The 55,783-nt window shown below is 71.9% G+C and carries 53 protein-coding genes, 2 tRNA genes and 1 pseudogene (2 of these 56 running past the window's edge); 32 read left to right on the top strand and 24 right to left on the bottom strand.

Features of this window, described 5'->3' with window-relative positions:
• Both AB0C25_RS30195 and AB0C25_RS30190 read right to left on the bottom strand, forming a co-directional pair.
• Positions 1 to 505, bottom strand: the 5' portion of a protein-coding gene (locus tag AB0C25_RS30195; RefSeq protein WP_357377568.1) for an ABC transporter ATP-binding protein. Its footprint begins 275 nt before the window's first position; 505 of the gene's 780 nt are visible here — the first part of the coding sequence; its start codon is at positions 503 to 505; the stop codon falls past the left edge of the window.
• A complete protein-coding gene (locus tag AB0C25_RS30190) occupies positions 502 to 1,563 on the bottom strand; it encodes an ABC transporter substrate-binding protein (RefSeq protein WP_357377566.1) in 1,062 nt (353 codons plus the stop codon). The genes AB0C25_RS30195 and AB0C25_RS30190 overlap by 4 nt, the downstream gene beginning before the upstream one ends.
• A 171-nt stretch (positions 1,564 to 1,734) precedes the next feature.
• Here AB0C25_RS30190 and AB0C25_RS30185 point away from each other — a divergent pair, with 171 nt between their 5' ends.
• From AB0C25_RS30185 to nudC, 4 genes are all read left to right on the top strand, one after another.
• On the top strand, positions 1,735 to 2,850 hold the full coding sequence (locus tag AB0C25_RS30185; RefSeq protein ID WP_357377564.1) for an LLM class flavin-dependent oxidoreductase: 1,116 nt from the start codon (positions 1,735 to 1,737) through the stop codon (positions 2,848 to 2,850).
• Between the two features lie 10 nt (positions 2,851 to 2,860).
• Complete coding sequence (locus AB0C25_RS30180; RefSeq protein ID WP_357377562.1) at positions 2,861 to 4,171, top strand: pitrilysin family protein; 1,311 nt, start codon at positions 2,861 to 2,863, stop codon at positions 4,169 to 4,171.
• Between the two features lie 5 nt (positions 4,172 to 4,176).
• Entirely contained in the window at positions 4,177 to 5,511 is a 1,335-nt protein-coding gene (locus AB0C25_RS30175) for a pitrilysin family protein (RefSeq protein ID WP_357377613.1), read from the top strand.
• 182 nt (positions 5,512 to 5,693) lie between these two features.
• Positions 5,694 to 6,653, top strand: a complete 960-nt coding sequence (gene nudC, locus AB0C25_RS30170) for an NAD(+) diphosphatase (RefSeq protein ID WP_357377560.1) — start codon at positions 5,694 to 5,696, stop codon at positions 6,651 to 6,653.
• A gap of 122 nt (positions 6,654 to 6,775) precedes the next feature.
• Here nudC and AB0C25_RS30165 read toward each other — a convergent pair whose 3' ends face one another.
• From AB0C25_RS30165 to AB0C25_RS30155, 3 genes are all read right to left on the bottom strand, one after another.
• Positions 6,776 to 7,051 (bottom strand): hypothetical protein, encoded by a 276-nt coding sequence (locus tag AB0C25_RS30165; RefSeq protein ID WP_357377558.1) that lies wholly within the window; start codon positions 7,049 to 7,051, stop codon positions 6,776 to 6,778.
• A gap of 210 nt (positions 7,052 to 7,261) precedes the next feature.
• A complete protein-coding gene (locus tag AB0C25_RS30160; RefSeq protein ID WP_357377556.1) occupies positions 7,262 to 7,501 on the bottom strand; it encodes a DUF397 domain-containing protein in 240 nt (79 codons plus the stop codon).
• Between the two features lie 74 nt (positions 7,502 to 7,575).
• Positions 7,576 to 8,556 (bottom strand): helix-turn-helix transcriptional regulator, encoded by a 981-nt coding sequence (locus AB0C25_RS30155; protein ID WP_357377554.1) that lies wholly within the window; start codon positions 8,554 to 8,556, stop codon positions 7,576 to 7,578.
• A 214-nt stretch (positions 8,557 to 8,770) separates the two neighbouring features.
• Here AB0C25_RS30155 and AB0C25_RS30150 point away from each other — a divergent pair, with 214 nt between their 5' ends.
• A complete protein-coding gene (locus AB0C25_RS30150) occupies positions 8,771 to 10,075 on the top strand; it encodes an MFS transporter (protein WP_357377552.1) in 1,305 nt (434 codons plus the stop codon).
• 70 nt (positions 10,076 to 10,145) lie between these two features.
• On the opposite strand, the gene AB0C25_RS30145 is transcribed toward AB0C25_RS30150, so the two are convergent.
• On the bottom strand, positions 10,146 to 10,388 hold the full coding sequence (locus AB0C25_RS30145) for a mycoredoxin (protein ID WP_357066605.1): 243 nt from the start codon (positions 10,386 to 10,388) through the stop codon (positions 10,146 to 10,148).
• A gap of 92 nt (positions 10,389 to 10,480) precedes the next feature.
• Here AB0C25_RS30145 and AB0C25_RS30140 point away from each other — a divergent pair, with 92 nt between their 5' ends.
• The 3 genes from AB0C25_RS30140 to AB0C25_RS30130 all read left to right on the top strand — a co-directional run bounded on the left by AB0C25_RS30140 (position 10,481) and on the right by AB0C25_RS30130 (position 13,512).
• Positions 10,481 to 12,646 carry an ATP-dependent DNA helicase UvrD2 gene (locus AB0C25_RS30140; RefSeq protein WP_357377550.1) on the top strand — a complete coding sequence of 722 codons (2,166 nt, stop codon included), beginning with the start codon at positions 10,481 to 10,483 and terminating at the stop codon, positions 12,644 to 12,646.
• A gap of 122 nt (positions 12,647 to 12,768) precedes the next feature.
• Positions 12,769 to 13,017 (top strand): hypothetical protein, encoded by a 249-nt coding sequence (locus AB0C25_RS30135; protein WP_357377548.1) that lies wholly within the window; start codon positions 12,769 to 12,771, stop codon positions 13,015 to 13,017.
• A gap of 129 nt (positions 13,018 to 13,146) precedes the next feature.
• Entirely contained in the window at positions 13,147 to 13,512 is a 366-nt protein-coding gene (locus AB0C25_RS30130) for a WhiB family transcriptional regulator (RefSeq protein ID WP_328420094.1), read from the top strand.
• 320 nt (positions 13,513 to 13,832) lie between these two features.
• On the opposite strand, the gene AB0C25_RS30125 is transcribed toward AB0C25_RS30130, so the two are convergent.
• From AB0C25_RS30125 to AB0C25_RS30115, 3 genes are all read right to left on the bottom strand, one after another.
• Positions 13,833 to 15,179, bottom strand: a complete 1,347-nt coding sequence (locus AB0C25_RS30125) for an AarF/ABC1/UbiB kinase family protein (RefSeq protein ID WP_357377545.1) — start codon at positions 15,177 to 15,179, stop codon at positions 13,833 to 13,835.
• A complete protein-coding gene (locus AB0C25_RS30120; protein WP_357377543.1) occupies positions 15,176 to 16,288 on the bottom strand; it encodes a hypothetical protein in 1,113 nt (370 codons plus the stop codon). The genes AB0C25_RS30125 and AB0C25_RS30120 overlap by 4 nt, the downstream gene beginning before the upstream one ends.
• A 216-nt stretch (positions 16,289 to 16,504) precedes the next feature.
• A complete protein-coding gene (locus AB0C25_RS30115) occupies positions 16,505 to 16,675 on the bottom strand; it encodes a DUF5679 domain-containing protein (RefSeq protein WP_167457767.1) in 171 nt (56 codons plus the stop codon).
• Positions 16,676 to 17,188: 513 nt separating this feature from the next.
• Here AB0C25_RS30115 and AB0C25_RS30110 point away from each other — a divergent pair.
• A complete protein-coding gene (locus AB0C25_RS30110; RefSeq protein ID WP_357246727.1) occupies positions 17,189 to 17,719 on the top strand; it encodes a M48 family metallopeptidase in 531 nt (176 codons plus the stop codon).
• A gap of 319 nt (positions 17,720 to 18,038) precedes the next feature.
• On the top strand, positions 18,039 to 18,647 hold the full coding sequence (locus AB0C25_RS30105; RefSeq protein ID WP_357377541.1) for a hypothetical protein: 609 nt from the start codon (positions 18,039 to 18,041) through the stop codon (positions 18,645 to 18,647).
• A gap of 261 nt (positions 18,648 to 18,908) precedes the next feature.
• On the opposite strand, the gene AB0C25_RS30100 is transcribed toward AB0C25_RS30105, so the two are convergent.
• Positions 18,909 to 20,198 carry a zinc-dependent metalloprotease gene (locus tag AB0C25_RS30100; protein WP_357377539.1) on the bottom strand — a complete coding sequence of 430 codons (1,290 nt, stop codon included), beginning with the start codon at positions 20,196 to 20,198 and terminating at the stop codon, positions 18,909 to 18,911.
• Positions 20,199 to 20,313: 115 nt separating this feature from the next.
• On the opposite strand from AB0C25_RS30100, the gene AB0C25_RS30095 reads away from it, so the two are divergent.
• The 5 genes from AB0C25_RS30095 to AB0C25_RS30075 all read left to right on the top strand — a co-directional run bounded on the left by AB0C25_RS30095 (position 20,314) and on the right by AB0C25_RS30075 (position 25,384).
• On the top strand, positions 20,314 to 21,327 hold the full coding sequence (locus tag AB0C25_RS30095; protein WP_357377537.1) for a PDZ domain-containing protein: 1,014 nt from the start codon (positions 20,314 to 20,316) through the stop codon (positions 21,325 to 21,327).
• Positions 21,328 to 21,423: 96 nt separating this feature from the next.
• Complete coding sequence (locus AB0C25_RS30090; protein ID WP_357377535.1) at positions 21,424 to 24,432, top strand: UPF0182 family protein; 3,009 nt, start codon at positions 21,424 to 21,426, stop codon at positions 24,430 to 24,432.
• Positions 24,433 to 24,615: 183 nt separating this feature from the next.
• Positions 24,616 to 24,689: transfer RNA gene (locus AB0C25_RS30085), tRNA-Met, on the top strand.
• 163 nt (positions 24,690 to 24,852) lie between these two features.
• Positions 24,853 to 24,929 (top strand) — tRNA-Met (locus AB0C25_RS30080).
• Between the two features lie 203 nt (positions 24,930 to 25,132).
• Positions 25,133 to 25,384, top strand: coding sequence for a hypothetical protein (locus AB0C25_RS30075; protein WP_357377533.1), 252 nt, complete (start codon positions 25,133 to 25,135; stop codon positions 25,382 to 25,384).
• Between the two features lie 63 nt (positions 25,385 to 25,447).
• Here the strand turns inward: AB0C25_RS30075 and AB0C25_RS30070 are convergent, their stop codons facing one another.
• Positions 25,448 to 26,779, bottom strand: coding sequence for an extracellular solute-binding protein (locus AB0C25_RS30070; RefSeq protein ID WP_357377531.1), 1,332 nt, complete (start codon positions 26,777 to 26,779; stop codon positions 25,448 to 25,450).
• Positions 26,780 to 26,918: 139 nt separating this feature from the next.
• Between AB0C25_RS30070 and AB0C25_RS30065 the strand changes: the two genes are divergently transcribed.
• Positions 26,919 to 27,752 (top strand): phosphoribosylaminoimidazolesuccinocarboxamide synthase, encoded by an 834-nt coding sequence (locus AB0C25_RS30065; RefSeq protein WP_357377529.1) that lies wholly within the window; start codon positions 26,919 to 26,921, stop codon positions 27,750 to 27,752.
• A 185-nt stretch (positions 27,753 to 27,937) separates the two neighbouring features.
• Here AB0C25_RS30065 and glpK read toward each other — a convergent pair whose 3' ends face one another.
• Positions 27,938 to 29,422 (bottom strand): glycerol kinase GlpK, encoded by a 1,485-nt coding sequence (glpK, locus tag AB0C25_RS30060; RefSeq protein ID WP_357377526.1) that lies wholly within the window; start codon positions 29,420 to 29,422, stop codon positions 27,938 to 27,940.
• A gap of 101 nt (positions 29,423 to 29,523) precedes the next feature.
• Between glpK and AB0C25_RS30055 the strand changes: the two genes are divergently transcribed.
• Complete coding sequence (locus tag AB0C25_RS30055) at positions 29,524 to 30,462, top strand: ribose-phosphate pyrophosphokinase (RefSeq protein ID WP_357377524.1); 939 nt, start codon at positions 29,524 to 29,526, stop codon at positions 30,460 to 30,462.
• A gap of 16 nt (positions 30,463 to 30,478) precedes the next feature.
• Here the strand turns inward: AB0C25_RS30055 and AB0C25_RS30050 are convergent, their stop codons facing one another.
• The gene (locus tag AB0C25_RS30050; RefSeq protein WP_357377522.1) at positions 30,479 to 30,934 is read right to left on the bottom strand and encodes an ATP-binding protein; all 456 of its coding nucleotides are present in this window, start codon (positions 30,932 to 30,934) and stop codon (positions 30,479 to 30,481) included.
• Between the two features lie 119 nt (positions 30,935 to 31,053).
• On the opposite strand from AB0C25_RS30050, the gene AB0C25_RS30045 reads away from it, so the two are divergent.
• Positions 31,054 to 32,193 (top strand): DUF5931 domain-containing protein, encoded by a 1,140-nt coding sequence (locus AB0C25_RS30045; protein WP_357377520.1) that lies wholly within the window; start codon positions 31,054 to 31,056, stop codon positions 32,191 to 32,193.
• 14 nt (positions 32,194 to 32,207) lie between these two features.
• Positions 32,208 to 32,861 carry a response regulator transcription factor gene (locus tag AB0C25_RS30040; protein WP_357377611.1) on the top strand — a complete coding sequence of 218 codons (654 nt, stop codon included), beginning with the start codon at positions 32,208 to 32,210 and terminating at the stop codon, positions 32,859 to 32,861.
• A gap of 6 nt (positions 32,862 to 32,867) precedes the next feature.
• Here the strand turns inward: AB0C25_RS30040 and AB0C25_RS30035 are convergent, their stop codons facing one another.
• The 3 genes from AB0C25_RS30035 to AB0C25_RS30025 form a co-directional block, all read right to left on the bottom strand.
• Positions 32,868 to 33,440, bottom strand: coding sequence for a DUF5709 domain-containing protein (locus AB0C25_RS30035; protein ID WP_112583682.1), 573 nt, complete (start codon positions 33,438 to 33,440; stop codon positions 32,868 to 32,870).
• Between the two features lie 90 nt (positions 33,441 to 33,530).
• Positions 33,531 to 34,292: an ATP-binding protein gene (locus AB0C25_RS30030; protein WP_357377518.1), complete on the bottom strand. Its 762-nt coding sequence runs from the start codon at positions 34,290 to 34,292 to the stop codon at positions 33,531 to 33,533.
• A 59-nt stretch (positions 34,293 to 34,351) separates the two neighbouring features.
• A complete protein-coding gene (locus AB0C25_RS30025; RefSeq protein WP_357377516.1) occupies positions 34,352 to 35,350 on the bottom strand; it encodes an SDR family oxidoreductase in 999 nt (332 codons plus the stop codon).
• A 224-nt stretch (positions 35,351 to 35,574) separates the two neighbouring features.
• On the opposite strand from AB0C25_RS30025, the gene AB0C25_RS30020 reads away from it, so the two are divergent.
• Positions 35,575 to 36,774 carry a glycosyltransferase gene (locus tag AB0C25_RS30020; RefSeq protein ID WP_357377514.1) on the top strand — a complete coding sequence of 400 codons (1,200 nt, stop codon included), beginning with the start codon at positions 35,575 to 35,577 and terminating at the stop codon, positions 36,772 to 36,774.
• Here AB0C25_RS30020 and AB0C25_RS30015 read toward each other — a convergent pair.
• The 4 genes and pseudogenes from AB0C25_RS30015 to aroA all read right to left on the bottom strand — a co-directional run bounded on the left by AB0C25_RS30015 (position 36,732) and on the right by aroA (position 40,992).
• Positions 36,732 to 37,652: pseudogene (locus AB0C25_RS30015) on the bottom strand (hypothetical protein). The gene AB0C25_RS30020 and the pseudogene AB0C25_RS30015 sit on opposite strands and share 43 nt — an antisense overlap.
• 59 nt (positions 37,653 to 37,711) lie before the next feature.
• Positions 37,712 to 38,530: a histidinol-phosphatase gene (gene hisN / locus AB0C25_RS30010; RefSeq protein WP_357377512.1), complete on the bottom strand. Its 819-nt coding sequence runs from the start codon at positions 38,528 to 38,530 to the stop codon at positions 37,712 to 37,714.
• 28 nt (positions 38,531 to 38,558) lie between these two features.
• Positions 38,559 to 39,569: a ribosome small subunit-dependent GTPase A gene (gene rsgA, locus AB0C25_RS30005; protein ID WP_357246681.1), complete on the bottom strand. Its 1,011-nt coding sequence runs from the start codon at positions 39,567 to 39,569 to the stop codon at positions 38,559 to 38,561.
• A 121-nt stretch (positions 39,570 to 39,690) separates the two neighbouring features.
• Positions 39,691 to 40,992 (bottom strand): 3-phosphoshikimate 1-carboxyvinyltransferase, encoded by a 1,302-nt coding sequence (gene aroA / locus AB0C25_RS30000; protein WP_357377510.1) that lies wholly within the window; start codon positions 40,990 to 40,992, stop codon positions 39,691 to 39,693.
• 102 nt (positions 40,993 to 41,094) lie between these two features.
• On the opposite strand from aroA, the gene AB0C25_RS29995 reads away from it, so the two are divergent.
• The 7 genes from AB0C25_RS29995 to AB0C25_RS29965 all read left to right on the top strand — a co-directional run bounded on the left by AB0C25_RS29995 (position 41,095) and on the right by AB0C25_RS29965 (position 45,554).
• Entirely contained in the window at positions 41,095 to 41,805 is a 711-nt protein-coding gene (locus AB0C25_RS29995; protein ID WP_357377508.1) for an SOS response-associated peptidase, read from the top strand.
• 200 nt (positions 41,806 to 42,005) lie between these two features.
• Complete coding sequence (locus AB0C25_RS29990) at positions 42,006 to 42,398, top strand: WhiB family transcriptional regulator (protein WP_357377506.1); 393 nt, start codon at positions 42,006 to 42,008, stop codon at positions 42,396 to 42,398.
• A 52-nt stretch (positions 42,399 to 42,450) separates the two neighbouring features.
• On the top strand, positions 42,451 to 43,068 hold the full coding sequence (locus AB0C25_RS29985; RefSeq protein ID WP_357377504.1) for an alpha/beta family hydrolase: 618 nt from the start codon (positions 42,451 to 42,453) through the stop codon (positions 43,066 to 43,068).
• Positions 43,069 to 43,294: 226 nt separating this feature from the next.
• Positions 43,295 to 44,119: a sigma-70 family RNA polymerase sigma factor gene (locus AB0C25_RS29980; protein ID WP_357377502.1), complete on the top strand. Its 825-nt coding sequence runs from the start codon at positions 43,295 to 43,297 to the stop codon at positions 44,117 to 44,119.
• A 1-nt stretch (position 44,120) separates the two neighbouring features.
• Positions 44,121 to 44,408: a mycothiol system anti-sigma-R factor gene (rsrA, locus tag AB0C25_RS29975; RefSeq protein WP_030336658.1), complete on the top strand. Its 288-nt coding sequence runs from the start codon at positions 44,121 to 44,123 to the stop codon at positions 44,406 to 44,408.
• Between the two features lie 424 nt (positions 44,409 to 44,832).
• The gene (locus tag AB0C25_RS29970; RefSeq protein ID WP_357377500.1) at positions 44,833 to 45,048 is read left to right on the top strand and encodes a biotin/lipoyl-binding carrier protein; all 216 of its coding nucleotides are present in this window, start codon (positions 44,833 to 44,835) and stop codon (positions 45,046 to 45,048) included.
• A gap of 5 nt (positions 45,049 to 45,053) precedes the next feature.
• Positions 45,054 to 45,554: a GNAT family N-acetyltransferase gene (locus tag AB0C25_RS29965; RefSeq protein WP_357377498.1), complete on the top strand. Its 501-nt coding sequence runs from the start codon at positions 45,054 to 45,056 to the stop codon at positions 45,552 to 45,554.
• Positions 45,555 to 45,567: 13 nt separating this feature from the next.
• Here the strand turns inward: AB0C25_RS29965 and AB0C25_RS29960 are convergent, their stop codons facing one another.
• Positions 45,568 to 46,176, bottom strand: coding sequence for a helix-turn-helix domain-containing protein (locus AB0C25_RS29960; protein ID WP_357377496.1), 609 nt, complete (start codon positions 46,174 to 46,176; stop codon positions 45,568 to 45,570).
• Between the two features lie 112 nt (positions 46,177 to 46,288).
• On the opposite strand from AB0C25_RS29960, the gene AB0C25_RS29955 reads away from it, so the two are divergent.
• Entirely contained in the window at positions 46,289 to 47,878 is a 1,590-nt protein-coding gene (locus AB0C25_RS29955; protein WP_357377494.1) for an MDR family MFS transporter, read from the top strand.
• Between the two features lie 78 nt (positions 47,879 to 47,956).
• Here the strand turns inward: AB0C25_RS29955 and AB0C25_RS29950 are convergent, their stop codons facing one another.
• Positions 47,957 to 49,786 carry a tetratricopeptide repeat protein gene (locus AB0C25_RS29950; protein ID WP_357377492.1) on the bottom strand — a complete coding sequence of 610 codons (1,830 nt, stop codon included), beginning with the start codon at positions 49,784 to 49,786 and terminating at the stop codon, positions 47,957 to 47,959.
• A gap of 188 nt (positions 49,787 to 49,974) precedes the next feature.
• On the opposite strand from AB0C25_RS29950, the gene AB0C25_RS29945 reads away from it, so the two are divergent.
• Together AB0C25_RS29945 and AB0C25_RS29940 are read left to right on the top strand one after the other, a co-directional pair.
• Positions 49,975 to 51,006: an SIS domain-containing protein gene (locus AB0C25_RS29945; RefSeq protein ID WP_357377609.1), complete on the top strand. Its 1,032-nt coding sequence runs from the start codon at positions 49,975 to 49,977 to the stop codon at positions 51,004 to 51,006.
• Positions 51,007 to 51,031: 25 nt separating this feature from the next.
• The gene (locus tag AB0C25_RS29940; protein WP_357377490.1) at positions 51,032 to 52,624 is read left to right on the top strand and encodes a histidine kinase N-terminal domain-containing protein; all 1,593 of its coding nucleotides are present in this window, start codon (positions 51,032 to 51,034) and stop codon (positions 52,622 to 52,624) included.
• A gap of 306 nt (positions 52,625 to 52,930) precedes the next feature.
• Here the strand turns inward: AB0C25_RS29940 and AB0C25_RS29935 are convergent, their stop codons facing one another.
• Together AB0C25_RS29935 and AB0C25_RS29930 are read right to left on the bottom strand one after the other, a co-directional pair.
• Positions 52,931 to 54,436, bottom strand: coding sequence for a glycosyltransferase family 39 protein (locus AB0C25_RS29935; RefSeq protein ID WP_357377488.1), 1,506 nt, complete (start codon positions 54,434 to 54,436; stop codon positions 52,931 to 52,933).
• A gap of 35 nt (positions 54,437 to 54,471) precedes the next feature.
• Positions 54,472 to 54,750, bottom strand: a complete 279-nt coding sequence (locus AB0C25_RS29930) for an aldo/keto reductase (protein WP_357377486.1) — start codon at positions 54,748 to 54,750, stop codon at positions 54,472 to 54,474.
• A gap of 22 nt (positions 54,751 to 54,772) precedes the next feature.
• On the opposite strand from AB0C25_RS29930, the gene AB0C25_RS29925 reads away from it, so the two are divergent.
• Together AB0C25_RS29925 and AB0C25_RS29920 are read left to right on the top strand one after the other, a co-directional pair.
• Positions 54,773 to 55,195 (top strand): helix-turn-helix domain-containing protein, encoded by a 423-nt coding sequence (locus AB0C25_RS29925; RefSeq protein ID WP_357377484.1) that lies wholly within the window; start codon positions 54,773 to 54,775, stop codon positions 55,193 to 55,195.
• A 293-nt stretch (positions 55,196 to 55,488) separates the two neighbouring features.
• Positions 55,489 to 55,783, top strand: partial view of a nitrite/sulfite reductase gene (locus AB0C25_RS29920; protein WP_357377482.1) — the 5' end (the start) only. Its footprint extends 1,418 nt past the window's final position; 295 of the gene's 1,713 nt are visible here — the first part of the coding sequence; the start codon lies at positions 55,489 to 55,491; its stop codon lies beyond the right edge, outside the window.

Below are 55,783 nucleotides of genomic sequence, written 5' to 3'. Positions count from 1 at the left end.
CGCCGAACGGCTCGTCCATGAGCAGCACAGGTGTGTCCAGCGCCAGCGTGCGGGCCAGCGCGACGCGCTGCCGCATCCCGCCGGAGAGCTCGTGTGGGCGCTTGCGGCCGAAGTCGGCCAGGTGCACCGTTCGCAGCAGCTCGGCCACCCGCTCGCGGCGTTGGGCACGGGGGAGCCGGCGCAGCTTGAGCGGCACCTCCACGTTGGCGTCGACGGTCAGCCACGGGAAGAGCGCCGGTTCCTGGAACATCAGGCCCGGGTTGGCCCCACCGGCCAGGGTGATCTGCCCACCGCTCACCCGGTCCAGCCCGGCCACCAGGTTGAGCAGGGTGCTCTTGCCGCAGCCGGACGCGCCGACCAGACAGACGAACTCGCCGGGCGCGACGTCCAACGACACCCCGTCGAGGGCCAGGACGGCGTTCGGCCCGCGTCCGTACACCTTGGTCACGCCGGAGAGCGCGACCGCGGTGGTCGCGCCCTGCGGCGTCGTCGTGGTCGGCGTCACGGCTGGACGACCTCGGGCTTGCCCTGCGCCTTGAGCGCGCTGTTGAGGTACGTCAGGTCGTACAGGCCCTTGAGGTCCACCGGCTCGGTCAGTCCCACGTCGACGGCGTGGTCGAGGCCCGCCTTGAGGGAGGAGGGGATCGGGTCGTTGGTGAACTCCAACGTCGGCCACGCCTGCTTGATCAGCTTCAGGTCCAGCGGCTTCCCGGTGATCTTGCCGATCGCGTCGGAGATGGCCTGTTGGGCCTCCTCGGGCTTGCTGTTGACGAACTCGTTCGCGGCCACCTGGCCGTCGACCAGCTTCTGCACCACGTCCGGGTGCGCCTTGAGGAACTTCGTGCTGACCAGCAGGTTGGTGATGACGAACTTCTTGTCCGGCCACAGGTCGCGCTCGTCGACGAGCACCTTGCCGCCGGCGTTGACCAGTCGGGAGACGAACGGCTCGGGCACCCAGGCGCCGTCGATCGCGCCACTGTTGAACGTCTCGACCGTCTGGGCGTTCTCCTGCGGCACGATCTTGACGTCGCCGCCACCCTCCTTCGTGGTGGTCAGACCCTGCTGCTTGAGCCAGTAACGGATCGCCACGTCCTGGGTGTTGCCCAGTTGCGGGGTGGAGATCTTCTTGCCCTTCAGGTCCTGCACGCCCGTGATGCCGGGCTTGACCACGAGCGCCACGCCGCCGGAGGCCGCGCCGGAGATGACCCGGACGGCCTCGCCCTTGGACTTGGAGAAGGCGTTCACGGTCGGGTTCGGACCGATGTAGGTGGCGTCCAGCGCGCCGGAGAAAATGGCCTCGATGGCGGCCGGGCCGGCGTTGAAGGTCTTCGGGTCCAGCTTGACGTCGGCGCCGAGCTTCTCGGTGAAGATGCCCTTCTCCACGCCGACGACCGCCGGCGCGTGGGTGATGTTCGGGAAGTAGCCGAGACGTAGGGTCACCGGGCCGCCGGAGCCGCCGCCGGAGCCGTCGTCGCCACACGCGGCGGCGCTGCCCACAGTCGCCGCCCCGAGGGCGGCAAGGGTGGCCAGGGTGACCAACCGGCGCAAGGGGTGCCGTCTCATCGTCCATCCAATCCGCAGTATTCCTACTTAGTTGGTAGGAAGAGTGGGCCAGCCCGTGGTCAGCGTCAAGGCCCATCCACATGCCGGGAAGGTGCGTCTCGCCTATGTCGGTATTTCCTACCAGCTTGCTAGGGTACGGCGCTCGGCAACTGTCAGAGAGGCGACTGTGCGATGACCTTCCACTGGTTCCTGCCCACCTCCGGCGACGGCGACCAGGTCGGCGCCGCCACCGTCACGGCGGGTGCCGCCCGGCACGACCGCGCCGCCACGGTGGCGTACCTGGCCGAGGTCGGCCGGGCCGCCGAGACGCACGGCTTCACCGCCGTCCTCACGCCCGTGGGCGCCGGCTGCCCCGACCCGTGGATCGTCTGCGCGGCGATCGCCCAGCACACCGAGCGGCTCGGCATGCTGGTCGCGGTCCGGGCCGGCTTCGCGCTGCCCACCCTGATCGCCCAGCAGGCCGAGGCGTTCCAGGCCGTCTCCGGTGGTCGGCTGTCGCTCAACATCGTGACCGGCGGCGACCCGGCCGAGCAGCGGGCGTACGGCGACTTCCTCGGGCACGACGACCGCTACGCGCGCACCGGTGAGTTCATCGAGGTGCTCCGACGCGCCTGGACCGGACGACCCTTCGACTACGCCGGCACGCACTACCGGGTCGACGGTGGAGGCCTGGCCACCCCACTGGCCGAGCCGCCGCCGGTCTACTTCGGCGGTGCGTCCCCGGCCGCGGAGACGGTGGCCGCCCAACAGGCCGACGTCTACCTGATGTGGGGCGAACCGCAGGCGTCGATCGCGGCCCGGGTCACCCGCGTCCGGGCCCTCGCCGCCGAACACGGTCGCACCCTGCGCACGGGCCTGCGGCTGCACGTCATCGCCCGGCCCACAAGCGCCGAGGCCTGGGCGGAGGCCGACCGGCTGCTGGCCGGGATGAGCCCGGAGCGGATCGTCGCCGCCCAGGCCAGATTCCGCCGGATGGACTCCGTCGGACAGGCCCGGATGGCCGCTCTCAACGCCGGCCGCACCGACGGGCTCACCGTCGCACCGAACCTGTGGGCAGGCGTCGGCCTCGTCCGCGAGGGCGCCGGCACCGCGCTGGTCGGCAGCTACGCCGAGGTCGCGGCCCGGATCGACGAGTACGCCGCGCTGGGCGTCGACGAGTTCATCCTCTCCGGCTGGCCGCACCGGGAGGAGGCCGAGCGGGTCGGCGCCGAGGTGCTGCCCCTCGTCACCGCCCCGGTTTCGGCGGCTCCGCTGAGGTCGCGGGTGGTAGGGGTGTCGACGCGCTAGGGTCGACTCCGTGCCTGCGCGGAGATCCAGAATTCCAGCGACGAAGTATCCGGTCGAGCGGTTCACCCTCGACAACGGCCTGCGGGTGGTGCTCACCCCTGATCGCAGCGCCCCGGTGATCGGGGTGGCGGTGGTCTACGACGTCGGCATCCGCTCGGAACCGGAGGGGCGCACCGGCTTCGCCCACCTCTTCGAGCACCTGATGTTCCAGGGCTCGGAAAATCTGGAGAAGCTGGCTCACTTCCGGCACGTGCAGGGGGCGGGCGGGACGTTCAACGGCTCCACCCACCTGGACTACACCGACTACTTCGAGACGCTGCCGAGCAACGCGCTGGAGCGCGCGCTGTTCCTGGAGGCGGACCGGATGCGCGGCCCCCGGCTGACCGAGGAGAACCTGCGCAACCAGGTCGACGTGGTCAAGGAGGAGATCCGGGTCAACGTGCTCAACCGGCCGTACGGCGGTTTCCCCTGGTTGACCCTGCCGCCGGTCATGTTCGACACCTTCCCGAACGCGCACGACGGCTACGGCTCCTTCGACGACCTGGAGTCGGCGACCGTCGCCGACGCCGCGGACTTCTTCCGCCGCTACTACGCCAGCGGCAACGCCGTCCTCGCGGTCAGCGGCGACATCGACGTGGCCGAGGCGACCGAGCTGGTCAACCGGCACTTCGGCGACGTGCCGGCCCGCCCGGCACCGGTTCGGCCCGACTTCACCGAGCCCGACCTGACCGCCGAGCGGCGCACCTCGTACACCGATGCCCTGGCGCCGCTGCCGGCGGTCGCCGGGGCCTGGCGGGTGCCCGACCCGATCACCGATTTCGCCGGCTACCTGCCCTACGTGGTGCTGGCCGAGGTGCTCACCGACGGTGACGCGTCGCGGCTCGTCGAGCGCCTGGTGCAGCGGGACCGCACGGTTACCAGCCTCGGCGGATACCTCGGCTTCATGGGCGATCCCTTCGACGTCCGCGATCCCACGGCGTTGCTGTTGCAGGCGCACCTGCCGCCCGGGGGCGACGTGGACAAGGTGTTGCGCACCATCGACGAGGAGTTGGACCGGCTGGCCACCGACGGGCTGACCGACGGTGAGCTGGCCCGCACCCAGGCCCGGATGGCGACCCATCTGCTGCGTGACACCGACGCGGTGCTCGGCCGGGCGCTGCGGATGGCCGTGCTGGAGCAGCAACGCGGCGAACCGGGCCTGCTCAACGAGCTGCCCCGGCTGGTCGGCGAGGTTACCGAGGAGCAGGTTCGGGCCGCCGCGGCCACCGTGCGCCCGGAACGCCGCGCCGCGATCGAGGTCATCGCCGGAGGTGCCCGTTGAGTAACATCACCGCTCCCACGGGGCCGCGTACGCTGCCTCCGCTCGGCCCGACCCGCAAGCTCAAGGTGCCCAAGCAGGCCGAGCGCACGCTGCGCAACGGCCTCACGGTGATCGCCGTACGCCGGCCCGCGGTGCCGCTTGTCGAGCTGCGGCTCTGGGTCCCGTTCGGCCGGGTCCACCTGGCCCGCGGCGCGATGCTCTCGCAGACCATGCTGTCCGGCACCGCGTCGATGACGAGTGTGCAGATCGCCGCCGAGTTGCAGAAGGTCGGCGGCGGGCTCTCCGCGGGCGTCGACCCGGACCGGCTGATGCTCTCCGGCGCCGGCCTGGTCACCGGCCTGGACCGGATGCTGGAACTGCTGGCCGAGGTGCTGACCAGCGCCAGCTACCCGGGCGACGAGGTGGCCACCGAACGGGACCGGCTCGTCGACCGGATCCAGGTGGCGCAGAGCCAACCGTCGCACCTGGCCCGGGAAGCGCTGCTGAAGCGGATCTACGGACGGCACCCGTACGCGACGCAGACCCCGGAGCCCGGCCAGGTCCGTGCCGTTCGGCCGGCGGCGCTGCGCACCCTGCACACGGAGCGGGTCCATCCGGCCGGCGCGCAGTTGGTGCTGGTCGGCGACGTGCAGCCGGAGAAGGCCCTGGATGCGGCCGAGCGGGCGCTCGGCGGCTGGGCAGGTGCCGGGCGGGTCGCGGAGTTGCCGGCGACGCCGCCGCTGGAGCCGGGACCGCTGCTGCTCGTCGACCGACCCGGATCGGTGCAGTCCTCGTTGCGGATCGCGCTTCCGGCGGTGCCCCGCACCGACCCGGACCACGCTCCGCTGCAACTGGCCAACCTGATCTTCGGCGGCTACTTCTCCTCCCGTTGGGTGGAGAACATCCGCGAGGACAAGGGCTACACGTACGGCCCGCACTCGGGGATCGAGCACTCCGTGGCCGGGTCGGTGCTTGTCGCCTCCGCCGAGGTGGCCACCGAGGTCACCGGTCCGGCGTTGCTGGAGACGACGTACGAGCTGGGTCGGCTGGCGTCGCTGCCGCCGAAGCCCGAGGAGTTGGAGCAGGCCCGCCAGTACGCCCTGGGCACCCTTCAGCTCGGCATGTCCACCCAGGCGGGGTTGGCCGCGTTGACGAGCGCGTACGCCGGCAACGGCCTGCGCCTGGACTTCCTCGCCGAGTACTCGGCCAGGTTGGCGAAGGCGAGCATCGACGATGTCGCGCGGGCGGCGGCCCGGTACCTGGCACCGGCCCGGGCGGCGATCGTGGTGCTCGGCGACGCCGAACGGGTCACGCCGGGGCTGGCCGCGCTCACCACGATCCGTACCGAGCCGGTGTCGTGAGCGAGCGCGGCGGAGCGCGGGTGTGAGCGAGCGTAGTGAGCGAACCATGAGGTACAGCAGCGGGCCGTCTCGCGCCGGCGTGGAGCGAAGCGGAGCGCGGGTGTGAGCGAGCGTAGTGAGCGAACCATGAGGTACAGCAGCGGGCCGTCTCGCGCCGGCGCGGAGCGAAGCGGAGCGCGGGTGTGAGCGGGGAGGCTGCGCCGCCGTTGGCCCGGTCCACCCTGGACCGGGCGGCACACCGGCGGGGCGACTCGCAGTGGTTGACCGAGGCGTGGCTGCGCGCCCGGGTGTTGGTGCTCGACTCGTCCGCCGAGGGTCGCACGCTGGCCCGCGCCGACACGTCGCCGCCGGCGCTCGTGCTGCTCGCCGCTGCCGACGTACCGGCCGGGTCGGAGTCGACGGCGATGTTCCTCGGTGTCGAGCCGGACGGGGTGCCGGTCTTCGCGGTCGACGCACCGCTGCCGGACCTGCCGGGGACCCGGGCGGTCAACCTGCGCGAGGTGGGTCACCTGCTCGCCGACCGGGAGGCCGGCATCTTCACGACCGCGCTGGCCCTGATCAACTGGCACAGCCGGCACGGCTACTCGTCGAGCACCGGGGCACCGACCGCCATGGACGAGGCGGGCTGGTCCCGGGTGGACCGCAACGGTGGGCGGATCTGGCCGCGTACCGACCCGGCGATGATCGTGTTGGTGCACGACGGTGTGGACGGCCCGGACGGGCGCTGCCTGCTCGGCAACAACGCCGGTTGGGCGGGCACCCCGGACGGGCGGCGCTACTCGTGTCTGGCCGGCTACGTGGAGCCGGGCGAGTCGGCGGAGGCCGCCGTGCTGCGCGAGGTCCGCGAGGAGGTGGGCATCGGGATCGAGCGCATCGGGTACGTGGGCAGTCAGGCCTGGCCGTTCCCCGGCTCGCTGATGTTGGGCTTCCTGGCCACCGCGAACCCGACCGATCCGGTGCGGGTCGATCCGTCCGAAATCGCGTACGCGAGGTGGTTCACGCGCCGGGAGATCGGGGCGGCGCTGGCCGGGCAGACCGTCGACGTGGGTGACGGGGCTCGGTTGATCCTGCCCCCACCGTCGTCGATCGCGCTGTTTCTCATCCACCGTTGGCTGGACGGTTGGGTGGACGCCGACCGGTGAGCACGGTCCCGGCCCGTGGCCGCCGTTGCCGCGGCGGTCACAGGCCGGGAACACGGGCCGTCGTGGTCGGCGGTGCGTAGAACGCGGCGGGGGAGCCGGTCCGACCACGACGGACGTCTGAGTCAGGTGCTGGTGCGGCTGGATCTGTTGCGGAAGGCGGGTCGGGGCTCGCTCAGCGGCAGGACCTTGACCCGTTGCCGGCCGGCGCGGACCGCGCCGACCGCGGCCAGGGCGCGAGCCAGCAGCAGTGCGGCGTCCCGGTCCTCGGCGTGCACGATCTGCCGTCGCGGCTCGGGCGCGGTCGTCTCGTCGCGGAGTCGGTGGCCGTCCGCCCAGGCGGCGGCGATGTCCCCGTCGGCGACGGCGCGGATGTCGGTGCGAACGATCAGGAACCGCATGAGGGTCTCCGGATGAACCGCGACGGATGAGCCAGTGTGGAAGTTCCACGAACTCGTTGGCCATGTTACGCCGCGTGAACATCCCGGCAACGCAAACTCGCCTATTGATTCTGAGCCTGTCCGATCATCCGATGCCTGCTCAGTGGGCTTGCACCCGGAACGAGACGGGGCCGCCGGCAGTGTGCCGACGGCCCCGTCCCGGTCACCGGGTCAGTTCAGATCGAACTGGCCGCCCTTCGCTCCGGCGATGAAGCCGAGCCATCCGGCCCGATTGAACAGCAGCACCGGGCCGCTTCGGTCCTTGCTGTCGCGCAGCGCGACAGCGGACCGGCCGGTGCCCAGGGGGGCGACCTCGACGCAGTTGGAGGTCTGGCTTCGTGTGCTGGTACGCCACGGGGCGTCCGCCAACGATCGGGCGGAGGCGGACGGCGTGTTGCGGCTGTCGTTCATGGTTCTGCTCCTGGTGTGAACCGATCCGATGGGACGAGTGGTGTCGCACGTCCCGACGGATGGGCCCCCGTGGATCACCGTTCCGTCAGCCGCCCCGAATCCCTGCGGCGTTGGGTCGGCGCCGTTGCCGGCCCGAACGCCACTGTGGATGGGGGCACCGCCTCGGTCAGCCGTCCCGTCGACTCGATCAGCCAGGAGAGGGTTTCCGAGGCGGTTAGTGCCGCCGTGCATAGCCACTCGAACACCACTTTATAGCTATTTAGCGGGATTACCTCGGTCGACATGACGTCGGTGAACCCCCCTTCGATGGCCAATGTCTCCGGATCGAGCGGATCCGCGAACCGGTAGACGGAGAACGCGGTCGGCGGAAGGTACCAATTTCCGACAGGTGTGTCGCGTAGCAGCACGTGCAGCGTCACGTTGGGTAGCAGGGCCAGCTCGCAGAGCTGGACCAGTTGCTCGTGCAGCACCTCGGGCGGCCCGGCCCGGTTGCCGAGGGCCGCCTCCTCCAGCACCGCTGTGTATTGCGGCGCGTGCGGCTCCCGGGTCAGCAGCGACTGGCGGGCCATCCGCGCCTGCACCTCGGTGTCGAGGTCGTCGCCCGGCTCCGGTTCACCGGCGCCCGCGCCCACCTCGCGAGCCGAGACGATCCGGACCTCCGCGTACCCGGGGGTCTGCAACAGCCCCGGCACCAGCACCGGGTTGTACTCGGAGATCTCCGCGCAGCCCGCCTCCAGCTCGGCCCAGCTACGCTGCTGCTGCGTCATCACCGGAAAGTTCTTCAACCAGCCCCGCATGTCGCCGGCCTCGCCGGCGATTCCGAGCAACTCCGTGTGCGTTGCCTCGTCGGCCCCGTAGAGGGCCAGCAGTACGCCGACGTCCTGCGGGTCCGGTCGGCTGCGGCCGTTCTCCAGGCGGGACAGTTTGGACGCCGACGCCCAACCGATCCTCTCGATGACCTGATCGCCGGTGAGACCCGCGGTCTCGCGCAGGCGGCGCAGTTCCAGGCCCAACCGTCGGCGACGCATTATCGGGCTGGGTGCGGCAGGAGGCACAGTGTCCTCTTTCCCGTCGACCGCCGCAGACGCGACGGTAACTGTATGAAATTCGCCCCCCACGGCCAGTATGGACGGCGCGACCGACGTCGGAGGTTCCGACGGGGGCGTGTCTGACAAAAATGGACCACAGGAATGCCGGATGACGACGGACCTGCGGTCGCAACCCCGTCGACCACGCCCACCCGGGCACGCCATCCCGCCGGAGGGACCCATGCGCACCGTCCTGCGCCGACCCGACTTCCGTCTGCTCTTCGGCGGTCTGCTGGCCAGCATGACCGCCGAGTCGATCCTGCTGCTCGCGCTCGCGATCTGGGTCAAGGACCTGACCGGCTCCAACGGGCTCGCCGGCGGCACCATCTTCGCCGTCGTCGCCCCGATGACGCTGGCACCGGTGATCGGCTGGTTCGTCGACCGCTACCCACGCCGGCCGTTCTTCGTCGCCGCAAACGTGGTCACCGCGGCAGTGCTCACCCCCCTGTTCACCGTCGCGGACGCCGGTGACGTCTGGGTCGTCTACCTGGTGGCGGCCCTGTACGGGTTGTCGTCGATCACGCTCGGCGCGGCGCTCAGCGGGCTCATCCGGGAGTTGGTGCCGGTCGAGCTGCTCGCGGAGGCGAACGGCGTGCTGCAGACCGTACGGCAGGGGATGCGGCTGATCGGTCCGCTGGCCGGCGCGGCGCTCTACGCGGCGCTCGGCGGGTGGGCGCTGGCCGGGATCGGCATGGTCGGATTTCTGACCGCGGCGGCGGTGGTGACCGCGCTACCCACCCCGAAACAGGCGCCCTCGCCCACGCGACTGCGCTGGCCGGCCGAGTTGGGTGCCGGTCTGCGGCACCTGGCCGGCGAGCCGGCCCTGCGTCGGGCGCTGCTCGGTTACGGGCTCGGGTCACTGGTGATGGGGTTCAGCGAGTCGCTCATCTTCGCCTACGTCGACCAGGGGCTCAACCGCGACGCCGCGTTCGTGGGTGTGCTGGTCACCGTGCAGGGCGTCGGCGGGCTGCTCGGTGGACTCTGCTCACCGGCGCTGGTCCGCCGGTTCGGAGAGGTCGGCACCCTGGCCGCCGGGGTCGCCTTCTTCTCGCCAGCCGCTTTCGTGCTCGCGTACCCCGATCTTCGGCTCGCCTTCGCGGCCGTGCTGCTGGCCGGCGTCTCGCTGCCCCTGACGATGGTGGGTCTGCACACGCTGATCCAGCGCCGGACCCCGCCGGCGCTCGTCGGCCGGGTCGCCGCGGCCACCCAGGCGGTGGTCAGCGGGCCGCAGGCGTTCTCCATCGGGGCGGGCGCGTTGCTTGTCGGTTTCCTGGACTACCGGATGCTGTTCGCGCTGGTGGGGATGGCCGCCCTGGCGGCCGGCAGTTACCTCTGGCGGGGTCGGCACCTGAGCGCCCCGCCCGGTACCCGTCCACCCACGCCGCCGACCCGTCCGACCGGCCCGAGGGTCCCGGCGCCCCGGCGACCGGTCGAGGACGCCGAGCGGCCGGTGTCGACGGGCACCCGCCGGCGACCGCCCGGGTGACGGATACCGGACACCAACGAGCGGTCGCCCGGAGTGGGGCGACCGCTCGTTCGGAAAGTGACCCGGCCGATCAGGCGTCGAGGGTCTCCAGGTGCTGCTTGACCTGGGTGATCGAGGGGTTCGTCAGGGCGCTGCCGTCGGCGAAGCGCAGCGTCGGCACCGTCTGGTTGCCGCCGTTGACGCTCATCACGAACTCCGCGGCCTTCGGGTCCTGCTCGATGTCGACCACCTCGTACCCGATGCCCTCCCGGTCGAGCTGCGACTTCAGGCGGTGGCAGTAGCCGCACCAGGGGGTGGAATACATCGTCAGCATCCTCGGATCCTCCAACTCCTCCGGCCGCGGCTTGCGGATCAAGCCGAGGCTGTTCGCTGCAACGCTGGGAGGAGCTGAGATGATTCCTGGTTGTGGTGGTTCACTCAGCGTCGGAACGGGTGCTCGCCGGGCTGGACCCGGAGCAACGCTCCGCCGTGACCGCACCCGCCGGCCCGGTCTGCATCCTGGCCGGCGCCGGCACCGGCAAGACCCGGGCGATCACCTCCCGGATCGCCCATCGGGTGCTCTCCGGCGAGATCTCCCCCCGGCACGTGCTCGCGGTCACCTTCACCGCCCGGGCCGCCGCCGAGATGCGGAGCCGCCTCACCGTGCTCGGGGTGGGCGGTGTGCAGGCGCGCACGTTCCACGCGGCCGCGCTGCGCCAGGTGCGGTACTTCGCGCCCCGGCTGCTGTCCGGTCGCGCCATGCCCGAACTGCTGGACAGCAAGGTACGACTGGTCACCCTCGCCGCCGCCCGGGTCGGCCTGCGCACCGACCGGGCTGCGGCGCGGGACCTGGCCGGTGAGATCGAGTGGGCGAAGTCGTCGTTGGTCGAGCCGACGGACTACGTGGTGTCCGCGGCCCGGGCGCTGCGCGACACACCACACGAACCGGCGAAGGTCGCCGACGTGTTCACCGCGTACGAGCAGCTCAAACGCTCGAACGGGGTGATCGACTTCGAGGACATGCTGCGGGCCGCGGTGTGGGGGATCGAGGAGCACTCGGACGTCGGCGAGCAGGTCCGCGGCCAGTACCGGCACTTCGTGGTCGACGAGTACCAGGACGTCAACCCCCTCCAGCAGCGCCTGCTCGACGCCTGGCTGGCCGGCCGCAACGACCTCACCGTGGTCGGCGACGCCAGCCAGACGATTTACTCGTTCACCGGGGCGACCTCGGCGTACCTGGTCGACTTCCCCCGCCGGCACCGGGGCGCCACGGTGGTCCGGCTGGTCCGCGACTACCGGTCCACCCCGCAGGTGGTCGGGTTGGCCAACGCGGTGATCGCCCAGGCCCGGGGCACCGAGGCGCGGCTGCGGCTGGAGTTGAGCGGGCAACGCCCACCCGGCCCCGAACCGGACCTGCGGATCTTCACCGACGAGCCGGCCGAGGCCAACGCGGTGGCCGCGCGCTGCCGGTCCCTCATCGACACGGGTACGCCGGCGAAGGAGATCGCCGTGCTGTTCCGGGTCAACGCGCAGTCCGAGGCGTACGAGAAGGCGCTCACCGAGGCCGAGGTGCCGTACGTCGTGCAGGGCGCGGAGCGGTTCTTCGAACGGACCGAGGTGCGCCAGGCGATGGTCGCGCTGCGGTCGGCCACCCGGTCGATCCCCGGGGAGACCTCGTTGCCGACCGCCGTCGTCGAGGCGCTCACCGCGGTCGGCTGGGCCCCGGACGCGCCCCCGGCCGGCGGTGCGGCCCGCGAGCGGTGGGAGGCCCTGTCCGCGCTGGTCCAGCTCTCCGAGGAGTACGCGGCCACCCCCGAGGTGGTGCCGATCGGCGAGGCCGCGTCGGTGGAACGCCCCGTCACCCTCACCGACTTCACCGAGGAGCTGGCCCGGCGGGCCGCCCAGCAGCACGTACCGACGGTGGACGGGGTGACCCTCGCCTCGCTGCACTCGGCCAAGGGTCTGGAGTGGGACGCGGTCTTCCTGGTCGGCCTCGCCGAGGGCACCCTGCCGACCACGTACGCCAAGACCGTCGAGCAGGTCGAGGAGGAACGCCGGCTGCTCTACGTCGGCATCACCCGCGCGCGGCAGTGGCTCTGGCTGTCGTACGCCGCCGCGCGCTCGCCGGGCGGACGAGCCCGGCGGCCGTCGCGGTTCCTGCCCCAGCTGGACCGCTCCGGCGGCACCGAACGGGCGACCGCCGGCACCGGTCCGGCCCGCCGTCCCGAGCGGCGGCGCACCCAGATCGTCTCCTGCCGGATCTGCGGCGCCACCCTGCTCGCCGGCCCGGACCGCAAGCTCGGCCGTTGCCCCACCTGCCCGTCCGACATCGACGAGGAGCTGCACGAGCGGCTGCGCGAGTGGCGGCAGCGGGTGGCCGGGGCGCAGAAGGTCCCGGCGTACGTGGTCTTCACCGACGCGACGCTTGTCGCGTTGGCCGAGCGGCGGCCCGGCCGGCCCGAGGAGTTGATCGCCATCGCCGGTATCGGCCCCCGCAAGCTGGGCCTTTATGGGGAGTCGGTGCTGGCCCTCGTGGACGGTTCGGGGGTGGATGACGTCTGCCCGGAGAAAACTTTCGAAATCCAGTCGTAAATTCGTTTGCCCTCGCCCCGGCGCGAGGAATAACCTCAGGACACACCACGCGAGCGGCGCCATTCCGGCTGCTCACGGGGTTGGTCCAGTCGATTTCGAGGAACGTGAGGGAGGTGGCACCCGTGAAGATCTTCACCTATGAGCGTCTGACGGCGATGCCGTCTGTCTGCGCTCCGCTGTCGGCTGTCCGGGTGGCCCTTGCGGCTGCACGGCCGTCGGTTCCGCAGGTGCACCAGGTTCAGGCCGAGCTGATCCTGACCGTCGCACCAGTCGGAGTCGAGGGGACCAGTGGCTCCACTGGCAATGGCATCCAGGTCGCCAACAAGCGCACGGATGTCCGCGGCGTTCCGCCTCGAGGTAAACCGGTCTGACCATCAGACACCGGCTCACCTCGAGGCCGCGGAACCCGCTACCGGGATCCGCGGCCTCAGTTTTTTGCCCGCCGTAAGTACGTCGGAATGCGATCCACGAGATCGAAGTGAGAGAGAGGTGAGCGGGAGATGAGTCTGGCGTTGGCCCCCCTCGACGTGAGCGTCGAGATGGAGGCGAACCTGCCCTGCCGGAAGTTCGACCCCGACCTGTGGTTCTCCGACTCGCCTGCCGAGCTCGAGCTGGCCAAGTCGCTCTGCGGGGACTGCCCGCTGCGCGTCGAGTGCCTGGCCGGGGCGGTGGAGCGGGCGGAACCGTGGGGCGTCTGGGGCGGCGAGATCTTCGAGCGTGGCGCGGTTGTTCCGCGTAAGCGGCCCCGTGGCCGTCCGCGCAAGGAGGACGTCGCGCGTGACGCCGAGCTTCGGGTCGAGGCCGAGGCGCGCCTGGCGGCCAGTGGGCTGTCCGAGGTGCGTGGCGCGGTCCGGCTGGCAGCCTGACATGTTCCCGACCCGTACCAACTACGCCGGTGGCACACCGGCAGTGAGCGAGATGACGATGTTCAACCTTTCGACCGGAGCCTTCGAGATGCAACTACTCCACCAAGCGTTGTCCAGGGCTCGAACGCGTCGGCCTCAGGCCGGTCGTACCACCACGCGCACTGAGGCAACCCGATCCGCCCGTACCGTCGCTATGAACAGCCGCAACCAGACGGCTCGTGACCTGGGCGTTCTCTAGTACCACCGCGATGCGAGGAAGGGCGGGTGCCGACCGGCACCCGCCCTTCCGCATGTCGTGCGGCGTTCGGGCCTCGGCGTGGTCAGGCGACCGGGGCGAAACCGGGCAGCCAGCGTTCCAGGATGCTGCGGTACGGGGCCTTCGCCTCCAACTGGCAGAGCACCCCGATCGAGCCGAGCGTCACCCGGTGGATCAGCAGGTACGACGGCGGCAGGTTGAGCTGCCTGCTCAGCTGGTAGGTGGGGGAGCGGGGGCTGGCGAGTCGACCCGCCTCGCCGCGCAGCCAGGCCCGGGTGAACCGGAAACCGTCTGCCGCGATGGGCTCCAGCATCGGACGAATGAAGTCGAGCACCCCCTCGGCGTCGATCTCCTCGGTGGCGCCGATGAAGCCCTCCGACCGCAGCCCGGCCACCACCTCGTCGGCGTCGCCGCGCAGGGCCAGCGCGGCGATGCGACCGATCGGCTCCGGCGTGCCCTCGGGCATCCGGGCCACCGCGCCGAAGTCGATCACACCGAGTCGGCCGTCCGGCAGCATCCGGAAGTTTCCCGGGTGCGGGTCTGCGTGCAGCAGCCCGGCCCGCTGCGGCGCGGAGAGGTGCAGGGTGGCCATCAACCGGCCCGCCTCGTCCCGCTCCTCCTCGGTGCCCTCGCGGATGATGTCGGCCAGCGGAGTGCCCGTCACCCACTCGGTGACCAGCACCCGGGGTGCCGCGTTGATCACCTGCGGGATGTAGATCTCCGGGTCGTCGGCGTACGCCTCCGCGAAGGCGCGCTGCGACTCGGCCTCCAACTCGTAGTCCAGTTCCTCGGTGATCCGCTCCCGCAACTCGACAAGGAGTGGCTTGACGTCCAGGCCCGGCTGGATGGCCCGGAACATCCCGCCCAGGCGGGAGAGCTGCTTCAGGTCGGAGAGCAGCGCCTCGCCGGCCCCCGGATACTGGATCTTTACAGCCACGTCGCGGCTGTTCGGCGCGCCCGACTCGTCGAACCCCGGCTCACGCCACCGTGCCCGGTGCACCTGGCCGATGCTGGCCGCGGCCGCTGGGACGTCGTTGAACTCGACGAACCGGTCCCGCCAGTCCGGGCCGAGCTGCTCGGCCAGCACCTTGTGCACGCTGGCGACCGGCAGCGGGGGCGCCGCCTCCTGGAGCTTGGTCAGCGCCTGGCGGTAGGGCGCGGCGATCTCCTCCGGCAACGCGGCCTCGAAGACCGACAACGCCTGGCCGAACTTCATCGCCCCGCCCTTGAGCTGGCCCAACACGCTGAACAGTTGCTCGGCGGTGCGCTGCTGGATCTCCGCGGAGATCACGTCGGAGGCGATCCCGGTGACGCGCTTTCCCATGCCGAGAACGGTCCGGCCGGCGAAGCCGAGCGGCAGGGCGGCGAGCTTGGCGGTGCGGGACACGGCGCGGCGCGGGATGTCGGTCACTCGGCCATTGTTACCGACCGGAGGGCTCCGCTGCTGCTCTGCGGCCGGGCTGGTGCGGACGCTCGCCCACGCGAGCACTCGCACGCCGGGTGTGGCGGCCAGCCTCGACGTCGGAAACGACCCGCACCGGTGATCTCCATGGCCGCGCCCAGCGTCTCCGGCTGCCCGCCGTCGAGCTGTGTCAGTGCCTCGGCCAGCGCGTACCCGATGGCCGCGAGCAGCGTGCCGGTCGCGCCGGCGGCGACCGGGTCCGCCGCGGCGAGTTGGGCGGCGAGCCGCGGCCAGTCCGGGTCGCGGTCGGCCCGGTGCAGCTCGACGCAGTGCAGGCAGGGTCCGGCGGGTGGGCAGACCAGCGGCCCGATGACCGGTACGCCCTCGCGCAGGGTGACCAGCAGGTGTGGCTGCCGACGCTGGGCGAGACCGGCGGCGAGCAGCGCGGGTGGCCGGTCCGTGCCGAGTTGGATCACCAGGTCCACCCGGCCCGCCCGGCCCGGGTGGGTGGTGGTGCCGGGCGCGGCGCGGTCGACCGCGGACCGTACCGCCGGCGCCAGCGGATGGCCCAGCTCGGCGGCGGGAATGCCGGTGCCGACCAGGTCGACGGGGCGCACCGAGCCGGTGAGGAGAGGGACCACCTGCCCGACGCCGGCCTGCGCCAACGCCACCGTCAGCGGCCCACCAAGCGCCCCGGCGCCGGTGAGCACGACTCGGGCGGTCCGTCGTCGACGCAGGACCTGGGCGGGGGTGCCGGGTAGCCGAGCGGCGGCGAGGGCCAGCGCGCCGGCCTCCGCGGTGAGCCGGGCGCGGGCGGGGCCGGCCAGGTCACGGGGGAACAGGCTGTGCGCGGGCACCAGCAGGCCGGCCGCACGCAGGGCGTCGAGCAGCGTACGCGCGTCGTCGTTGGTGACCTGCGCGGCGGCCGCCCGAGCCAGCACGGTGCGCTCGCTGTGGGTGCCGTCGAGCAGGTCGAGCAGGTGGGCGGCACGCGGGTTGGCCAGTTCCAGCAGCACTGCCGGCCCGGGGCCGACGCCGAGCTGGAGGGTGTGGCGGTCTCGCCACAGCCGGTTGAGGCCGGGCAGCAACGTGGGGCGGGGCAGAACAGTGCGGCTCATGGTCACCAATCGTGAGCGCTTCTTCGCGCTCGGTCGATCGTTGTCCACAGGCGCTCAGGCCGCTGTCCAGCGTCGTCCACAGGCTTTGCCGGGTTATCCACAGCCCGTCGGCGAGGCTGTCGGCCACCCGACAGGGCGCCGGCGACCCGCCGACCGGCGGAGACGGCAACGGGGCGGGGTGACCGTCGGCCACCCCGCCCCCGCCGCTCGTACGGGTCAGACCTTGGCCTTGCCCAGGATGCGGTTCACTGTTGTTCCGCATACCGGACACTTGCCCTTTGCCATGTTCATTCCGGTCTTCGAGACCTCGACGTGCCCCTCGAAGTCCCGCTTCTCCTTGCACTTCACGCAGTAACCGTTGTAGGTCGTCTGGGCCTGGTCGGCCACGGTGCCCTCCTCGTCTCGTCCGCCGGTCGATGCCGTCCCGGCGGGGTGCCCGGCGGCGGGCCACACGGGGCGCCGGCGCTGGGTCTCACTCCACGGCCACCTACGTGACCGCTGGTCCGCGGACCCTACCCAGGTCTGGGCGGTTCCATGTCAGCTGTGCATCGACACTGTGAGCTAGTCGACGTCGAGAGTGTGCATGGCGAAATAGGTCGGATAAGTCAGTTTGGCGGGGACACGCCGACCAAACCCCCACAGACACCCGTGCGAGTGCCCCCGAGGGGGCGTTTGGCACCGTGATCACTTACGGTGGGGAGGTGCCGCGTACCGGCGCCATCGGTGTTCACCAAGGGTGACGAGGTGGTGCGGTGCCGTTGCGGTCAAGAAATTTTCTGGACGCCTGTCGACTAATCACCACTTTCCGGGCGCGTGTCGGGTGGTTGACTCTTGCGGACCCCTGGTCAGTGGGCATTAGCTTTCCTTCGTGACACGTAGCCGAGGCTGCGCGGGCCAGTGATGGCGGGGACGCGCAAGCCGGTCGTCGAGGTGCGGCGCAGCCAGCGTCGGCGACGCACGGTGTCCGCGTACCGTGACGGTGAGCGAGTCGTCGTTCTCATCCCGGATCAGTTCTCCCGGGCCGAGGAGAGCGAGTGGGTCGACCGGATGCTCGCCCGGCTCGCCGCCCGCGAGGGGCGGCTGGCCCGCTCCGACGCCGAGCTGCTGGCCCGTGCCACCCGGCTCATCGACCTCTACCTCCCCGGGTACGCCACGAAGGCGGTGCCCGCCAGCGTCCGATGGGTCACCAACCAGAACGGCCGATGGGGCTCGTGCACCCCTGCCGACCGCAGCATCCGGATCTCACACCGCGTTCAGGAAATGCCCGACTGGGTGATCGACTACGTGCTGCTGCACGAGCTGGCACACCTGATCGTGCCCAGCCACAACGCCCGGTTCTGGGCGTTGGTCGGCCGCTACCCCAAAGCCGAACGCGCTCGCGGCTACCTCGAAGGTGTTGCCGCCGCCTCCGGCGCTCCGCTCCCCACCTGATTGGCCTAGATCGACTCGGCTTCCTGAAAACCGCGCTGTCGATGCCCTCCGGAGGCCGCGCTTTCCCCGGTCTCGACCTGATGTGCCCTAGATCGACTCGGCTTCCTGAAAGGCGCGCTGTCGACGCCCTCCGGAGGCCGCGCTTTCCCCAATCTCGACCTGATGTGGCCCAGATCGACTCGGCTTCCTGAAAACCGCGCTCTCGATGCCCTCCGGAGGCCGCGCTTTCAATGAAATCGAGTCGATCATGCGGTGTCCTGCGGCAGGGCGGGCAGGGCGGGTGGGTCGGGCAGGCGGGGTGGGGCGCTAGGGTCGGGGGATGGCGCGACGGGTGGTAGTGGCGTTGCTCGGGTCGGTCTCCTGGTCGCCTCCGGGCGTCGACCTGGCCGAATGGCGAGCGGCTCTCGCGGAAGACGTCATCGACCTGTTCGCCACGCTCAACGAGGTGGAGGTCGCGGTCGCGGTGACCCCGACCGACCGGGCGCTGGCCGACGCGCTGGTGTGGCCCGGCACGACGGTGTTCGAGGTGGCCGAGCCCACGCCGAACGCCGTGTTCGCCGCGCTGGAGGGCTACGACCAGGCGGCGGTGCTGGTCGCAGACGTGCCTGACCTGCCCGCGCTGACCGTCGGCAAGCTGCTGCGCCCACTCACCACCCGACCGGTCGCGGTGGCTCCGGTCGAGGGTGGCGGGCCGGGTCTGCTCGGGGTCGCGGTACGGCTGCCCGCGCCGGACTGGCTACCGACGCTGCACCTGGACACGGCGACGCCGGCTGAGGCGCGCGCCAACGCCCCGCGCCCCGCTGACGTGGCGGTCACCACGGGCTGGCGCCGCCTGCGCGGCCCGGCTGACCTGGCCACGCTGGACCCGGCCTTCGAGGGTTGGGAAGCGACCCGCGCACTGCTCTCCGGCTCGGGCCGCCCCGCCTGAACCTGTCAGCCTGCCTGCCCACAAGGTCCGTGCCGCTGCCCGCCGGCACGGCTACCCGCGAGCCCACCGGCAGGATCGCCCCGCTGGCCCCGCTGGCCCCGCTGGCCCCGCTGGCCCCGCTGGCCCCGCTGGCCCCGCTGGCCCCGCTGGCCCCGCTGGCCCGGGCCAGCCGGGCTGAGCTGTCAGCCCTGCCGACAGCGCGCCCGGGTGCCCGTTGTCGATCCTGGGGGCACCCGGGCGCAGGCCGTCGTTACGCGGACATCAGGACTTGGCGTCGTCCTCGCCGTCGGTCTCGTCGGGCTGGCCGGGGGCCTTCTCCTCCACCCCGCCGGGGGCGGTGAAGTCGAAGCTGTCCAGCTCGCTCAGGTCCATGTCGTTCATCGCGAAGGCGACCGGGTCGGCGAAGTCGTCGTCCGAGGGGAGCAGGTCCGGGTGACCCCAGACGGCGTCGCGGCCTTCGATGCCTCGGTGCTCGGTGAGCGCGGCCCAGAGTGCCGCGGCCTCGCGAAGGCGGCGCGGGCGCAGTTCCAGGCCGACGAGTGCGGCGAAGGTCTGCTCGGCGGGGCCGCCGGCGGCCCGGCGACGGCGGAACGCCTCACCCAGCCGGACGACGTTTGGCAGCCGGTCGCTGGCGGCGCTGTCCACGACGTGGCAGACCCAGCCCTCGACCAGGGCGAGTGCGGTCTCCAGTCGGGCCAGGGAGGCCTTCTGCGCCGGGGTGTCCTCCGGGGTGAAGATGCCCTCCAGGGCGATCGCCTGCATCGACTCCGGGTCGGTCGGGTCGACCCGGCCCATCGCCTCCTCGATCGCGTCCCGGTTGACCCGGATGCCCGCGGCGTACATCTCGACCGCGCTGAGCACATGCCCACGCAGCCACGGGACGTGCTGGAACAGCCGCTGGTGGGCGGCCTCGCGCAGCGCCACGTAGAGGCGGACCTCATCCTCGGGAAGTTCCAGGCCCTCGCCGTACGCCCGGATGTTGGCCGGGATCAGGGCGGCCGTGCCGGCCGGGCCGAGCGGCAGCCCGATGTCGCCGGCGGAGAGCACCTCCGCGGCGAGTGAGCCGAGCGCCTGGCCGAGCTGACCGCCGAAGAGCGCGCCGCCGAGGGTGGCCACCATCGACTGCATCGGGCCGAGCTGGGCGCGCGCCTCCGGTGGCACCAGGTCGCCCATCGCGCCGACCATCCGGCTGGCGACCGGGTCGCAGAGCTTGCGCCACACGTCGAGCGTCTTGAAGATCCACTCGTTGCGGTTCCAGGCCACCGGTGACTGGATGCCCGACGGCCAGGACGAGGCCGGCTCCAACCACAGGTCGGCCAGGCGCAGCGCTTCCTCGACCGCGTTGCGCTCAAACGGTGACACCGCCGGGTCGCCGGCGGCCGCGAGCTGGCTGGCCGCTACCTGCCGGGCCAGGTCCCAGTTGACCGGACCGCTGCCCGGCGCGGAGAGCAGGTGCTGCAACTGCGACATGAACTGCTGCATCTGCGCGGGATCGTTGGGGTCTGGTGGTTGCCCACCCGGGAGCGCGAAACCGAACGGAATATCAGGCACGACGTCTACGGTACGCGGACCGCGCCCCAGGTCGCCGCCGCTGGTGTTGCGCTGAGGGCGAAGTCGCGTGGCGCATCCGGCAGGAGGCGTCCGGCCGGTCGGTACGCTCTGCGGCATGAGACGTCGTGGCCTGACGGTCCTGCTCGGTGCCCTGTTCACCGCCCTGCTGAGCATCGGGGTGCTGCGGGTGCCGATCCCGTACGTGGTGCTCGGCCCCGGCCCGACGGTCAACACCCTCGGCACGGAGGACGGCAAGGAGGTCATCCAGGTCTCCGGGCGGGAGACCTCGACCTCCGCCGGCCAGTTGCGGCTGACCACGGTGGGTGTGCAGCCCACGGTGCGGTTGCGGGGGGCGATCGCGGGCTGGTTCTCCGACGACGAGGCCGTGGTGCCGCGTGAGTTGGTCTACCCGCCGGGGGAGTCGACCGAGCAGGTCGAGCAGCGCAACGCGGAGGACTTCAAGGCGTCGCAGACCAGCGCGGAGACGGCCGCGCTGCGGGAGTTGGGTTTTCCGGTGCAGGTGGTGATCAAGACGGTGGCCGGGGACGGGCCGGCGGCCGGGGCGTTGAAGACCGGTGACGTGATCACCTCCGTCGACGGTCAGCCGGTGCCGGTGGCCGCGAAGGTCACCGAACTGATCCGGGCCAAGCCGGCGGGTACGGCGTTGTCCATCTCCTACACCCGCGACGGCGCGCCGGCCACGGCGACGGTCACCAGTCGGGAGCAGGATGGCCGGCCGCGGATCGGTGTGGAGATCGATCAGCAGCAGCCGCACCCGTTCACCCTCGGCATCGACCTGGGCGACATCGGCGGACCGAGCGCCGGTCTCATGTTCGCTCTGGGGATCGTCGACAAGCTGACCCCGGCCGACCTCACCGGTGGCCAGATCATCGCCGGTACCGGCACCATCGACGACGAGGGCGCCGTCGGCCCGATCGGCGGGATCGCCCAGAAGTTGGTCGGCGCGAAGCGCGCTGGCGCGAAGGTCTTTCTGGTGCCGGCGGACAACTGCGCCGAGGCGGTCCGTAATCCACAGCCCGGTCTGCCGCTGTTGCGGGTGGGTTCGTTGGACGAGGCGATGACCGCCCTGGAGACGTTGCGCGCAGGGGGTCAGCCGACTCGTTGCTGATCGGTGTGACCGTGCCCCGACACGCTCAGGAACACCCCGTACTCTGGGTGCCTGGTCGGAGCCGATCACATCGAGCGTGCGGAGCCAACAGTGGTCATGCGTAGCAGCAGCCCCCTTCCGAGGATGAGCCGGCGCGGGCGCGTCACCATCTCCGTCCTGGTCGGGGTGTTCGTGCTCTTCACCCTGCTCGGCTGGGGTGTCCAGGCGTGGACGGACTGGCTGTGGTTCGACGAGGTCCGCTACACCGAGGTCTTCACCGATGTGCTGGTGACCCGACTGTTGCTCTTCCTCGCCGTCGGTCTCGGCATGGCGGTGGTCGTCGGTGGCAACCTGTGGCTGGCGCATCGGTTGCGCCCGCGGCTGCGTCCGCACTCGGTGGAGCAGGCGACGCTCGAGCGTTACCGGATGGCGCTCAGCCCGCGACTGGGCACCTGGATCGCGCTGACCGCCGCGGTGGTCGGGCTCTTCGCCGGCATCTCCGCACAGAACCGGTGGAGTCAGTGGCTGCTCTTCCGCAACGGCGGGGACTTCGGGGTGAAGGACCCGGAGTTCGGGGTGGACATCGGCTTCTACGTCTTCCAGTTGCCGTTCTGGCGTTACCTGCTCGGGGTCGCCTTCACCGCTGTGGTGCTGGCCGTGATCGGCGCGCTGGCGGTGCACTACCTCTTCGGTGGGGTCCGCCTGCAGGGCGTCGGCGACCGGATGAGCAACGCGGCCCGCGCGCACCTGAGCAGCCTGGTCGCGGTCTTCGTGCTGTTGAAGGCCGTCGCGTACGTGCTGGACCGGCGGGCGATGTTGCTGGAGTACAACGAGGGTGCCAAGTTGTACGGCGCCGGCTACGCCGACGTCAACGCGCTGCTGCCGGCGAAGGAGATCCTGGCGTACATCTCGATCGTGGTGGCGATCGCGATCGTCGTGTTCTCCAACGCCTGGATGCGCAATCTGGTCTGGCCGGGGATCTCGCTGGCGCTGCTCGGTGTGTCCGCGGTGGCCATCGGCGGCATCTACCCCTGGGCGGTGCAGACCTTCGAGGTCAAGCCGAGCGCCAAGGACAAGGAAGCGCCGTACATCCAGCGCAGCATCGACGCGACGCGAGCGGCGTTCGGGTTGGGGGCCACCGAGACGACGGCGTTCGCGGCGAACAACTCCACCCCACCGGCGAACCTGGCCACCGACACCTCGGTGGTGTCGAACGTGCGGCTGCTCGACCCGCAGTTGGTCAGTGAGACGTACACGCAGCTCCAGCAGGTGCGGGGCTTCTACGACTTCGGCCCCAAGTTGGACATCGATCGCTATGGGGTGAACGGGAAGGTCTCCGACTACGTGGTCGGCGTCCGGGAGATCAACTACGGCGAGTTGACCGACCAGCAGAACACCTGGATCAACCGGCACACCGTCTACACCCACGGGTACGGGCTGGTGGCCGCCCCGGCCAACCAGGTGGTCTGCGGCGGGCAGCCGTTCTTCGTGTCCGGCTTCCTCGGCGAGAAGACCCAGGAGGCGTGCTCCTCCCAGACCGAGCAGATCCCGGCCACGCAGCCGCGCATCTACTACGGCGAGCGGATGGCGGCCGACGACTACGCGATCGTCGGTCAGGCCGACCCGAACAAGAAGGCCGAGTTCGACAGGCCGGTCGGTGAGGGTGGCGGCGAGTCCTACACCTACACCGGTGAGGGCGGCGTGGAGATCGGTTCCTTCACCCGCCGGTTGCTGTACGCCATCAAGGAGCAGGAGTCGAACTTCCTGCTCTCCGAGGCGGTCAACAAGGACTCCAAGCTCCTCTACGTGCGGAACCCGCGGGACCGGGTGGAGAAGGTCGCGCCGTTCCTCACCCTGGACGGCGACCCGTACCCGGCGGTGGTCGACGGTCGGGTGCAGTGGATCGTCGACGGCTACACCACGGCGGCCACCTACCCGTACGCCGAGCGGGTCAACCTGCAGACCGAGACCACCGACGAGCTGACCAACCGGGGCACCTTCCAGCTGGCCCGGGAGAACGTCAACTACATGCGCAACTCGGTGAAGGCCACCGTCGACGCGTACGACGGCACCGTGAAGCTCTACGAGTACGACGACACCGACCCCGTGCTCAAGGCCTGGAACAAGGCGTTCGGCGGTGACCTGATCCAGCCGAAGGCGGACATCCCGGCCGCGCTGACCGAGCACCTGCGCTACCCGGCGGACATGTTCAAGGTGCAGCGCAACCTGCTCACCAAGTTCCACGTGACGAACCCGGGCGACTTCTACTCCGCACAGGACTTCTGGCAGGTGCCCAACGTGCCGGACTCTCCGGACAGCGGCCAGAAGCAGCCTCCGTATTACTTGTTCACGCAGTTCCCGGGGCAGGACAGCCCCCGGTTCCAGCTCACCGCCGCGGTCACCCCGAACGGCCGGCAGAACCTGGCCGCGCTGATCTCCGGGTCGTACGTCGGCGGGCAGCCCCGGCTGGAGGTGCTGGAGCTGCCGGATCAGACCCGGATCTCCGGCCCGGTGCAGGTGCACCAACAGATGACCAACAACGCCAACATTCGCCAGCAGCTCACCCTGCTCTCCAGCAACCAGGCGCAGGTGCAGTTCGGCAACCTGCTCTCGTTGCCCTTCGCCGACGGCATGCTCTACGTCGAGCCGGTCTATGTGAAGAGCAACCAGCAGGACGCGTACCCGCTGTTGCAGAAGGTGCTGGTCTCCTACGGTGACGGTGGCTCCTTCGTGGCGCTCGCCGACAACATCAACGACGGCATCAAGCAGCTGGTCGAGCAGGGTAAGAAGGCCGGGGGCGGCACGTCACCGCCCCCGACCACCGGGGGCAACCCGACGACGCCCACACCGACGCCGACGCCGAGCGGGACCGCCACGCCGACGCCGACGCCGAGCGCCAGCACCACGCCGCCGACCGGTGACCTGGCCGTCGCCGCGGACCGGGTGCAGACCGCGATCACCGAGGTACGGGCCGCGCAGACCTCGGGTGACTTCGAGCGGTACGGCCGTGCGCTCAAGACGCTGGACGAGGCGCTGACCGCGTTCCAGCAGGCGCAGCAGGCTGCCGGAGCACCCAGCGGCAGCGCCACACCGTCGGCGGGTGGCAGCCCGAGCGCGGGCGGCTGACCGCACTCGCCGGGCGTAACTCGCGGAGCCCCCGTCGTCGGACCATCCGGTCCTGGCGACGGGGGCTCCGCTGTCGTCGCGCGTCCGGGCCTGGCTTGACCGATAGGTGCCGGGCCGCGATCCGGCGGATTCGGATGTCGTTTTGCGGCACCCGGGGGTGGTGCGCTACGGTTAGCAAGTCGACGCGGGGTGGAGCAGCTCGGTAGCTCGCTGGGCTCATAACCCAGAGGTCGCAGGTTCAAATCCTGTCCCCGCTACGAGAAACATCGAAAGCCCGTTTCCGGTTTCGCCGGAGGCGGGCTTTCGACTTTCCCCGACGTTTGCGGCTGCTCGGAAAGTCGAGCGAAAGCCCGCTCGCTGGCGTCAGCGGTGACCCCGCTGATCATCGCCGAACGGGATGGGTTAAGGTTAACCAGTCGACGCGGGGTGGAGCAGCTCGGTAGCTCGCTGGGCTCATAACCCAGAGGTCGCAGGTTCAAATCCTGTCCCCGCTACCACCGGCAGTGCAACAGGTCCGGCCCCCCATCAGTGGGGGCCGGACCTGTTTTTTGTGGCCGCCGACCTGAGTAAGGCCGCCGGGTGCCGGCCCCACCCGCCAATCTGGAACGTTGCGTCCGGTCGGGATGCTCCCGGACGGCTTCGTGCCAGGTTCGGCGCGGACCGACGTGCCGAGTTTGCGTCAGTCGGCGAGGATGGGCACATGTCTTCATTCGGTAAGTGGTGGGGCCGGCTCAGCGCGGTCCTCGGTGCGGCCGTACTGGCGGTCTTCGTGCCCGTCGCGGCCTGGGCGTCCACGGGCGCCGGCGAGGTGGTGGTCGAGGCCGCCCGACGGCGGTCCCGTGGCGGCGGCTTCGGCATTCTCGGCCTGCTCTGCTGCCTGGTGGTGGTCGGGATCATCGTGTTCCTGGTGCTGCGTCTGACCCGCAACCGTCGGAACGGTCCGCCGCGCTGACCCCGGACGGCCCGTCCCGATCGGTTGGTCGACGGCGGCGGGCCGTGGACCGGCCGCCGGTGGTCACGCCGCCAGTGCGGCGTTGGCCTGGGCGATGAAACGGGAGGCGGCCGCCCGGGTGCCGGCCCGCCTGACGCGGATGCTCTCCGCGGTGGCGACCAGCAGGGTCCGTACCCTGGCGTGCCCCTTCGGGGGTGGCGCCGGGGCCGGCCCGAGCTGGTCGGCGATGGCCGCACCGAACGCGGCGGCCCGCTGCTGGGCCGGCTCGGTGATGCTGCCCTCGGCGTAGCGGCGCACGGCGAGACTGGCGTTCAGGCCACGTTCGTGGCCGAGGACGGTGCCGGCCTCGCCGTTCGTGGTCAGGAAGTTGATCACGTCGGTGACGGTGTCCGGGTGGCGGGTGCCCCGGAACGCTGCCCAGAACATCGACGCGCGCGCCCACTGCGCGCCGGTCGGCCCCGGCAAGCCGACAATGCCCAGCTCGGCCTCGGTGAGCCGCTGCAACTCGGGCAGTTGGTGGGACCACGCGAACGACGCGGCGGTCAACCCGGTCACCACCAGTTGCCGGGACGGCTCGCCGCTGTCGGCCTGCTCGACAAGCGCCGCACCCGGGGTGGCCCGCCCCTTGCGGGCCCGCTGCCACAGCTCGAACCAGGCGATCAGCTGCTCCACGCCGAAACCGAGCTGCTTGCCCCGGTAGAGTTCGCCGCCCTGCGACCGCAGCCAGAGCCAGAGCGCCCGGTAGTCACCGGACCCGTCCATGGCGCCGGCCACCTGGCCGTCGCTGGCCTCGGTGACCTGTTCCGCCCAGGAGACGTACTCGGCCCAGCTCATTCCGGCGCGTGGCTCCGGTACCCGCAGCTCCCGCAGCAGGTCCCGGTTGAAGACCACACCCGGGTGGGTCTGCCCGGCGGCCACCGCCATCGTCCGCCCCTCCACCGTGCCGTAGCGGATCAGGCCCTCCGGCAGGCCCCGCAGATCGAGGCGATGGTCGCTGACCCGGTCGGTGAGGTCGAGAATGATCTGGCGTTGCGCGTACTCGGTCAGCACCGTGTCGTCGATCTGGATCAGGTCCGGTACGTTGCCGCCGGCCGCCTGGGTGGCCAGTCGCTCGTAGTAGCCATCGGCGCCCTGCCAGGTCACGCGGAAGGTGACCCGGGGGTTGCGCTCCGAGTAGAGCCGCAGCACCTTCTCGGTCAGCTCGGCACGCCTGGTGCCACCCCACCAGAACACCGACAGCTCGACCGGCCCGTCGTCGGTCGAGGTGGCGGCGCCGTCGCTGCATCCGGCCAGCCCGCCGGACGCGAGCAGGGGAGCACCGAGCAGCGCGGTGAGCAGTCGGCGCCGGCCCGGGTCGGCGCCGAGGCGGTCGATCGGGGGTGGAACAACGGGCACGGGGGTCTCCTGGACCTGCGAGGGCGGCGGTCGGACCATTCACGCAGGGAGCGCACGAAGGTGTCAACGTCCGTCCGGTCACCCCCCGGCGCGGGTGGTCGAATCAGGCGTTCCGATCCCGCGTGGTGTACTAGGGCGCGTGGAACTTCTGCACTCGGGCAAGGTCCGGGACGTGTACGCCGACGGCGACGACCTGATCCTGGTCGCCTCGGACCGCATCTCGATCTACGACGTGGCGCTGCCGACGCCGATCCCGGACAAGGGTCGCCTGCTCACCGCACTCTCGCTGTGGTGGTTCGAGCAGCTCGCCGACCTGGTGCCGAACCACGTCATCTCGGCCACCGACGTGCCCGCCGAGTTCGCCGGGCGGGCGATCCGTTGCCAGCGGCTGGACATGCTCCCGGTCGAGTGCGTCGCTCGCGGCTACCTCACCGGCGGCGGCCTGCGGGAGTACGAGCAGACCGGCGCCGTCTCCGGCGTGGCGCTGCCCCGGGGGCTGGGTGAGGCGTCGATCCTGCCCGAGCCGATCTTCACGCCGTCAAGCAAGGCACCGATGGGTGAACACGACGAACCCATCACGTACGACGACGTGGTGGACAAGGTGGGCCAGGCCACCGCCGAACGGCTGCGGCAGATCACCATCGACGTCTACCGGCGCGGCGCGGAGCTGGCCGCCGACCGGGGCATCCTGATCGCCGACACCAAGATCGAGTTGGGCTGGGCGCCGGACGGCACCCTGGTCCTGGGCGACGAGCTGCTCACCTCCGACTCGTCGCGGTTCTGGCCAGCCGAGTCGTACCAGCCGGGCCGCGTGCAGTTCTCCTACGACAAGCAGTACGTGCGGGACTGGGCCACCGGCGGCGGCTGGGACAAGCAGCCCCCGGCGCCGGACGTGCCGGACGAGGTGGTCGAGGCGACCCGCGCCCGTTACGTCGAGGTCTACGAGAAGCTGACCGGCAACCGCTGGAGCTGAGCGCGTTACCGCCGTCCGCCGCCCCCTGCGTCACTGTTGGACGCCCTTTGCTCTGCTTCAACCAAGGCAACACCGACGGCATGTTTTCGGTGCGCCCGTTGAAGCAGAGCAAAGGACGCGCACCTGGCGCGGCCCTCCTCCGGTCCTCACGACAGCCGGCGAGAGTCAGGACGTCGGCACGGGACTTACTCCACCCAGTCCAGGGTGCGCTGCACGGCCTTGCGCCACTGGCCCAGCTCCTGCTCGCGCAGCTCCGGGGCCATCGCCGGCTCCCACTGCGCGTCGGAGCGCCACTGCGCCCGCAGGGTGGCCAGATCCGGCCAGAAGCCGACCGCCAGACCGGCCGCGTACGCGGCGCCCAGGCAGGTGGTCTCGGTGATCCGGGACCGGACCACCGGCACGTCGAGCACGTCCGCGAGGAACTGCATGAGCAGGCCGTTGGCGGTCATCCCACCGTCCACCCGGAGTCGGCGCAGCGCCACATCGGAGTCGGCGTCCATCGCGTCGACCACCTCGCGGGTCTGCCACGCCGAGGCCTCCAGCACCGCCCGCGCCAGGTGCCCCTTGGTGATGTAACCGGTCAGGCCGGCGATGACGCCCCGCGCGTCGCTGCGCCAGTGCGGAGCGAACAGCCCGGAGAACGCCGGCACCACGTAGCAGCCACCGTTGTCGTCCACGGTACGGGCCAGGTCCTCCACCTCGGCGGCCGTGGAGATCAGCCCGAGGTTGTCCCGTAGCCACTGCACCAGCGAGCCGGTGACGGCGATCGCGCCCTCCAGGGCGTACGCCGGGGGTTGGTCCTTGATCCGGTAGGCGACGGTGGTGAGCAGGCCGTGTGTCGACGGGACCGGGGTGGCCCCGGTGTTGAGCAGCAGGAAGCTCCCGGTGCCGTAGGTGCACTTCGCCTCGCCCGGCTGGAAGCAGGTCTGCCCGAACAGGGCGGCCTGCTGGTCGCCGAGCGCGCTGGCCACCGGCACCCCGGCGAGCACGCCGCTGGCGGTGCCGTACACCTCGGCGGAGCAGCGGATCTCCGGCAGCATCGCCGCCGGCACACCCATCGCGTCCAGCAGCTCCGGCGCCCAGTCCAGGGTGGTGAGATCCATCAGCATGGTCCGGCTGGCGTTCGTCACGTCGGTGACGTGCGCGCCGGTCAACTTCCAGATCAGCCAGCTGTCCATGGTGCCGAAGAGCACCTCGTCGCGCTCCGCGCGCTCGCGCAGGCCGTCGACCTCGTCGAGCAGCCAGCGCAGCTTCGGCCCGGCGAAGTAGGTGGCCAGCGGCAGGCCCGTCCGGACCCGGAACCGCTCCTCGCCGTACGCCGAAGCCAGTTCGCGCAGCAGCGGCCCGGTCCGGGTGTCCTGCCAGACGATGGCGTTGGCCACCGGGCGGCCGGTGGCCCGGTCCCAGACGACAGTGGTCTCCCGCTGGTTGGTGATGCCGACGGCGGCCAGCCCGGTCGCGTCGGTGCCGGCAGCCCGCAGCGCCTCGGCGACGACCTGCTGGACGTTGTCCCAGATCTCCTCGGCGTCGTGTTCCACCCAGCCGGGTCGGGGGAAGATCTGCCGGTGTTCCCGCTGGGCGACGGCGACGATGTCCCCGGCGTAGTCGAAGACGATGCACCGCGAGGAGGTGGTGCCCTGGTCGATGGCGGCGACGTACTGGGGGGTCACCGCAGCACCGTACCCAAAGCGCAGCGTGGTGCGACAGGCGTCACGGCCGGTTACGGCCCACCGCCGGTCGCCGGCCGCCGCTTCGCCTACGATGTGCGAACGTGCGCGACATCGCCGTTTTCAGTGGAACCGCCCATCCCGACCTGGCCGCCGAGATCTGTGCCCACCTCGGGGTACCGCTGCACCCGGTGCGGGTGTCCCGATTCGCCAACGACTGTCTCGAAGTGCAGTTGCAGGCCAACTGCCGGGAGCGGGACGTCTTCCTGATCCAGCCGCTGGTGCCGCCCGTGCAGGAGAACCTGGTCGAGCTGCTGTTGATGATCGACGCCGCCCGGGGTGCCTCGGCCGGCCGGATCACCGTTGTGCTGCCGCACTACGCGTACGCCCGTTCGGACAAGAAGGACGCGCCGCGCATCTCGATCGGTGCCCGGCTCGTCGCGGACCTGCTCACGTCGGCCGGGGCGGACCGGGTGCTCGCGATGACGCTGCACTCGCCGCAGGTGCACGGCTTCTTCAGCGTTCCCGTGGATCACCTGCACGCGTTGCGTGAGCTGGCCAACCACTTCCGGCGCTACGACCTGAGCAACACCGTGGTGGTCTCACCCGACCTGGGCAACGCCAAGGAGGCGGCGGCCTTCGCCCGGCTGCTCGGCACGCCGGTCGCGGCCGGGGCGAAGCAGCGGTTCAGCGACGACCTGGTCACGATCAGCGCGGTGATCGGCGAGGTGACCGATCGGGACGTCATCGTGTTGGATGACGAGATCGCCAAGGGCAGCACCGTGATCGAGTTGATGGAGCACCTGCGCGGCCTGAAGGTCCGCTCGATCCGGCTCGCCTGCACGCACGGGCTCTTCTCCGGTGACGCGTTGCAGCGGCTCAGCGACCAGGAGGGCGTCCTGGAGATCGTCTGCACCAACACGGTTCCCATCCCGGCCGCGAAGCGGATCCCCGAGTTGCAGGTGCTGTCGGTGGCCCCGGCCCTGGCCGAGGCGATGCGCCGGATCCACAACGGGGAGTCCGTCTCCGCGCTGTTCGCCTGACCCGGCGGGGGCGGGATCAGCTCGGGGTGTGGTCGTGCTGGACGAGGCTCGTGGTGACGCGGACGGTGGTGCCGGCGGTGCTGGTGACGACCTCCATGTCGTCGGTCAGCTCGCGGGCCAGCCAGAGCCCCCAGCCGCCGGCGGTGTCCGTGGTCGGCCGACTGCGGTCGCCCAGCCGCTGCGGGCTGATCCCGTGCCCGTGATCGGCGACCTCGCAGACCAGCAGTTCCGCCTCGTGCCAGAGCCGGAGCCAGCCGCGTCCGCCGCCGTGCCGCACCGCGTTGGTGATCAACTCGTTGATCGCGAGCACGAAATCGTCGAGCCGTTGGCCGGCGAGCCCGCAAGCGTGCGCGCAGGAGGTGACCGAGTGTCGAATCTCGGTCACCTGGGCCTGGTCGAAGGCGTCGGCGATCAGGAGGGCAGGTTCGATGGGCACAACCGTACGCGGTGCGTGCGGATCTGCGTTCGTCATGGGCCCGTCCCGGCGGCGCATCTCGGAGTATTTCGCGGCTTTTCCACCGTACGTCAGGGTTTCCCGAACCGCACTCGCTGCTCGCCGTGCTACCTGTCGGATGTGGCATCGTGACGGCCATGCCGTCGCCGCCAGGTGGATTCGAGGTGCCGCTGTGGCGTGCGCTCGCGGTGTTCAGGCTGGCGTCCCTGGCGTACGTCTGCGCGCTCGCGGTGCGCGACGCCGACCGGTACGCCCACCCGTACGCCGTCGGCGCCCTGGTCCTCGTGATGATCACCTGGACCGGGGCGACCGCGCTCGCGTACGCCCGACCGGCCTGGCGGCGCTGGCCGCTGCTGCTGGCCGATCTCGGACTGGTGCTGGCCGTCGTGCTGGCCACCCCGTGGGTGGTCGGGCGGACGGCGCTCACCCACGGCGTACCCACCATGGGGGTCGCCTGGATGGCCGGCCCGGTGCTGGCCTGGGCCGTCTCCGGCGGCCGACGGCGGGGCACGATCGCCGCGCTGCTGGTTGCCGGCGCGGACCTGGCCACCCGGGAGCGGATCGGCCAGTCCTCGTTCACCGGGGTGATCCTCATGCTGCTCGCCGGGGTGGTGGTCGGGCACGTGGCCCGTCTCGCGGCGGGCGCCGAGGAACGACTGCAACGTGCGGTGGAGCTGGAGGCCGCCACCCGCGAGCGGGAACGACTGGCCCGGGGGATCCACGACTCGGTGCTCCAGGTGCTGGCGCTGGTCCAGCGGCGGGGCGCTGACCTGCCCGGCGAGGCCGGCGAGCTGGCCCGGCTGGCCGGCGAGCAGGAGGCCGCGTTGCGGGCGCTGATCGCCGGCGCCGGTCCGGCCCCCGGTGTGGCCCTGGACGGACCCGACGCCGCCGCGGTGGACCTGCGGACCCTGCTCGGCCGGTACGCCTCGTCGGCGGTGGCGCTCTCCGCCCCGGCCACCCCGGTGCCGCTGCCACGCCGGGTGGCCGGAGAGTTGGCCGCCGCGACCGGCGCGGCGCTGGACAACGTGGGGCGGCACGCCGGCGGACGGGCCTGGGTGCTGATCGAGGACGAGGGGGAGACGGTGACGGTGTCGATCCGCGACGAGGGGCCGGGCATCCCGGACGGCCGACTGGCCGAGGCCGCCGCTCAGGGCCGCCTCGGCGTGACCCAGTCGATCCGGGGTCGGGTGGTCGAGTTGGGCGGGACCGTGCGGATCGCATCCGCCCCCGAGGCGGGCACCGAGATCGAGCTGACCGTGCCGAGGACACAGCGGTGAACGCGACCCGGGTGATGGTGGTCGACGACCATCCGATGTGGCGGGAGGGCGTGGCCCGCGACCTGACCGAGGCTGGATTCCTGGTGGTGGCGACGAGCGGCGAGGGGCGACAGGCCATCCGGGTGGCCGCCGCCGCCCGACCCGACGTGGTCGTCCTCGACCTGCAACTGCCGGACATCTCCGGCGTCGAGGTGATCCTGGGGCTGCGCGCGGCACTGCCCGACGTGCGGGTGCTGATGCTCAGCGCCAGTGGCGAACAGCAGAGCGTGCTGGACGCGGTCAAGGCCGGGGCCACCGGATACCTGGTCAAGTCGACGGCCCCCGCGGAGTTTCTCGACGCGGTCCGCCGCACCGCGGCCGGCAACGCGGTCTTCACCCCCGGCCTCGCCGGGCTCGTCCTCGGCGAGTACCGCCGGCTGGCCGCCGGGCCGGGGCAGGACCCCGACCCGGCCGGCGGCGCGGAACCGGCGACGCCCCGGCTCACCGACCGGGAGACCGAGGTGCTGCGGCTGGTGGCGAAGGGGATGTCGTACAAGCAGATCGCGCAGCGACTCGGACTGTCGCACCGCACGGTGCAGAACCACGTGCAGAACACCCTGGGCAAGCTGCAACTGCACAACCGGGTCGAGCTGACCCGGTACGCCATCGAACGCGGCCTGGACGACTGACCACGGTCAGACCGAGCGCGGCGGCTCCGTCTCGTGGATGGCCAACTCCTCGGCGGTCGCCCCGCCGCCGGCGGAACCGGCGTCGTACGCCACCGAGTCGGTCTCCTGGTCGGTGTGCGACCCCTCGTCCGGCTCGACCAGCCGACCCACCGTGGCGTCGGCCACCGTGCCGAGCTGACCGTGGTCGTAGAGGGAGACCGGCGAGTTCGGATCCGAGGTGGGTCCCGGGTCCATCACGTCGGCGTCCAGCTGTGCCTCCGCGGCGGCTTCCAGGTTGTCCGCCTCGAAGGCGATCTTCGGGTCGATCGTTCCGGCCAGCGGGTCGTCCGCCGGGCGCTCGTAGACCTCGCGGTCGAGCTTGTAGTCCAACGACTCGCCGTCGAGCTGCTCCTCGGCCGTCGTCCCGAACCGGTCCACCGCCACCGGCGTACGGTCGCCGGGGAGTTGGGCCGGGTCCGGGCCGTCCGCCTCACGGCCGGTGAGGACGTCGTCGTTGGCGGTCGAGTCGTCATCGGCGGTGTCGGGCAGACCTTGCGCCTCGGTGTCGGACACGGGGGTCGGGTACTCGTTGTCGCGCATGTCTGATCACTACCCGCTGCCCTCCCGCCATAACCGGAGCACCCGAGGCTGTGCCGTGGTCGAAAGCGGCACCGGAGGCGATAGGCCGCATCAGCTGAGGTGTGCGACCTCGTCCTCCGGGTGCAGCACGCACCACACGACCTTGCCATCGGGTAGGGCGCTGCTGCCCCAACGACGCGCCACCGTGTCGATCAGCAGCAGCCCCCGGCCGCCGACCCGGTTCGGCGGGGACAACCCGGCGAACGTCGGCCGACGCGCCGAGTAGTCGCGCACCGCCAGGTGCAGGGTGTCGTCCTGGGGGGCCAGCCGTACCGTCATCGGGGTCCCTGCGTGCGCCACCACGTTGTTCACCATTTCGGTGATCGCGATGCTGGCCGGGTCGATCAGCATCTCCATGCCCCAGCGTCGGCAGCCGGTGGTGACCAGGTCGCGGGCCTGCCGGGCGGCTCCCACCTCCGGGGTCAGTTCGGCGGTGAGCACCGCCGCCAGCGGCGCCACCGCGACCGAGGCCAACGCCCCGTCCACCGTCGGCCAGGCCGGCACGCCGGCCACCATCGTCGGCCGGGGCCGTGCCCCGGCGTCCACCTGCCCGGGCCGGTCGACCGCCGGGTCGCACAGCAGCAGATCCACGGCGGGCCAGTCGGCGACCTCGCGGCGAACGTCGGCGAACACGGCCCGCCCGACCGGGTCCGCGACCCGCAGCCCGGTCACGTCCGCCACCACCGGGCCCGGTCGGTCCCAGAGACAGGCGAGCAGCGCGCCGCGTACCGCCTCGGCTCCGGCGGCGTCAAGCGTCCCGGTCAGCCGGACCACCGCCGACGAATCGTCGATCTCCACCAGACAGCTCGACATGATCGCCCCATTGTGCGCGTCGATGACCGTTCGCGCATTCGGGCGCTCGATGCCGGTCATCAGGGCGCCAACCGGGATCGACGATTGATCGCCGCCATGGTGCCGACTGCGGTGCCGGCGGCGGCGAGACCGAACGCGGCGCTCATCCGCACCAGCTGGCGTCGTCGACCGTGCCAGCCGCCGTCCCGGTGGGCCTGCCCGTCGGCGTCGAAGACGTTGCCGCTGCTGTCCACCCGCGCGCCCGGGCCGAACTGTGCGCGGTGGGCGTACCAGCCGAGGGCGCGCTCCACGAGCGCGGGCGCCAGCCGCCACTGCAGGCCGAGCAGGCGGCCCGCGCCGCCGGCGTACGCCTCGCGCCGGGGCCGACGCAGCACCCGGACGATGGTCTCGGCGACCACCTCCGGTGGGTAGATCGGGGGCGGTGGCATCAGTTCCCGACCGCTGTGGTTGGCCGCGTGTCGGAAGAACGGGGTGTCGATGGTGGCCGGCAGCACCGTGCAGACGGAGATCTGACCGCGACCGGTGACCCGCAACTCCTGTCGGACCGTGTCGGCCAGCCCGCGGATGCCGTGCTTGGTGGCGTTGTACGCCGACTGGTACGGCATGGCCACCTCGGCCAGCACCGAGGCGTTGTTGACCAGGACGCCGCCTCCGGCCGCGCCGAGGTACGGAAGCGCGGCCTTGATGCCGTGCACGGCGCCGAGCAGGTTGACCTCCACCACCCGACGGAACTCGGCGATCGGGATCTCGTCGAACAGACCCACCACGCCCACCCCGGCGTTGTTCACCCAGGCGTCGATGCGACCGAACTCGGCCGCCGCCCGTTCGGCCAGCCGCTGCACCGACTCCAGATGGGTCACGTCGGTCGGTACGACAAGCGCCCGGCCGCCCAACTCCTGGCAGCGCAGCGCGACCTGGCGGAGGGCCGCCTCGCTGCGGGCGGCCAGCACGACGGCGGCACCCCGGCGGGCCAACGCGTACGCGGTAGCCGTGCCGATCCCGCTGGACGCGCCGGTGATCACCACGGTGGAGTCGTCGAGGCTGCGGGTCAGCGGCATTCCTGAGCGGTACCCCCGCCCGGGCCTGGTCATGCCACGTATCGATTGTCGATCTTCGGGGGATCGGCGTGTCGTGTGGTCAATGTGATTGCCGTGGCGCAAGCGTCGGCGGCACTCGCGGGCACTGTTCCCGATCTGCCAGGTTTCGACTCCCGCTCCCGAGGTTAATGGGACGCTCTGAACGGGAGGACCACTGCCGAGGAAAGATCGCAGGGAGGTGACCCATGCGCGTCGGCCTCGTCTGCGCGCACGCCAGCTCATACCGCCACGCCGACGGCCCACCGGTCGGCACCCGGCAACACATCGCACGGGTCGCCGCCGAGTTGGCGGAGCGAGGCCACGACGTACGGCTGTACGAGCGCCGGGACGACCCCGGCCTGCCGGCGACCGTCGACGTCGACGGCTACCAGGTGCTCCAGGTGCCCGCCGGCCCGCCCACCCCACTACCCACCGCGAAACTCATCCCGCACGTGACGGAGTTCGGCCGCTGGTTGGCCGACTCGTGGTCCGGCGCCTGGCGGCCCGAGGTGGTGCACGGGCACTACTGGGTCGGTGGCCTGGCCGCCGCACACGCCGTTCGGGAGACCGACATCCCGGTGGTGCAGACGTTCCACTCGCTCGGCGTCGAGCAGGCACGCCACCTGGGCGGCCACTACGACGGGCCGGGGGAGCGGATCACGCTGGAACGCGCCCTGACCCGGGCCGTCGACATCGCCGTCGCCCAGTCGAACGACGAGGTCGACGAGCTGACCCGGATGGGCCTGCAACGCAGCTCGGTCGCGTTGGTGCCGGCCGGGGTGGACATCGAGCAGTTCCAGCCCGACGGCGAGGCGGCGCCGCGCGAACAGCGGTCCCGCATCCTCTCGGTCGGCTCGCTGTCCCCCGGACACGGTCAGGAGGACCTGATCCGGGCGATGCGACTGGTCGGTGACGCCGAGCTGGTGATCGCCGGTGGGCCGCCGGCCGACCAACTGACCAACCATGCCGAGGCGCGGCGACTGCGCGAACTGGCCGAGCAGGTCGGCGTCGTCGACCAGGTACGGCTCGTCGGAGCGGTGCCGCACGACCAGATGGCCACCTGGTACCGCTCGGCGGACGTGGTCGCCTGCACGCCGCACTACTCCTCCGCGGGGCGGGTCTCGCTGGAGGCGATGGCCTGCGGGGTGCCGGTGATCGGGTACGCGATGGGCGGCCTGGCGGACGCCGTCGTCGACGAGGTCACCGGCCGCCTGGTGCCCCCCGGCGACGTGCGGGCGCTCGGCGTCTCGCTGCGCCGGCTGCTCGCCGACAACGCCGGCCGGTTCGCCTACGGGCACGCCGCGGTGGACCGGGTGCGCAGCAGCTACACCTGGGAGCGCACCGCCGGCGCGTTGGAGCGCCTCTACGAGCGGGTGGTGAGTCGCCGCAAGCCGGTCGAGGCCTGAGAGGGGTCGGGCGGCCCGGTGCCTCAGCCGGACCGCCCGACGACGACCATGGCCTGGTCGCGACGCCGTGCCACCGCGCGTTGCTGCTGCGGCTCGGCGTACCGGGTCAGCCCGATCACCGCGGCCAGGGTGACCAGGAAACCGGCCGCGGCCAGCCACTCCCGGCCCGGCCAGATCTTGTCGTTGAGCAGCAGCAGGCCGACGATCGCGGCCGGCACCGCACCGGCGGCGTCCATCGCGGCGACCGCGGCGGTCGTCGAACCGCGCTGCATGGCCAACCCCAGCAGCAACTGGCCGACGATCGAGTGGGCGATCAGCAGATAGAACAGCGGGTGGGAGAGGAACGCCTCGGCGGACGACGCGGACGCCAGGGGCCGGGCGGCGACCGCCGCCGAGCTGAACGCCAACCCGGCCAGCGAGCCGAGAGCCACCGAGCCGGGTGCCCCGCGCAGCCGGACGGCGAAGACGCCGAGCACCGCGATGACGCCGAGCGCCACCAGCAGGGCGATCGAGCCAGCGGTGCCGAGCTGCTTCGACGGGGCCGGCCGGGCGGACAGCACCAACGCCGTGATCCCGGCGAAGAGCAGGACCAGCAGCACCACCTCCGCCACCGGCAGCCGCCACTTCAGCACCAGCACGCCGAGGATGGCGGTCACCCCGAGCCCGGCCGCGACGCTCGCCTGCACCAGGAACAGCGGCAGGTCCCGGCGGGCCAGGAAGGCCAGCACGAACCCGCCGATCTGGCAGCCCAGGCCGATCAGGTACGTCCGGTGCCCGGCGAGACGCAGCAGCAGGCCCGGATCGAAGGTGTGGTGGACCGTGGTGCGGGCCGCGGCCACCGACTGGAGGAGGTTGGCGAAGCCGTACGCGACGATCATCGCCGCGAGAAAACACCAACCGGAGGAGACCACCTGGCGAGGATAGAGGTTGACGCGGGTCAGCGCTCGGCTGGCCGATCGAGGCGGCTGAGGATGTCGGCGTGCAGCACCCCGTTGGTGGCCACCACGCTGCTGTCGGTGCCCGGAGCGCCGGCCGGAGCCGGCCGACCGGACAGATCCGTGACCGTGCCACCTGCCTCGGTGATGATCGGCACCAGCGCCGCCACGTCCCACAGGGACAGCTCCGGTTCGACCATCACGTCCAGTGCACCCTCGGCCAGCAGCATGTAGCCGTAGAAGTCGCCGTACGCCCGACTGCGCCACGTGGCCCGCATCAGGTCCAACATCGCGTCGAGCCGCCCGGCGCGCTCCCACCCGTCGAGCGACGAGTAGCAGAAACTGGCATCCGCGATCCCGTGCACCGCGGACACCCCGATCCGCTCGCCGGCGGCGGGGCCGGGGCCGGCGTACGCGCCCGCGCCCGCGCTCGCCCACCAGCGCCGGCCCAGCGCCGGTGCGGACACCACGCCGACCGCCGGCCGGTCACCGTCGTAGAGCGCGATCAGGGAGGCCCAGACCGGCACTCCCCGGACGAAGTTCTTGGTGCCGTCGATCGGGTCGATGATCCACCGGCGGCCGTTCGGGTCGGCGGACGGCTGCGCGCCGTACTCCTCGCCGAGCAGCCCGTCGGTCGGCCGCTGTTCGGCCAGCAGGGCGCGGATCTCCCGCTCCACGGCGGTGTCCGCGTCCGAGACCGGAGTCAGGTCGGGCTTCGCCTCCACCCGCAGGTCGAGCGCGCGGAACCGGGCCATGGCGATGGCGTCGGCCCGGTCGGCGAGCAGGTGGGCAAGGGCGAGGTCATCGGCGTACCCGGTCATGCCGGCAACCTAGCCGACGCCCCTCGGCTCACTCGTCGGGCCCGCGCCGGTCACCCTCGCCGGGTCCGCGCTGGTCGCTCTCGCCGCGCGAGTCACCCTCGCCGGCCCGGGAGGCGAGCAACCGGCGGTACGAGGCCAGCCGGCGCGGGTCGGCCTTGCCGGCGGCCACCCAGGCGTCCAGCCCGCAGGCGGCCTCGTCGGCCGTGTGCTGGCAGTTGGGCGGGCAGTCGACGGTGCCCTCGACCAGGTCCGGGAAGCCGTGCAGCAGGCTGTCGGCCGAGACGTGCGCCAGCCCGAAACTGCGGATCCCGGGGGTGTCGATGATCCAGCCGGGGTCGGTGTCGACGCCGGGTACCGGTGGCAACCGCAGCGCCACCGCACTGGTGGAGGTGTGCCGGCCCCGGCCGATCGCGCTGACCACACCGACCGCGCGCAGCGCGTCCGGGACGAGGCGGTTGACGAGTGTCGACTTGCCCACCCCGGAGTGCCCGACCAGCACCGACACCTTGCCGCTGAGCAGCGCGCGGAGCGCGCCCAGGTCGGAGTCGGGACGGTTGAGCACGTACGGAAGCTCCAACTCGGTGTAGTAGCCGAGCACCTCCTCCGGCCCGGCCAGGTCGGCCTTGGTGAGGCAGAGCAGCGGCTCGACGTCCGCGTCGTACGCGGCCACCAGGCAGCGGTCGATGAACCCGGTGCGCGGCGGCGGGTCGGCAAGCGCGCTGACGATCACCAGCTGGTCGGCGTTGGCCACCACCACCCGTTCCAGCCGGCCCTCGGCGGTGGTCTCGTCGTCGTCGGCGGTGCGGCGCAGCACCGAGCGGCGCTCGGCGATCCGGACGATCCGGGCGAGAGCGCCCTCCGCGCCGGAGGTGTCCCCGACCAGGCTGACCCGGTCGCCCACCACCACCGACTTGCGGCCCAGCTCACGGGCGCGCATCGCGGTCACCGTGGGCAGCTCGGCCCCCACCACGCCGCGCTCGGCACCGGCCAGCACGCACTGGTAGCGCCCCCGGTCGACGGCGATGACGAAGCCGTCCACCGCGTCGTTGTGCTGGGGGCGGGTGCGCGTACGCGGACGCGACGACTTTCCGGGCCGGACCCGTACGTCGTCCTCGTCGTACTCCCGCCGCTTGGTCGCCAGGACCTGTCCTCTTCTCGCGTCAGCTCTTGCCGGTCACCATCGCTGACCATAGTGCCGGGAACTCGGGCATGGTCTTGGAGGTACACCCCACGTCGTCCACCTCGATGCCGGGAACGGCCAACCCGGCCACCGCGGCGGCGTGCGCCATGCGGTGGTCGTGGTAGGTGCGGAAGGTCCCGCCGCGCAGTGGACGGGGTCGGATCTCCAGCCCGTCCGGCGCTTCGGTGATGTCCGCCCCGAGGGCGGTGAACTCGGCCGCGAGCGCGCTCAGGCGGTCGGTCTCGTGGCCCCGGATGTGCCCGACGCCGGTGAACACCGACGGCGAGTCGGCGAGCATGGCCAGCGCGGTCAGCGCCGGGGTCAGCTCGCTGACGTCGGAGAGGTCGGCGGTCAGGCCGTGCACCACGCCGGTGCCCCGCACGGTCAGCCCGGCGGTGGAGAGGGTGACCTCGCCGCCCATCCGGTGCAACAACGAACGGAGTTGCTCGACCGGTTGGGCACTGCTGTGCGGCCAGCCCTGCAAGGTCACCTCGCCACCGGTGACCAGGGCGGCGGCGAAGAACGGCACCGCGCCGGAGAGGTCTGGTTCGATCTCCCAGCCGCGCCCGGTGAGCGGGCCGGGCTCGACGGTCCACACGTCGGGGGTGCTGTCGTCGACGGCCGCGCCGGCGGCCCGCAGCATCCGCACCGTCATCCGCAGGTGCGGTGCGGAGGGCACCGGTGGGCCGACGTGGCGCACCACCACACCCCTGTCGAAGCGCGGAGCGGCCAGCAACAACGCGGAGACGAACTGGCTGGACACGGACGCGTCGATCACCACCTCCCCACCGGTGACCCCACCGCTGCCGAACACGGTAAGCGGCAGGCTGCCCGTGCCGGTGACGTCGATCCGGACACCCAGCGAGCGCAGTGCGCCGACCAGCGGGCCGAGCGGCCGGGTGCGAGCGTAGGGGTCGCCGTCGAAGGTGACCGGCCCGTCGGCCAGCCCGGCCACGGGCGGCACGAACCGCATCACGGTGCCGGCCAGGCCGACGTCGACGTGGGCGGGGCCGACCAGCGGGTGCGGCCGGACCAACCAGCGCTCGTCGTCGCTGATCGACACGTGCGCGCCCATCGCGCGCAGGCCGGCGGCCATCAACTCGGTGTCGCGGGCTCGCAGCGGCTCGGCAAGCGTCGACGGTCCGGCGGCCAACGTGCTGAGCACCAGGGCGCGCGCGGTCATCGATTTGGACCCGGGCAGGCGCAGCGTCGCCGCCACCGGGTTGGACGCGGTCGGTGCGCTCCACGGCTGTGGCGGCCGGGTCGCCGTCAGATTCCCCACGGTTACATTCTGCCGCGTCGACCGCCCGATGGCGGGAGCCGGTGGTCGTACTCCCGGTTGGCGGGACAGCCGACGGGGCTCCGACGCGTTAGCGTGTGGTCCATGTGCGGCAGGTACGCGACGACCAGGAGTTCCGGGGAGCTGAGCGGGCTGTTCGAGTCGTCCGACGACACCGACGGCCTGCTCCGACCGGATCACAACGTCGCGCCGACCGACCCGGTGCCGCTGGTCCGGGTCAGCCCCGAGGGGCACCGCAGCCTCTGCGTCGGTCGCTGGGGTCTGCTGCCGCACTGGTCCCGCTCTCCCGCCGGGGCGGCCCGCATGATCAACGCGCGGGCCGAGACGGTGGCCACCAGTCGGGCGTACGCCGGGTCGTTCGCCCGTCGCCGCTGCCTGATCCCGGCGGACGGCTGGTACGAGTGGGTCCGTCGGCCCGACGGTGGGCGACAGGCCTACTACATGACGCCCAGCGATGGTTCCGTGCTCGCCCTGGCCGGCATCTGGTCGGTCTGGCAGTCCGAGGCCGAGACCCGGCTCACCTTCAGCGTGCTGACCACCGCGGCGCTTGGCGAGCTGGCCGAGGTGCACGACCGGATGCCGGTGCTGCTGTCGTCCGAGCAGTGGTCGTCGTGGTTGGCGCCGACCGACGAGCCGGAGCGGTTGCTGACCCCGGCGTCGGCGGAGTGGCTCGCCGGGTTGGAAATCCGGCCGGTCGGGGCGGCGGTGGGCGACGTCCGCAATGACGGGCCGCAACTGACCGCCCGGGTGCCGGTGGAGCCATCGGTGCGACCGCAGGAGCTGACCCTGTTCTGAGACCGACCGCCGCGCATCGTCAAGCGCCGATTTGCCAGGGTTGCGCGCGATTCGTCTCCTGGCCGTTCAGTCATGTTCCCGGCAGACCCTTGTCTCGGCCTTGTGAAGTGCGATAGAACACAGCGCCGGTAGTGGCTGTCGATTCGCACGGGGCGGACGACGTCCACCGATCTTGCCGGTCCCACGGGGGAGGTGGGTGGATGACACGGGCGCGTATGCCTCGCCCGCACGAGGTTGCTGCGGCGCGGCGAGATCCGCGACTGCTGAAGGCCGTGCGGGAACGGCGACAGGACGACGCGTGGCGCACCAGAGGCACATGCCAGAGCGTCGATCCGGAGACGTTCTTTCCGGCACCGAACGAACCGGCGGACGCCGCCGTCGCACTGTGCCGCAGTTGCGACGTGCAGGGGTCCTGCCTGGCCTGGGCGCTGGACGTTGGTGACTGCCACGGCGTGTGGGGTGCCACGACACCCCGCGAGCGGCGGGCGATGCTTGTCGCCTGGCGTGGCGAGGTCGAGCCGGACCCGGACGCCGTCGATGACGCCGGCCCGCCGGTACGGGATCGGCTACTCACTTTGGTCCCGTTGAGCTGATCGGCTCACCCGGCCCGCACCCGTCGCCGGTCCGGCGGCGCAGAATGGGTCGGTGCTGCCCAGCGACGAGATCAACACACCGCGTGGTTCGGCGCGGATCGACACCGACCTGCCGTCCCGCCCGGCCACCGCCCTGCTCGTGCTCGGGCACGGCGCGGGCGGCAGCGTCGATGCCCCTGACCTGCTCGCGGTCCGGGACGCGGCGGTCGCGGCCGGGCTGGTGGTGGCGCGGGTGACCCAGCCCTACCGGGTCGCCGGTCGACGTGCGCCGGCCCCGGCGGGTCAGCTCGACGAGGCCTGGACGGCGGTGCTCGCCGTGCTGCGCGAGCGGCACGCCGACGTGCCGACGATTCTGGTCGGTGGCCGTTCCAGTGGCGCTCGGGTGGCCTGCCGTACGGCCCGTGCGGTGGGTGCGGCAGGTGTGGTCGCCTTGGCCTTTCCGCTGCACCCACCCGGGCGGCCGGAGCGCTCCCGGGCCGCTGAGCTGGACACCGGCCTGCCGACGCTTGTCGTCAACGGTGACCGGGACCCGTTCGGGACACCGGAGCCGGGGCCGACCGTGCAGGTGGTGAGTCGTCCCGGGGAGACGCACGACCTGCGGCGGGATCCGGCCGGCACCGCTGACCTCGTCCGGGTCTGGTTGCGCGCCCAGGGCTGGGCGCCCACCTGATCCCGGCTCGCCGGGGCGACCGTTTCCGGTGCCGGGCGCGGGTCGTTGCATCCGATGGTGCCGCCGGCCCGATCCGGACCGGTGACACCAGTCCTCCCAGGCCCTTCCTGGTCCCAGCGCCGGCCGCCGTCGGGGCCGGGACCAGGAACGGGAGGCCAGCCGGAATGCCCCAGTGGTCATCTCGCGTTACTAACCCCGGAAGACTTTTCTGCGAGGGGGGTGACCGGTGCCGACCGAGACACGAAGCCTGGAACGGGACGAGCGGGACGCCCGGCAGCTGAGGCGGCTGCTGGATGGCCCGGAGTGGCCCGCGACGGCGGGACCGGGCGGGGCGGGTGCGGTGAGCACCGGCACACCGGCGGGAAGTGAATCTGCGGGCAGGTCCGTGCGCGTATCCTCGGCGGGAAAGCATCCGACGCGAGGGGATGTGCGGTTGACCACCGAGAAGACGGACGAGCGCAGGGCCCGATTCGAGCGGGACGCGATGCCATTCGTCGATCAGCTCTACGCTGCTGGGCTGCGGATGACACGCAACCCGGCGGATGCCGAGGACCTGGTCCAGGAGACGTACCTGAAGGCGTACGCGGCCTTCCACCAGTTCGAGCAGGGCACGAACCTGAAGGCCTGGCTCTACCGGATCCTGACCAACACCTACATCAACTCCTACCGCAAGCGGCAGCGCCAGCCGATCCAGGCGCCCACCGAGGAGATCACCGACTGGCAGCTCGCCGAGGCCGAGTCGCACACCTCCAGTGGGTTGCGCTCCGCCGAGACCGAGGCACTGGACCGGCTGCCGGACAGCGACGTCAAGGAGGCCCTCCAGCAGTTGCCGGAGGAGTTCCGCCTGGCTGTCTACCTCACCGATGTCGAGGGTTTCTCCTACAAGGAGGTCGCCGACATCATGGGTACGCCGATCGGCACGGTGATGTCGCGTCTGCACCGGGGCCGTCGTAATCTGCGCAAGTTGCTTGAGCGCTACGCCGGGGAGCGGGGCTTCAGTGCGGCCCGCTCGTCCAAGGGCTCGACCGCTGCCGCCGGCCGGGAGGTGTGACGTGAGCTGTGGGGAGCCGCACGAGACGGATTGCCGCGAGGTGCTCGCGGAGGTTTACCTCTACCTGGATCTGGAGTGCGCCGACGAGCGACGCTCGCTGATCCGGCACCACCTGGACGAGTGTGGGCCGTGCCTGCGTGAGTACGGGCTCGAGCAGGAGGTACGGGCGTTGGTGGCTCGGTGCTGCGGCAACGAGACCGCCCCGGACGAGCTGCGCGAGCGGCTGCGGGTCAAGCTCACCGAGCTGGTGGTCTTCGAGACCAGTGATTCCCGCGAGTTGGCCGACTGAGCTTCGGCGTAGCACGGCGCAAGACCGGTGGCCCGGGTCGTTGTCGACCCGGGCCACCGGTGTACCCGGCGTCGGCCGGGTCGAGCTGATCGGTGACGGGCCGCCGGCCCGTCGACCCGTTCAGGAGTTGGGACGCTTGCCGTGGTTCGCGGCGCTCTTCTTACGAGCCTTCTTCTTGCGGGACTTCTTCGCCATGCTGACCTCCTCGTGATGGGGGCGGATCCGTGCTGCCCACGACCTCGGCGTCGGTGCACCCACCGACGGCCCGGCATCGGGTCCGACCCGCTGATGGTAGTGCGGTCGACACCTGCCGCCTTTCCCCGGGGCGGGTGCGTCATCCCGGCCGTGCCGCTGCGCGCCCACCGGCGGACGTCGCATGATTGGATACGTCGGCAGGCACATCGCGAAAAGGGAGGGCCCGGACATGGCCGAGGAGATCCGCGCCGAGATGGTGGCGAACGTCTGGAAGGTCGTCGTCACGGCAGGTGACACCGTGGCCGAGGGCGACACCCTGGTGATCCTCGAGTCGATGAAGATGGAGATCCCCGTCCTCGCCGAGTCCGACGGTGTGCTCGAGCAGCTCGCGGTGCACGAGGGTGACGTCGTGCAGGACGGTGACCTCATCGCGGTGATTGCTTGAGTGGGATGCGGGTCCGTCCGGCCGGGCCGGCCGACTTCCCGGCGGTCGCGCGGTTGACCGTGGCGGCGTACGAGGCGGACGGCCAGCTCAAGGGCGAACACGGGTACGGCGAGGTGCTGGCCGACGTGTCGACCCGGGCCGTCAGCGGTGAGGTGCTGGTCGCGGTCGACGAGGTGACCGAGGCGGTGCTCGGCTCGGTGACCTTCGTGCTGCCGGGCACCCCGTTCGCCGAGCTGTCCGGGCCGGGCGAGGCGGAGTTCCGGATGCTCGCGGTCGACCCGGGCGCTCAGGGTCGGGGTGTCGGCGCGGCGCTGGCGCAGGCGTGCGTGGCACGTGCCGTCGAGTTGGGCTGCACGGCGGTGGTGATCTGCGTCCGGGCCGGGATGGCCGATTCGGCGCACCGGCTCTACTCGCGGCTCGGGTTCGTCCGCGCACCGGAGAAGGACTGGGCTCCGGCGGTGGGCGTCGACCTGCTCGGTCTGCGGCTGGTCCTGACGCGCGGCTGAGCCGCCCGACCGATCAGCGCGGGCCGGCGGTGGGTCCGTCGTGGTCGCTCGCGTCGGGTTCGGTGCCGATGGCGGCCAGCAGTTCGTCGGCCACCTCCAGGGCGAGCTTGCGGCGTTCGTCGTCGCTGATGTGCGGCGCGCGGACGGCGAACCAGCTCGTGTGCACCGCGAAGATCGACAGTGCGGCACGCAGTTGGGCGGCGGGGGACTCGTCGCCCCGGCACAGCGCGTCGGCCAGGTCCAACATCCGACCGCGCATCTGTTGGCCGGCGGAGAGACTCTTGAGCGCGGTCTGGTTCTGCTCGAAGAAACGCATCACCGACGGCTGCGCGCCGTCGAACATCGTGTCCGCGTAGCGGGAGATCAGCTCGCGGCGGGTGGCCAGCGTGGCGGGCTGCGTCGCGGCCCAGGCGTTCAGCTCGTCCATCCGGTCCAGCCGGTCCTCGACGAAGCTGGCGACGATGTCGTCCTTGCTCTTGAAGTGGTAGTAGAGCGCGGCCTTGGTGACGTTGAGGCGCTCGGCGATCTCCCGCAGCGAGGTCTTCTCGTACCCCTGCTCGGTGAAGAGTTCGAGCGCGACGGCCTTGATCCGCTCCCGCGTCCCGCCTGTGCTCTCCCTCACTCACGCACTCCTAATCGCTTGACCGTGGCTTCCTACCCAACTTACCGTGCGGCTAGTAAGGTGACTAGCCGGGCGGCAAGTAAGTACGACATTCCTCGGGGGGAGCTTACCTATGACTCAAGCAACACAGGCCGGCGTACGACCCAACAACATCCGGGTCGTGCTGTTCGGGCTGATGATCGCGATGATGCTCGCGATGCTCGACAACATGATCGTCAGCACCGCGTTACCGCGGATCGTCGGCGAGTTCGGCGGCCTCAACCACTTCACCTGGGTGGTTACCGCGTACGTCCTGGGCACCACCGTCTCCACCCCGATCTGGGGCAAGCTCGGTGACCTCTACGGCCGTAAGTCGGTCTTCCTGACCTCGGTCATCATCTTCCTCGTCGGCTCCGCCCTCTGCGGCATGGCCGGCTCCGGGATGCTCGGCGGCCCGCAGGACGGCATGGTCCAGCTCATCGCCTTCCGTGCCGTGCAGGGCCTCGGCGCCGGTGGGCTCATGGTCGGCGTGATGGCGATCATCGGTGACCTGGTTCCGCCCCGCGAGCGTGGGCGCTACCAGGGCATGATCGCCGGCATCATGGCCATCGCCATGGTCGCCGGTCCGCTGGCCGGTGGCTTCATCACCGACCACCTCTCCTGGCGGTGGGCGTTCTACGTGAACCTGCCGCTGGGCGGGATCGCGCTGCTCGTGTTGATCACCACGATGCACCTGCCGAAGTACCGCACCGAGCACCGGATCGACTGGCTCGGCGCCGGGCTGCTCTCGGTCGGCATCACCGCGATCGTGCTCATCACCACCTGGGGCGGCAACGAGTACGACTGGACGTCGCCGCAGATCCTCGGCCTGGCCGTACTGAGCGTGCTCGCGTTGGCGGCGTTCGGCCTGGTGGAGCGCCGGGTCCAGGAGCCCATCCTGCCGTTGGCGCTCTTCGCGAACCGCAACTTCGCGCTGATCTCGGTGATCGGCTTCCTGCTCGGCTTCGCGATGTTCGGCGCGATGAACTTCCTGCCGCTCTACCAGCAGACCGTGCAGGGGGCGTCGGCGACCAACAGTGGTCTGCTGCTGCTGCCCCTGATGTTCGGCATGCTCGTCGTCTCGCTGGTCATCGGGCGGGCGATCACCCGCAACGGCAGGTACCGGGCGTACCCGATCATCGGTGGCGTCGCGATGACCGCGGGCATGGCGCTGCTGTCGATGCTCGACACCAACACCAGCAAGCTGATGTCGTCGCTGTACATGGTCGTGCTCGGCGTCGGCATGGGCTTCCTGATGCAGACGACGATGCTGATCGCGCAGAACAGCGTCGAGCAGAAGGATCTCGGCGCGGCCAGTGGCGCGGCGACGTTCTTCCGGTCGATCGGCGGCTCGTTCGGCATCTCGCTGTTCGGCGCGATCTTCGCCAACCGGCTGGCCAGCTCCGAGGGCGGTCGAGCCTTCGGCGGCGAGTCCGGTGGTGCCGGGATGGACCTGGAGAAGCTCAAGGACCTGCCCGCCCAGGCGCGTGAGCTGGTGCTCGGTGGTCTCTCCGACGCGATCTCGCACGTGTTCCTCTGGGCGGTGGTGTTCACCATCGCGATCCCGGTGCTCGCCTGGTTCATCAAGGAGATCCCGCTGCGCACCGCCAACGAGGCGCCGCCGCAGGCCACTCCGGAGGAGGAGGCCGAGATCGCCCTCGGCAAGGCAGCCCCGGTCGCCTGACCCGCACCCTTCCCCCGCGCCGCGCCGCGTCAGCCCATCCGGGCCGGCGCGGCGCGCTGCTGTCCCCGCGGGGCGGGGTCAGGACTGGCGGGTCAGGCGTTGCCAGAGGCGACGGAGGGGGTTGCGGGGGCGGGGGAGCGGGGAGGACCGCGTGTCGAGCAGTTCGGTGGCGAGCGCCGCGGCGGCCTTGTCCAGCTCTGGAACGGCGAGCGCCAGGTGGGCCAGCGAGACGGCGATCGGGACCGGCCGGACCCGAGCGACGGCGGCCGCGTCGGCGAGCCGTTCCGCCACCACCCGCGCCACGTCCGACCGTACCGAGGGATCCACCCAGGCGGCCGTGACCAGGGCGAACAGCGCCGCCTCGGTGACCCAGTCCTCGACGTCCCAGATCAGGTCGAGCAGCACCCGGCGCCGGGTCGAGCCCTCCCACGGCTCGTCGGTGCGGTGGTGCAGCAGCCCCAGGCACGCCCACACCTGCACCCCACGGACCCAGATCGACGGGTCGTGGGCGGCCAGCAGGCGACCCACCGCGTTGGCCGGTGCCGCTGGTGGGTGCACCAGCAGGCCGAGCAGGTCCGCCAGGTCGAGGCCGGCGAGGCCCACCGCCGCGTCGTACGCCGCCGGTGGGTGCGGCCACGCCGGGTGGGCGAGCTGACCGATCCGTTCGACAGCCGTCGCCGAGGGCGCCGGCAGGGCGGGCATGGGGACGTTGTCCGCGTAGTGCCACAACCGTTGGGCGGACGCCCGCCGGGGCTCGCGCGGGTCCGGCTCCAACGAGCCGACGACGTCGATCCGCAGCCCGGGAGCAGTGGACGTCGCCGTCCGGACCGCGCTCGGCGGGGCTGCGGCGGGCAGGCGTACGGCGCTGCCGGAGCCGTTGTCGTCATCGGCCACCGCCTGGCGCAGCGCGTCGACAAGTGGGCCGCCGGCCGGGGTCAGCTGGCCGAGCCAGGGTCGGCCCCGGCAGCACTGGGCCAGGTCACCATGCTCGTGGCTGTCGTCGGGATGGTCGCGGACGAAGTCGGCGAGCGCGACCAGGTGGGCCAGGTCGCCGTCGCGCAGGTGCCGCAGCCGGTGGGCGGTGTGCACCGCGCAGTCGAAGGACGGGTCGCGCGCCAGCGCCCGCTCGGTCCACTCCAGCGCCTCGTCCAGCCGGCCGATCTCGGCCAGGGTGCCGGCGATGTCCGCGTAGATCGCCAGGTCGTCGGGGTCCAGCTCGACGGCCCGACCGAGGGCGGCGAGGCCCTCGCGGGTCCGGCCCGCGCTGCGGTACGCGTACCCGAGCCAGACCTCGCCCATCTTCGAGGGCTGTGCGCGTACCCCTCGGGTGGCCCAGCGCACCGCGAGCGCGGCCTCGCCGAGACGCCGGGCCAGCGCGGACGCCGCGCCCAGCAGCAGACCGTGGTCGGGGTGGACGGTGGCGGCGTTGCGGGCCAGCGTGAGGTACGGCGCGAGGGCGCCCCGGTCGACCCGCGGCACCGGGTCCGGCAGCGCGGCGCAGACCTGCATGAGGATCCGGGCGATGTGCTCCGGGTCCAGCCGTTCGGCCAGTTCGGGCGCGGTGACCCAGGGAACGCCGGCCCACTCGGTGCCGGGCGCGTACGCGGTCGCCGCGGCCAGCAGCTCCAGTCCCTCGGCGGGACGGCCGGCGGTGGCGAGCAGGTGGGCGCGGGCGACGACCGCACCCACGAAGGTGTGGTGGTTGATCGGGAAGAGGCTGAGGCCACCGCCGCTGGCCGCGGCGAGCCGGGCCAGCGTCTCGTGCACCTCCGGGAGGGTGGGGGCCTGCGCCAGCGCGCCGGCGAGGTGGCCGGCGGCGTGGTGCAGGTCACCCTCGTCGAGTGCCAGCCGGGCCAGAGCCAGCTCCTCCGTCGGGGAGAGCGCGGGGTCGTCCGTTCCGTCGGGCACGTCGTCCTCTCGTCGCTGGGGCTGGGCCGGGTGCACCGCAAGCTTAGTTGATATTGAGATCAACTGGTGATCACCTGCGCAGTCCTGCTCGTTCGATTGCTGAGCTACGGTTAAAAGTGCAAGACTGAGCAAGAATCGCGCGGCAATCGCGCAGGGGAGGGGTTTTCGTGACACGTGCAGGCTCCGGCATGGCCGCCGACATCGACGAGCAGCCGGCTGGCTACGCCCGCCTCCTCTCGGCCGCCAACGCCGCCGAGATCGCGCGGGTGGCGGCGGCCATCGCCGAACGTCGCCCACGGCACGTGGTCTTCACCGCCCGGGGCACCTCCGACCACGCGGCCCTCTACGGGGCGTACCTGACCGAGATCCGGCTCGGCCTGCCCGCCGGGCTCGCCTCGCCAAGCGTCGTCACCCTGTACGGGGCCCGCCCCGACCTGTCCGACGCGCTCGTCGTCGGGGTCAGCCAGAGCGGCGGCTCGCCCGACCTGGCCGAGGTGCTGCGCGCCGCCCGAGCCTCCGGGGCGCTGACCCTCGCGGTGACCAACGCCCCCGACTCGCCGCTCGTCGACGTCGCCGAGCTGAGCGTCGACATCGCCGCCGGGCACGAGCGGGCGGTCGCCGCCACCAAGACGTACACCGCCGAGCTGCTCGCCCTGCTGATGCTCGTGGAGGGGATCCGGGCCGGCGACGGTGTGCTCCCGGCGGCCGAGCGGGAGGCGCTGGACGCGCTGCCCGAGCTGGCCGCCCGCACGCTCGCCGACGGCACCCCGGCCCAGCTCGCCCCGCGCTACCGGTTCGCCCGCCAGCTGGTCACCACCGGCCGGGGGTACGCCTACCCGACCGCCCGGGAGGCCGCGCTGAAGCTGATGGAGACCTCGTACCTGCCGGCGCTCGCCTTCTCCGGCGCCGACCTGCTGCACGGCCCGCTCGCGATGACCGACCCGGAGGTCCCGGTGCTCGCCGTGGTCGGCTCCGGCCCCGGTGGCCGGTCGATGGGGGAGGTGCTGCCCCGCCTCGGCGAACGCCGCGCCGACGTCGTGGTGGTCGGCTCCGCCGACGTGCCGGGCGCCACCCGGCTGGCCGTCCCCGAGGTCGACGAGCGGTACGCCCCGCTGTTGGACATCCTGCCGTTGCAGCGGTTGGCGCTGGCCCTGGCGCTCACCCGGGGCGAGGATCCGGACGCGCCGCGCGGGTTGAAGAAGGTCACCGCGACGATGTGAGGCGTGGCGTGGCACCCTGGTCACCGTGTCCACGCTGCGCGACCTCGCCGAGGAGCACACCCATCTCCGTCCGGCCGACATCGACCACCTGCACCGCATCGCCGGCGACTGGCAACTGCTCTCCGATCTCTCCTTCGCTGACCTGCTGCTCTGGGTGCCGGTCGACGCCGACGGCACGTTCCTGTGCGTCGCCCAGGTCCGCCCGACCACCGCGCCCACCGCGTACCAGGATGACCAGGTGGGGCGGATCGTCGGCGGGCCGGAGGTGGCCCACCTGGGGGTGGCGTACTCCCAGGGCCGGATCTGGCGCGAGGGCGACCCGGTCTGGTACGGCGACGTGCCGGCCCGGCACGAGGCGATCCCGGTCCGGCTGCGGACCGCCGAGGGGGAGGCCGGCGAGGTGATCGCCGTGGTGGGGCGGGACACCAACCTCTCCACCGCGCGCACCCCGAGCCAACTGGAGCTCAACTACCTGACCACGGCCGACGACCTGGCGCAGATGATCGCGGACGGCACCTTCCCGCCACCGCGGCACCCGGGCGAGACCACCTCCGCGCCCCGGGTCGGCGACGGCCTGGTCCGGCTCGACGCCGGCGGCAAGGTCACCTACGCCAGCCCGAACGCGCAGTCCGCGTACCGGCGGCTGGGCTACGCCTCGCACCTGGTGGGCGAGGACCTGGCCGCGCTGCACCGCCGGCTGGCCGGCGACCCGCTGGACGGCACCGAGGCCTCGAACGGCATCCTGGCCGCGCTGCGCGGTGAGGCGCCGCCCCGCCGGGAGATCGACGCCCGCGGCGCCACGATGCTCACCCGGGCGCTGCCGCTGATGCCCGCCGGGGTGCCGATCGGCGCGCTCGTGCTGGTGCGGGACATCACCGAGGTCCGCCGCCGCGATCGGGCGCTGATCACCAAGGACGCCACGATCCGCGAGATCCACCACCGGGTGAAGAACAACCTCCAGACCGTTGCCGCGCTGCTGCGGTTGCAGGCCCGCCGGGTGTCCATGCCGGAGGCGCGCGTCGCGCTGGAGGAATCGGTCCGCCGGGTCGCCTCGATCGCCCTGGTGCACGAGACGCTCTCCATGTCCAGCGACGAGGCGGTCGAGTTCGACGGCATCGTCGACCGGGTGGCCAGCGCGGCGACCGAGGTCGCGGCGACCGAGGTGAGCGTCGGCATGCGTCGACGGGGCAGCTTCGGCGTGCTGCCGGCGGAGATCGCCACGTCGCTGGTGATGGTCCTCAACGAGTTGCTGCTCAACGCCGTCGAGCACGGCTTCCCGCCGGCCGACGAGACGGACGAGCCCCGCGCGACTGCCGCCTCGGGCATGGTGCCGGTCGCCGCTCCCGAGGTCGACCCGTCGCTGCGACCCGAGGTGGTGGTCTCGGCGCACCGGTTCCGCAAGATGCTGCACGTCTCCGTGACCGACAACGGGCGCGGGCTGCCGCCGGACTTCGACGCGGAGCGAGCCAGCCGGCTCGGCCTCCAGATCGTCCGTGCCCTGGTCACCGGGGAGCTGCGCGGCACCATCGAGTTGCGGGCCGGCGCCACCGGCGGCACCGAGGCCGTGCTCGTCGTCCCGCTGGCCCGCAACGCCCCTGACGGCCGCTCACAGGCCTGACCGCCGCGCCGGGACAGTCGTGTCTGCGGACGTCGGCTGGCCCGGTAAGGGTGCGCGTTGCGGTGGCACCGCGCGGCTTGCGTTCGACGGGGACGTGGTGGCGGTGCCGCTCACGTCCGCCGCTGGCGAGGGGTCGTGTCCGAGCGCCCCTGTCATCTCGAGCGGTATACCTGTGAGTCATATTTATGACCCACAGGTATACCGCTCGGCAGAGTGGTGTCGGTCCGAGAGTTGGCGTTGACCGGCCATTGCTTCGAGCGGTCTGCCGGTCGACCTGCGGCGCCGGGCGGCGTGGGCGTCAGCGGATCAGCGGGCGGGGCGGCTGGTCAGCAGGGCGACGGTCAGGCCGGGGCGCGGCCAGACCTGGGCGACGGTGAAGTCCGCGCGTAGCGCGTCACCCTTGGCGCCGGTCACGGCGGCCAACGGCTCGGCCTGCCGACCGGAGAGCACCAGCCACACCCGTGTCGTACCGGCCAGGCACTGCGCCGGCTGGGGGCACTCGGCCGCCCACAGGTCGCCCCGGCGGACCTCGTCCTCGGTGACCAGGACGTCCCGGGGTGGGTCGTCGAGGTGGTACTCGATGCCGAGGTCGAGGAAGAGCCAGCTCTGCCGGGGCGAGTAGACGATCGCGTCGCCCGGCCGCTGACCGTCGGCGATCACGCGCGCCGCGCCCGCGTAGTCCACCGGCGCGCTGCGCGGCCACTCGTGGGTGCGCCGCAACGCCGCCTGGTCGGGAAGGCCGAGCAACCCGGCCAGGACCACCACGGCGAGCGCGGCGGGCACCGCCACCGCGGCCACCGCCGCGCCCGCCAGCAGACAGGCGAAGGGCACCACGAAGACCAGGTACCGGGGCACCCACAGCGGTACGACCTCGCCGGCGGCGAAGAGCAGCAGCACGGGCAGCAGCACCGCGCTCACCGGCAGCAGGGCGCGACGCCCGAGCCGGGCCGCGCCCAGCGCGGCGACCCCGACCAGCAGTCCACCCACCACGCTGCTCTGTGCCACCCCGCCAGGCAGAGCGGTCAGGTCGTCCAGGCGGACCAGGTGAACCCAGTTGAGCTGCCGGGACCGCTGTGCGCGGGCCTTGAGCAGCAGGGGGGCGACAAGCAGCGCGGCCGGCACCACGGCGACCACCCAGCGCCACACCCGCCGGTCCCGCGCAGCGTCGTGCTCGTCCCGGCTGACGACGCCGGCCGTGGCCGGGCCGCGCCACCAGGCGAGCAGGACGACCAGCCCGTGCGCGGCGAGCAGGGTGAGCGCGATCAGGTGGATGAGCCCGAGAGCGGCGGCGACGGCGGCGTACCCGGCCCAGCGGGTCCAGCTCGGCCGGCGCAGTGCGGCCACCAGCAGCAGGGTGGCGAGCACCGCGAGCATGGTGGCCAACGCGTACGGGCGGGCCTCCTGCCCGTAGCGGGACGTGCCGGGGAGGACCGCGAACAGCAGCCCGGCGAACAGGCCGGTGCGCCGGTCGACCAGCCGCGCGCCGAGCACGGCGAGCAACCCGGCCGCCACGGTCATCGCCAGCACGGCCGGCAAGCGCAGGGCGACCGTGGAGTCGCCGACGATCGCGGTCCAGCCGTGCATCAGCAGGTAGTACGGCCCGGTGGCGGCGTCGATGGTGCCGGCCAACCGGGCCAGGTCCTCGGGCGACCGGCTGGCCGCGCTCCAGGTCGCCAGTTCGTCGCGCCAGAGCTGGGCGGAACCCAGCCCGGTCAGGGTCACCACCAGGGTCAGCAGTGCCGGGGTGAGCCAGACCGGTACGCGGCGCAGGTGGTCCCACGCCGCGTTGGTCGACTCGGACAATCTGCCCACGGTCCGAGCCTGCCACGGTCTCGCCGTTCGTGGTGTCAGCCGGCCGCAGGCGGTGGACGCCAGGCGGGCATCACGTCGTTCGGCCGGGCTGTCTTCGCCGGATCACGCTCGACAAGGTCGCCGAGCACGGCATCGATCCGCTCCATCAGCTCGTCGTCCAGCCGGACCGCCGCCGCGCCGGCCGTCTCGGCGAGCTGCCCGGGTCGGGACGCCCCGACGATCGCGCTGGCCACGGTCGGTCGGTGCAACACCCACGCCACCGCCAACTGGGCCCGGCGGCGCACCCTGCTCGCCGCCGAGCGGGGTGGGCGCACCCTGCTCCGCGAGCTGCACCCGTTGATCCGCTGGGACGGCGCGGCACTGCGGGTCGCCGTCGGCACGTCCCGTCCGGCCGGTCTGGACGACCGCCCGTGGACGTTGCTGCCCACCTCGTTCTCCGGACCGACGGTGCACGCGATCCTGGAGGGGGACGCCGGACCCGCCCTCTGCTATCCGCCGGCAGGGCTCGGCGGGCTGTGGGCCTCGCCGCCGCCCAGCGCGGCGCTCGGCGCCCTGCTCGGCGGTACGCGGGCGGCGGCGCTGTCCCTGCTCGACGCGCCACTGAGCACCGGTGAGCTGGCCGCGATGTTGGGGCTCGCGCCGGCGACGGCGTCGCACCACCTCACCACGCTGCGGGACAACGGCCTGATCGTCGGCGTACGGGAGGGCCGGGTGGTGCGGTACGCGCGAACCGTCCTCGGTGACCAGCTGGTCGACTAGCCCGCCGCCCGTGATGTGGGATCCAGCACGTGGACATTGGCCGGCCCCCTCGGGGTGTGGCAGCATGGTGCGCATGACCGCCGCAGTCGTCCGCCGCTTCGTGGCACGTCGCCACGTCGATTACGGCCGCGTGCGCAGCGCGATCTGTCCGGCCTACTGACGACGCCCGATCAATCTGTCTCGGGCGCGCTCCGCGCCGGCTGTCTGAAGACACCGTTGTCCCGCCCGCTTCGCCGGGCCGGCCGCCGCGCCCCGCGTACCCCGAGGCACAGCAGACAACGGAGGACGCCGCGATGGCGGTCAGCAGCATCCCGGCCCGTTCCGAGGACCCGACGGCTCGCCCGACCCGAGCGCCGCGCCGGCCACGGGGTGAGGGTCAGTGGGCGCTCGGCCACCGTGAGCCGCTCAACCCCAACGAGCGGATCAAGAAGGACGACGACCCGCTCAACGTCCGGGCCCGCATCGAGACCATCTACGCGCACCGCGGGTTCGCCTCCATCGATCCGCAGGATCTGCGGGGCCGCTTCCGCTGGTGGGGCCTCTACACCCAGCGCAAGGCGGGCATCGACGGCGGGCGCACCGCCGTGC

Source organism: Micromonospora sp. NPDC048839, assembly GCF_040649915.1.
GTDB lineage: Bacteria > Actinomycetota > Actinomycetes > Mycobacteriales > Micromonosporaceae > Micromonospora.
The sequence above is the reverse complement of the archived record's forward strand: the minus strand, read 5'-3'. Positions and strand labels throughout refer to the sequence as shown.

What these genes read in the sequence shown, in the direction of transcription:
- AB0C25_RS30190 (WP_357377566.1), bottom strand. Translation starts at nt 1,563, where the DNA reads ATGAGACGGCACCCCTTGCGCCGGTTGGTCACCCTGGCCACCCTTGCC.
- AB0C25_RS30185 (WP_357377564.1), top strand. Translation starts at nt 1,735, where the DNA reads ATGACCTTCCACTGGTTCCTGCCCACCTCCGGCGACGGCGACCAGGTC.
- AB0C25_RS30165 (WP_357377558.1), bottom strand. Translation starts at nt 7,051, where the DNA reads ATGCGGTTCCTGATCGTTCGCACCGACATCCGCGCCGTCGCCGACGGG.
- AB0C25_RS30160 (WP_357377556.1), bottom strand. Translation starts at nt 7,501, where the DNA reads ATGAACGACAGCCGCAACACGCCGTCCGCCTCCGCCCGATCGTTGGCG.
- AB0C25_RS30150 (WP_357377552.1), top strand. Translation starts at nt 8,771, where the DNA reads ATGCGCACCGTCCTGCGCCGACCCGACTTCCGTCTGCTCTTCGGCGGT.
- AB0C25_RS30145 (WP_357066605.1), bottom strand. Translation starts at nt 10,388, where the DNA reads ATGCTGACGATGTATTCCACCCCCTGGTGCGGCTACTGCCACCGCCTG.
- AB0C25_RS30130 (WP_328420094.1), top strand. Translation starts at nt 13,147, where the DNA reads ATGAGTCTGGCGTTGGCCCCCCTCGACGTGAGCGTCGAGATGGAGGCG.
- AB0C25_RS30120 (WP_357377543.1), bottom strand. Translation starts at nt 16,288, where the DNA reads ATGAGCCGCACTGTTCTGCCCCGCCCCACGTTGCTGCCCGGCCTCAAC.
- AB0C25_RS30110 (WP_357246727.1), top strand. Translation starts at nt 17,189, where the DNA reads ATGGCGGGGACGCGCAAGCCGGTCGTCGAGGTGCGGCGCAGCCAGCGT.
- AB0C25_RS30105 (WP_357377541.1), top strand. Translation starts at nt 18,039, where the DNA reads ATGGCGCGACGGGTGGTAGTGGCGTTGCTCGGGTCGGTCTCCTGGTCG.
- AB0C25_RS30095 (WP_357377537.1), top strand. Translation starts at nt 20,314, where the DNA reads ATGAGACGTCGTGGCCTGACGGTCCTGCTCGGTGCCCTGTTCACCGCC.
- AB0C25_RS30090 (WP_357377535.1), top strand. Translation starts at nt 21,424, where the DNA reads ATGCGTAGCAGCAGCCCCCTTCCGAGGATGAGCCGGCGCGGGCGCGTC.
- AB0C25_RS30075 (WP_357377533.1), top strand. Translation starts at nt 25,133, where the DNA reads ATGTCTTCATTCGGTAAGTGGTGGGGCCGGCTCAGCGCGGTCCTCGGT.
- AB0C25_RS30050 (WP_357377522.1), bottom strand. Translation starts at nt 30,934, where the DNA reads ATGACGAACGCAGATCCGCACGCACCGCGTACGGTTGTGCCCATCGAA.
- AB0C25_RS30045 (WP_357377520.1), top strand. Translation starts at nt 31,054, where the DNA reads ATGCCGTCGCCGCCAGGTGGATTCGAGGTGCCGCTGTGGCGTGCGCTC.
- AB0C25_RS30040 (WP_357377611.1), top strand. Translation starts at nt 32,208, where the DNA reads ATGGTGGTCGACGACCATCCGATGTGGCGGGAGGGCGTGGCCCGCGAC.
- AB0C25_RS30035 (WP_112583682.1), bottom strand. Translation starts at nt 33,440, where the DNA reads ATGCGCGACAACGAGTACCCGACCCCCGTGTCCGACACCGAGGCGCAA.
- AB0C25_RS30030 (WP_357377518.1), bottom strand. Translation starts at nt 34,292, where the DNA reads ATGTCGAGCTGTCTGGTGGAGATCGACGATTCGTCGGCGGTGGTCCGG.
- AB0C25_RS30025 (WP_357377516.1), bottom strand. Translation starts at nt 35,350, where the DNA reads ATGCCGCTGACCCGCAGCCTCGACGACTCCACCGTGGTGATCACCGGC.
- AB0C25_RS30020 (WP_357377514.1), top strand. Translation starts at nt 35,575, where the DNA reads ATGCGCGTCGGCCTCGTCTGCGCGCACGCCAGCTCATACCGCCACGCC.
- hisN (WP_357377512.1), bottom strand. Translation starts at nt 38,530, where the DNA reads ATGACCGGGTACGCCGATGACCTCGCCCTTGCCCACCTGCTCGCCGAC.
- AB0C25_RS29995 (WP_357377508.1), top strand. Translation starts at nt 41,095, where the DNA reads ATGTGCGGCAGGTACGCGACGACCAGGAGTTCCGGGGAGCTGAGCGGG.
- AB0C25_RS29990 (WP_357377506.1), top strand. Translation starts at nt 42,006, where the DNA reads ATGACACGGGCGCGTATGCCTCGCCCGCACGAGGTTGCTGCGGCGCGG.
- AB0C25_RS29970 (WP_357377500.1), top strand. Translation starts at nt 44,833, where the DNA reads ATGGCCGAGGAGATCCGCGCCGAGATGGTGGCGAACGTCTGGAAGGTC.
- AB0C25_RS29965 (WP_357377498.1), top strand. Translation starts at nt 45,054, where the DNA reads ATGCGGGTCCGTCCGGCCGGGCCGGCCGACTTCCCGGCGGTCGCGCGG.
- AB0C25_RS29955 (WP_357377494.1), top strand. Translation starts at nt 46,289, where the DNA reads ATGACTCAAGCAACACAGGCCGGCGTACGACCCAACAACATCCGGGTC.
- AB0C25_RS29945 (WP_357377609.1), top strand. Translation starts at nt 49,975, where the DNA reads ATGGCCGCCGACATCGACGAGCAGCCGGCTGGCTACGCCCGCCTCCTC.